This window comes from Planosporangium thailandense (genome assembly GCF_011947195.1).
Classification (GTDB): Bacteria; Actinomycetota; Actinomycetes; order Mycobacteriales; family Micromonosporaceae; genus Planosporangium; species Planosporangium thailandense.
In genome coordinates, this window is record NZ_JAATVY010000015.1 from 57672 (window position 1) to 115342 (window position 57671).

Consider the following 57671-nt stretch of genomic DNA (forward strand, 5'->3'; position numbering starts at 1 on the left):
GGGCGGGACGGACGCCGACCGCCAGCGGCGTCACCGGGCGCCGGCGAGGCCGGCCGATGACCTCACTGTCGCTCGGGTACGGCGGACTTGCGCGTGGATGCGGCGGACTTGCGCGTGGATCCGGCGGCCCTGCGCACCCGTTCGCGCGGCAGCGAGTGCCGGGGTGGGGCGGCGGCGCCGGACGCGGCGACGACCGACGGCGCCGGCCGTGCGAGCGTGGCCGTGGGCAGGCCCACGCGCGCGGTCTCCGGAGCGGGCCTGGCCGGGTTTCCGCCCCACCGCGCGTGCGCCGGTACCTCCTCGCCCTTCATGAGGAAGGAGTCGGCATCGAGCAGTACGCCGTCGCCCATCGTCACGCCGTAGTGGACGAAGGCGCTGACGCCCAACGTGCAACCGTCGCCGATCGTGGTGCGATCCGACTTGAACGTGCCGTCTTCGAGCGAGTGACACTGGATCATGGTGGTGCTGTTGAGCGTGCAGTCGCGCCCGATGGTGACGAGCGTCTTCTCCGGTATGCCACATCCGTCGTCGAAGAGCCTGGCGCCGACCCGGACGCCGAGCGTCCGCAGGATCAGCCCCTTGAACGGGGTACCGTTCAACATCACGAAGTCGCCGGCCAACAGCTTCCAGATACGTTCGTGCCGCCAGAAGTACGGGTCGTAGATCGAGCAGAACCGCGGGGTCAGGGACCGGAACCCGGTGGCGGCGCGCTCGATCAGGATCGAGTACCCGGTGCCGAACACGACGATGGTCGCCATGGCCGTCGCGACCCACACGTCGCCGAACTGGTCTTCGAGGTGGTCCGCGGCAACCAGCGCGATCAGCATCGTGACGTAGAACTGGATCCAGCGCAGGAACAGGAACAGCCCCATGGTGGCGATGTTGTATCTGTTCTTGGCGGACAGGCGGCGGCGGAACTCGTCGCCGCTCTTGAGGTGGTCGAAGCTGCTGTCGCGCTGGACCGACCGCGGAATCTCGAAGGGCGGTGAGCCGAGCAGCCCGACGTCTCGACGGATCTTCCCGTCGATCGGGACCATCGTCTTCGTCCCGAGCAGGCAGTTGTCACCCAGCTTGGCGGCCGCGGGGTAGACGATGACGTTGCCGAAGAAGCTGTTCGAGCTGACCGCCACCGGCGTGGCCCGGAAGGACGTGCTGGAGAATTCGGCGTTCATCAGGGACAGCCCGTCGGAGACCATCGTCCCGGTGCCGATGGTGCTCAGGTACGGCGACTCGTGCCGCTGCGAGGACCCGAAGTTCGACCCCGTCTGCACCAACCCGGGCATGCGGTACCCGAGCGCGCGCAGGTAGTGGACGATGTAGGAGCTGTCGCCGAACAGGGTCATGTAGACGTCGGTGTTGGTCAGGCGCGAGATCGTGCGCTGGAGCCAGTAGTGGAAGCCGTACAGGGGATAGACCTTGCCCGGCTTGATCCCCAGGTTGAGCACGCGCGGCACGGTGAGCACGGCGACGAGTCCGATGAACAGGCCGCCGAAGAACACCACGAAGGAGACGGCCAGCAGGCCGAGGTAGAACCCCCAGCCCGCGAGGTCCACCTCGTCGGAGTCCACGAGCCGGCTGAGCATCGGAAGCCGGGCCACCAGTCCGTTGAGGACGAGGAGCGCCACCGGTACGGCCAGCACGAGCCGGTTCAGCAACTGCATCGTGCCGTAGCAGAACCTCCGCAGGGTGCCACACCTGGCCGGTGCCACGGTCCGGTAGTCCACCTCGGCCGGCTGCGCCGGCGACCCGTGCCAGCGCTGGCCGGCGGGTACGGCCTGCGAGCTGTACAGGGCGGAGGCGTGTCCGAGCTGGGCGCCGTCGCCCATGGAGACCCCGATGTCAAGGACCGTGTTCTCACCGATCAGCACGTCCTTGCCGAGGGTGACCGGGCCGGTCTCGATCAGGCCGTCACGAGCCCGGTAGCAGCTGAAGTTCGACTCCTTGCGGATGACGGTGCCCGCGCCGATGGTGAGCAGGTCGGTGCAGACCGGCATGCTCGTCGAGAAGATCGTCACCCCCGGGCCGATCTTCGCGCCCAGCGCCCGCAGGTAGAGCACGTAGATCGGCGAGCCGACGAACGTCCTCAGGGGGCTCGCGCGGATCAGCGACTTCACCAGCCAGAACCGCAGGTACCTCAGGCTCCAGATGGGGATCTCCTGAGTTTTCCACCGGCCGACGAGGGTCCACTTCGCCACGATCGGCAACACGCACAGGGCCAGGAAGGCCAGCTCGGTGACGACCACCGACCGCAGGTAACTACTGGTCAGATCGTCGGCGTCCCAGATCCACTGGAACGCCGCGACCACCCCGACCGCGCTGACATAGGCAGCCACGAGGAACAGCAGCAGCTGCAGCGCCCCGCAGAGCAGGTACCGCGGCGTGCTGACCCGCGTCAGCGGCCGACGGGGGGCCGGGGCCGCCGACGCGGCGGCCGGCGCCGCGTCGCCGAGCGCCGCGGCGAGGCTGGAGATCGTGGGGTGCAGGTAGACGTCTCTGATCGACACCGGCGGTAGCTCGGGCCGCTCCCGGACCCGGGCACAGAAGTGCGCCATCAGCAGCGAGTTGGCGCCGAGATCGTCGAAGAAGTGACTGTCGATCGACACCAGCTCGACGCGCAGCACCTGGGCCAGCGCGTCGGCGAGCAGCTTCTCGGTCCTGTTGGTGGGAGCCACGTAGGCGCGCAGAGCGCCGATGCTGCGCGGACCCTTGGGCGGGGGCAGGCTCTTGCGGTCGGCCTTGCCGCTGGGCAACATCGGGACGACCGCGAGCGGTTCGAGGTACGCGGGGACCATGTACGCCGGCAGGTGGGCGCGCAGCTCGTCGTAGATCCGTTTCTGGTCCACGCTCGCGGTGCCGGCGCTCAGGCTGTAGTACCCGACCAGCTCCACCATCCCGGCCGTCGGCTCGTACGTGTCGACCACCGCCTGCGCGATCCCCGGCACCTGCGCCAGGACCGACTCGATCTCCGTCAGCTCGACGCGGTACCCCCTGATCTTGACCTGCGTGTCGGCGCGGCCGTGGTACTCGATCTCACCGTTGTCGAGTAGCCGCCCGAGGTCGCCGGTGCGGTACAGGCGGCCACCGCCGGGCGCCAGCGGGTGCGTGACGAACCGGTCAGCGGTGAGGTCGGGGCGGCCCACGTACCCGCGCGCCACTCCCGGGCCGCCGATGCAGATCTCGCCCACCGCGCCGGCCGGCACCGGGGCCAGGTCGTCGTCGAGCAGGACGACCTCGTACGTGGGAAGTGGCCGGCCGATCGTCACCGGGCGGCCGGCCCGCAGCTCGCCCCAGGTCGCGGTGACGGTGGCCTCGGTCGGGCCGTAGGTGTTCAGGATGCGTCGGCCCGGCGCGCTCCAGCGCTCGACGAGCTCGGCCGGGCACGCCTCCCCGCCGACGATCAGGGTCCGGACCTTCGGCAGGTCGCGGGGGACGGTCGACAGCAGCGTGGGTACGCAGTAGAAGACCGTGACGCCCGTGTCGTCGAGGAAGTCGGCCAGCTCGGAACCGAGCCGCCGCGAGTCGGTCGGCCCGACCACGAGCGTCGCTCCCACCGCGAAGGTGGGCCAGATCTCCTCCATGGAGAAGTCGAAGGAGATGGTCATGCCCTGGTAGACGCGATCGGTCGGGCGGACGTCGTACACGTCGGGCACGACGCTGATGAAGTTGCAGATGCTCGACTGTGCGACCTCGACACCCTTCGGTCGGCCGCTGGAGCCCGACGTGTAGATCACGTAGCAGGGCGGGTCGCCGTCCTCGTCGATCCTCGGGCGCGTCGCGGGGCACCTGGTCAGGGCCGCGCCGAGCCGGTCGAGGCTGAGGACCGGACAGGCCAGGTCGACCGTGACCGCGGCGAGCTCCGTCGTCGAGATCAGGAGATCGAGTCCGGCATCGTCCACGATGTACCCGACCCGGTCGCGCGGAGATCCGGCGTCGATCGGCACGAAGGCGGCACCGGTCTTGAGCACCGCAAGCAGCGAGACGTACGTCTGTGCCGACCGGTGCAGGACGATGCCGACGCGGTTGCCGCGTCCGATGCCCAGCCCGATCAGGAGGTGCGCGAGCCGGTTGGCCCGCTCGTCCAGTTCCCGGTACGTCATGCGCCGACCGGCGTCCTCCAGCGCGACCTTGTCCGGCATGCGGTCGCAGGTCGCCTCGAAGAAGTGGTGGAGGCGGCCGGCGCGGCGCGGGCCGGGTGGGCGGTGGGAGATCGTCTTCGCCGGGCGCGCGGGCGCCGCACCGGGACGCACCGCCCGCTGGCTGCTCAACGGTTTCGACCTCTGCCGAGGTGCGCCCGCCACTCGTCGATGGCTCGCGCCTTTGGCGGCGGGCAGGGAAGTAGGGCTCGTTGGATCGGTCATGGAAAGGTAGTCCTCCGCACCGGTTGCGGTAGGCGCGCGGGCAGGCGGCAGCGACAGCCGGCCGGCGGATACGCGGGCAGGCTGATGTCGCCGCCTACGCCTTCGCGCGCGCGGCATATGGGGTTTCGCCTGGGGGATCAGCGGATCGGTACCAGAACCCTGGGAGCGCGGGTCCACGTCTCGCATCAGCGAACCGGGCACCGACCTCTTGTCATCTGAGCTCCAGCGTGCAGCACTTGACCGCGCCACCCGCCTTCAGCAGTTCGGAGACGTCGACGCCGGTCACCTCGAAGCCGCGGCTGCGCAGTTCGGCCACCAGGTGCCTGGCGGCCTGCGGCAGGACGACGTGGCGACCGTCGGAGACCGCGTTGATCCCGAGTACGGCCGCGTCGTCGTCGGTCGCGACGATCGCGTCCGGGTACAACTGGCGCAGCAACTTCTGGCTGCCCGGTGAGAACGCCGGCGGGTAGTACATGATCTCGTTGTCGTCGAGCACCGCGAGCGCGGTGTCGAGGTGGTAGAAGCGCTCGTCGACCAGCACGAGGCTGATCACCGGCAGCCCGAAGATCTCCTGGGCCTCGCCGTGCGCGCCGCGGTCGGTCCGGAACCCGGCGCCCGCCAGAATCCTCGGGCCGGCCACCACGAAGTCGCCCTCCCCTTCGTTGATCAGCACCGGCTCACGCACGTCGGCGTAGCCGTGGTGGTGGAACCACGTGCGGTACGCCGCGGCTTCGTCGGCCCGCTCCGCATGCCGGAACCGGGCCAGCAGAACGCTGCCGTCCACAACGGTCGCCGCGTTGGCGGTGAACACCATGTCCGGCAGGCCGGGCACCGGCTCGATCGTCTCGACCGCGTGGCCGTGCGCCAGATAGGTATCACGAAGTCGTTCCCACTGCGCCATGGCGATGGCACGGTCCACCGGTTTCGCCGGGTCCATCCATGGGTTGATGGAGTAGGCCACATCGAAGTAGGCCGGTGGACACATCAGGTAACGTCGTCGGGTCGCGGTTCGCATTCACGTCCTCACTCGTAGATCCGATGTGCGCAATCGCTGGGCTTACCGACAACGCCGAGCGCGGGGCTCGGCGAGAAGCGGGAGCCCCGGCGAACGGAAATGAACCGCCAGCACCCTCGCAGCCGGCCGGAATCGCTACAGAGATCAAAGATCAAACGGTCTACACCTTGGTCACCGATCTCCCCTGGTTGTCGACTACATCATCAGATCCACGATTGGCGGCGCGACCGGCAACCGCCACCACGTCCGACCACACAACCGATGATTCGTTGCGTACCGGCCGGGAATATCCAGCGTGTCCGCTTCTCTTACGCACACCGCTTTCCGCCCGACATTCGCGCCGAATGCTTCTCCCGCTTCGACGCCACGATGCCACTCCGCACGAGGCCGCCCCACATAGCAGTTGTCACTGCCTGCGTGTGCGTTCCTCATGACCGCCGGCCTCGATTTCACGAGGGCGGAGCGCGCGGACCCACCCCGCCGTTCCGGCATGACGCGCGACGGACGGATCGGCCGTTAGTCCTACGTGGATATTCAGCCACTCCCCGGACGGGCAATTCGTGCCGCCTTCCCACTGACACGGGCCGGGCTCGACAACGCCCGGACCGGCCGGTCGGAGTTGACGCGTATCGGCCATCGAGTTAACGTCCGGGATACGAACGTCGCCTCCCGCCGATGACCACCAATCATCCCGACCGTTGGCACATTCGAATGCGTCGAAACTGCCGGACGAAAACGCCTGGCCACACGGAGCGGGTGAAGATTTCGCCCATCGGCCGAGCCAAGATCTTGCTTGCTCCACCAGTCGCACCGCGCCGCGCAACCTTTCACCCTCACTGAAGAATCTTCACTCTCGCTGAAGAATCGACGTGAATCGAGGTAATTCAGCAACCGTGAACGAATTTCACGAAGACTCCATCACGTCACCATGGCGTGGATAGCCCCCGCGACATCATCCCCCGCGTTCGTCGACGACACCGGGCACCGCGTCGCGGAGCGAACCGCTCGGGACTCTCTCCCGGGGTCCGCCGTGACCAGAGTGCTCATCGTCGAGGACATGCTGCTGACCCGGGGCGCGCTCGTCGCGCTGCTCGCCCGCGAGCCGGACATCGAAGTGGTCGCCGAACTCGGGACGGATGCGCGCCTGGTCGCGCTCGCGGGTGACCTGCGGCCCGACGTCGTCGTGATGAGCGCCGACCAGGTGACGAACGACGTGCTGGCAACCGTCGCAGAGCTGCAGGACACCGTACGGGAGACCGCGATACTGATCCTAGTCGATCCGAGGAAGCCGGTCATCCTGCCCTCCCGCCGGCCCGGCCGCATGCCGAGCTATCTGGTCAAGGACGTGCCGCCCGGGGTGCTCGCGGAGACCATCCGGCGCGTGGCGGGTGGCGAGTGGGTGATGGACCCGCGGGTCGCGGTGGCGGCGATGAGGGGTACCCAATGCAGTCTCACGACTCGTGAGCTGGAGGTCCTCGGCCTGGCTGCCGAGGGCGCGTCGGTCGCGGAGATTGCGCTCCGGCTTCTGCTGGCTCCCGGCACGGTACGCAACCACCTGTCGAAGGCCATCGCGAAGACCGGGGCCCGCAACCGCATCGACGCCATCCGGATCGCCCAGGAGGCAGGGTGGCTCCGGTAGCGCTCAGCGGTTACGCCAACGGTCGACGGGAGAAACGCATGGAGGACACCACGCCCGCGCTCCAGGCTCGCGATCTTCACCAGATCTATCAGGAACGCGAGGTCGAGACCGTCGCGTTGCGCGGCACCGACCTGGTCGTCGAGCCCGCGTCCTGGACGAGCATCATGGGCCCATCGGGCAGTGGCAAGAGCACACTGCTGCACGTCCTGGCCGGGCTCCTCAGGCCCAGCGCCGGCTCAGTGATTGTCGGCGGCAAGGACCTGACGCGACTGGACCCGGGCGAGCGGGCACGCCACCGGCGGCGACACATCGGCGTCGTCATGCAGCGCGACAACCTTCATCCCCTGCTCAACGCCAGGGCCAACGTGGCGCTCCCGCTACGCCTCGACGGACAGCGCCGCCGCCGCGCATACCAGCGCGCCGACCTGCTGCTCGCGGAGGTGGGCCTCGCCGACCGCAGCCGCCACCGCCCCGGCCAGTTGTCCGGCGGCGAGGCGCAGCGGGTCGCCATAGCGACGGCGCTCGCGGCCCGGCCACGCGTCCTCCTTGCCGACGAGCCGACCGGGGAGCTCGACGAGGCCATGACCGAACGAGTGCTGGACCTGCTGGACGATCTGCGGAAGCGGGAATCGCTCGCCATCCTGACCGTGACCCACAACCCCCAGGTGGCACAGCGCGCCGACCGCCGGCTCGTCATGCGCGACGGAAAGGTCGACGATGGCGACTGAACAACCCGCGGTGGAAGCGATCGCGCTGACCCGCCGGTACCGCGCCGGTGGGCAACGGGTGAGCGGCCTGGACCACGTGTCGCTGACCGCGGCGCGCGGCGAGGTCGTCGCCGTGATGGGGCCGAGCGGCTCCGGCAAGAGCACCCTGCTGTACCTGTTGGCCGGCTTGGACGATCCCGACGACGGGTGCGCGTTGATCACCGGCGTGGACTGGCGTTCGGTGCGCGGGCGGGCCCGCGACCGGCTGCGCCTGCACGCCTGCGGCTTCATTCCACAGGGCATGTCCCTGCTTCCACAGGCGACAGCGGCCGAGAACGTGGAGGTGCCGCTGCTGGTGGGCGGGGTCGGGCGTACGGAGCGCCGGGACCGCACGGCCGAGATCCTCGACCGGGTCGGCCTGAGCGACTCGGCGGCCAAGCTGCCCGACCAGCTCTCCGGCGGCCAGCAGCAGCGGATAGCGATCGCCCGGGCGCTCGTGTCCCGGCCGGCCGTCGTCCTGGCCGACGAGCCCACCGGCAGCCTCGACTCCGCCACCGCAGAGGTCGTCACCCGGCTGCTCGTCGGCGCCGCCACCGAGCAGCACGCAGCGGTGGTACTCGTGACCCATGACCCTTCCGTCGCCCAGCTCGCAGATCGCGTCGTAAACCTCCACTCGGGTCACCTGGACCCGGCCGCCCTGGAGGACGACCGTTCCGGAGGTACGAACTGATGCTCTGGCTCCTCGCCCACAGCGTGCGGCGCGCTCCCCGGCGTCTCCTGCTGGCCGCGGTCGGAGTGGCGTTCCCGGTCGCGATGCTCGGGGCCACCCTGCTGTTCGTCGACGGGGCCGTCCGCTCCATGACGTCACACGCCCTCGCACCGGTCCAACTCGAGATGCGCGCCGTCGCCACGTCGGTCAACGTCGACATGGCGCCGGTCGACCGCCGCTTGGCCGCCGTCAGACACGTACGGCAGATCGACCGGTTCGCGGCCGCCGACGTGGTCCTGAGCGCACCGGGCGTGCCCGGGCAGGTGCCCGCGCGCCTGTTCGCGGTCGACGCCAGCTACACCGCTCACCATCCGTGGGTACGGGTGGTGAGCGGGCGGATCGGCGACGGCGCCCTGCTCGGCGAGTCGCTGCGGACCACGGCCGGATTCGGCGCCGCGTCCACCGTCACCATGACCCTTCCCGATGTCGCGGAGGGCACGAAGCCGCCGTCCCTTTCCCTGCCGGTTCGCGGCACCATCGACCTACGCCAGGCCAACCCCTGGTTCGCCGTTCCCGTCGGCGACGCGCAGGGCGACATCGACGAGGTGCCCAAGGCGCTGGTGATCGACTACGCGACGTTCGAGCGCTCGGTACTGCCCGCCCTACGACAGCCGCAGGTCGACCACAGCGACCAGGTGCTCGACCAGGGCAGCGGCGAACTCCCGGCGGCGACCCTCGAAACACACATCACCGTCGACCACGCGTCGTACCCGACCGATCCGGCCCAGGCGCTGCGCTGGTCGAACGGTCTGCGGCGGGTACTCGAACGGCAGTCGCCCGGCGCGGTCGTCGTGGCGGACAACGCCGCCGACGCCCTCACGTCGGCCAAGGAGGACGCCACCAATGCCAAGATCCTCTTTCTCCTGCTGGGCCTTCCCGGCGCGCTGGTGGCCGCCGGGGTCGGCCTGGCGGCGGCCTCAGCGTTGGTGGAGGCGCACCGCAGGGAGGAGGCGCTCCTCCAACTGCGCGGCGCCACCAGCGGCCAGTTGGCCCGGTTCACCGCCGCGCAGGGCGTGCTCGCCGGCGTGATCGGGGCGGCGCTCGGCCTGCTGGTCGCCGCAGCCTCCGTCGACGCGGTGACCGGCCGGCAGGTCTGGCGGGACACCCCTCTCGACAGTCTCGTCACCACGGCGCTCATCGCGGTGGGCGCCGGGTTCCTGACCACCGCGGTCCGGCTCGTCCCCCTCGTACGGGCCGCCCGGCGGCCGGAGATCACCAACCAGCGGCGGCTGCTCGACCGGGGACGCTCGACCGTCTGGACGGGCGTACGCCTCGAACTGGTCCTCATCGCGGTCGCCGGCGCGATCCTCGGCGTCAACGCGTGGACCGGCGGGCTGCGGCAGACCGGACTCGAGGCCCAGGACCTCGCGCTGGCGTTCTACGTTCTCCTCGCCCCGATCGCCCTGTGGCTGGGCTTGACCCTGTTGCTGGTCCGCCTGCTGCGAGGGCTGCTGGTCAGGGCAACCAGCCCGACCCGTCCACGGCCGCTGGCGACCTGGCTGGGCACCGCGCTGCGCTGGTTGGGCCGGCGTCCGGCCCGTACGGGCACCGCCGTCATCCTCGGCGCCCTGGCCGTCGCCTTCGGCACCAACGTGGTCACGTTCGCCGCCACCTACCAGGTGGCCCGGCAGTCGGACACCCTCGCGGCTTTCGGCGCCGACCTGCGCCTGACCTCCACCGCCGTTCCGGCGACGGCCGTGCCCGCGCTCGGCCCGGAGGTCGCCGCGACGACTCCGATCCGCATGGTTCCCAGCCGGCTCGGCAGCGACAGTTTGCCGATCATGGCGATCGACGTGGCTTCCTATCGGGAGACCATCGCGAGCGCTCCGCGGATGGTGACAGGCGAGGGGCTCGACGCGCTGGCCGCCAACCCCACCGCCGTGCTGGTATCCAGCCAGGTCGCCGACGACTTCTCGGTCAGCGTGGGCGACACGCTCAACATCACGATCTTCCCGGACGACCAGAAGCGGCTCCGCAACATCAACCTCACGGTGGCCGGGGTGTACCGCGCCTTCGCGCCGACCGACCCGGCGGTCGGCGTGGTGACCACGTCCACCGCCGTCCAGTCCCCCGCGCCCGCGGACTACTACCTCGCCCGCGTCGCGCCCGGCCTGTCGTCGGTACGGGTGGCCGAGGACGTACGCCGGCAGACCCGTGGGCTCATGATCACCACGCTCGCCCAGCATGTCCAGCAGGAGGAGCGTGGGCTCACCACGCTCGACCTCCGCGGCCTGGGCAGTCTCGAGTCGGTCGCGGCCGCCGTGATCGCCGGGGTGGGTGTGGCGGTCCTGGGTGCGTTCCTCGTTCTCGAACGTCGCCGCGAGTCGGCGATCCTACGCGCCATCGGCGCCACGACCCGGCAGGTGCTGACGGCGCCGGCCGCGGAGGGTGCCATCACCGTGGTCCTCAGCCTGCTCATCGGCGTACCCGTCGGGATCGGCCTCAGCATCGTCTCGATAAAGGTGCTCGGGCTCTTCTTCGTCCTACCGCCCCCGCTGGTCGTCGTCCCCACCACCGCGCTCCTGGGCTTCGGCGCGTTCATGATCGCGGTGTCGGTCCTGGCGTTGGGCGTGACCCTGCGCAGCGTCGCGCGCCAGGATGCGGCTCCCACGTTGCGCGGCTAGCCACCCGGTTCTGGCGATCTTGGACACTTGTGCCGGCTATAGGCGGCACAAGTGTCCAAGATCGCCATGACGTGCGCGACCTACACCGCCGTACACGAGCCGGGCCGCTGCCCGCGCGGCAGCACGTCATCTACTGTTCGTGTTCGGGTCACCGCCGAGCCACCTGCCTCGGGCAGTGCCACCGCCATGGGCGTAGCGACGCTTTCCCTGATCGGTCTGATCGGGCTCGCGGTGCTGTTCGACTACACCAACGGCTTTCACGACGCCGCGAACTCGATCGCCACCGTGGTCGCCACCCGCGTCCTTCGCCCCCGGTGGGCGGTGGCGTGGGCGGCGCTGTTCAACTTCGTCGCGTTCCTGGTCGTCGGCACGGCGGTCGCCAACACGGTCGGGCAGACGGTCAAGTCCGAGTACTTCGGCATGGCCGTCGTGTTCGCCGCGCTGCTCGGCGCGATCTGCTGGAACTACCTGTCCTGGCATCTCGGGCTGCCGACCTCCTCGTCGCACGCGCTCATCGGCGGGCTCGTCGGCGCCGGGCTGGTACGCGGCGGGCCGGACGCGATCAAGGCGGCCAGCGTCCAGAAAGCCGCGCTGTTCATCGTGATCAGTCCGCTCGCCGGCCTGCTGCTCGCCGGTCTGATCATGGTGGTGCTCCGGCTCGTGTTCGCCCGCGCCGATGTCGCGCGCACCGAACGCGGGTTCCGGTGGGCGCAGCTCGCCTCCTCCGCCGCGGTATCCCTGGGCCATGGCGGCAACGACGCCCAGAAGACCATGGGCGTGGTAGCCGCGCTCCTGGTCAGCACCGGTCATCTGCACGCCACCGGGGACAAGCTGCCGATCCCGCTGTGGGTGATGCTGCTGGCCGAGGCCGCCATCGCGGCGGGCACGCTGTCGGGCGGCTGGCGGATCGTCCGCACGATGGGGATGCGCATCACCCGACTGCGGCCGGTCAGCGGCTTCGCCGCCGAAACCGGCGCGGCGATGGCCCTGTTCACCTCCACCGCGATGGGCGCCCCGGTCTCCACCACGCACACCGTCGCCGGGGCCATCACCGGGGTCGGCCTCACCAACCGGGGCACGAGCGCCAACTGGTCCGTCTTCGGCCGCGTCGCCGTCGCCTGGCTGGTGACCATGCCGACCGCCGCGGCGCTGGCGGCCGGCGCCTACTGGCTCGTCACCGGGCCGCCCCGACCGCTCAACCTCGTACTGACCGCGGCGGTCCTGGTGCCCCTGCTCGTCCTGCTGGTACGCGCGGTGCGGCGGGCGCCGACCGCCGCCGACGTCGACCCGGGTACCCGGGCGGTGGCGGTACCGCTGCGGCCCGGCGCGGGCAGCGTCATCGACACCGGCCTGGTGCCCGAGAACGACGAGGTGCGTATGCCGCGACAGCGGGTGGCCCCGGAGCGTCCGGACCTCCGCGCCGGGAGGTCGGTCGGCGAGCCCCTCTGACCGGCGGTCCGCAGGTCAGTCGGGCGCAACGAACGGGTCACCTGATGTTCACCGCCGCGGCCAACGGCTCGTACCGTTGCCCTCCTAGCGTGACGGACATGGATGCCTTGACGCTTCCGGCGCTCGTCCACAACGCGCGGGACCTGGCACAGACCCAGTTGGCCGGGCTTCCCGAACGCTGGCGGCACACGATCGCGGTCGCCCGGCGCGCGGAACAGCTCCTCGGCACGCTCGATGCCGGCGAGGACGACGAGGTCCTCGTCGCCGCGGCGTGGCTGCACGACATCGGCTACGCCGAACCCCTCGTCGACACCGGCTTCCACCCCCTCGACGGCGCCCGCTTCCTCGACCGGCGGCACTGGCCGGCACGAGTGGTCGCCCTCGTCGCCCACCACTCGGGCGCGATCTTCGTCGCCCGGGCGCGGGGCCTGGAGGCCGCGCTCCTGGCGTACCCCCGGGAGCACACCCCGGTGTCGGACGCGCTCACCTACGCCGACCAGACCGTGGGCCCGAGCGGCGAGCGGCTCAGCCTCGAGCAGCGGCTGGCCGAGGCGCTGCACCGCCACGGTCCGCACTCGCCCAACGCGCAGGTCCGTCACGAGCGATCGGCCTACCTCCGTGCGGTGGCCGAACGGGTCGAGCGCCGGCTCGCCGACCGCTCCTCCCCATGAGGCCGGCCCGGCACGCACCGGAGCGTCGCGGGCAATTGGTATCGACGTCGCATGCGGTTACCGCCGCGTCACCGGGCGACTGGGACCGTGACAGGTGTCCGCCGCGGTCGTCCCGCGGAACGCCCTCCGAAGGAGTGCTCCATGCGGATCTCCACAGTCGCCGTCTCCCTCGCCATGAGCCTCGCCAGCGCGCTGGTCGGCGCAGCGGCACCGGCACCGGCAGCGGTCGCCGCCGCAGCGCTGCCCGCGTACGACCACATCCTGGTCGTGGTCGAGGAGAACCACTCGTACAGCGAGGTTGTCGGAAACTCCAGCGCGCCGTACATCACCTCGCTGGCCTCGGGCGGCGCGAACATGACCCAGTCGTTCGCGGTGACCCACCCGAGCGAACCCAACTACCTGGCCCTGTTCTCCGGCTCGACCCAGGGGCTCACCGACGACTCCTGCCCGCACACGTACTCCGCCGAGAACCTGGGCCATCAGCTCATCAACTCGGGCCAGACCTTCAAGGGGTACTCCGAGAGCATGCCGTCCGACGGGTACACCGGCTGCACGTCCGGCCAGTACGCCCGCAAGCACAACCCCTGGGTGGACTTCAGCAACGTGCCGTCGTCGAGCAACCTGCGGTTCGCCGACTTCCCCACCGACTACACCACGCTGCCGAAGATCTCGTTCGTCGTGCCGAACCTGTGCGACGACATGCACGACTGCGGCGTCTCCACCGGCGACACCTGGCTGAAGAACAACCTCGGCGCCTACGCCAGCTGGGCCACGACCCACAACAGCCTGCTCGTGGTGACGTTCGACGAAGACGACCGGAGCGCCAGCAACCGCATCCCCACCGTCTTCTACGGCGCGCACGTCGCGACCGGCAGCTACCCCGAACACATCACCCACTACACGGTCCTGCGCACGCTCGAGAGCCTGACCGGTCTCGGCTGCGTCGCCAACTCGTGCTCCGTCAGCCCCATCAGCGACATCTGGAACTGACCGCGAAACCGCCGCGGCGTGACCACCGGGCCCGGTGGTCACGCCGCGTTCGATGGTTCGAATACCGCATGTTGGCGGGTGTTTCCGCCACGTCGTTCGACCACGCTCGATGCAACCGTCCACCGGGACAGCCCCGAGGCGGCGGCAGCGAGCAGGGAGAGCGCCATGGCGATACAGACCGGCCGAGTGCCCACCGGGGCGCGCATCGGAAGCGACCCCGCCGAAACCCACGATCTGTGGAACTACCGGGTCCGCGGTGAGACGCCGACCCAACGCCTGGACCGCTGTTACACCGAACTCCTGCAAGAGGTACGGGTGGCCCAGACCGGTGTGCAGGTGCTCCTCGCGTTCCTGCTCTGGGTGGCGTTCAACCCTGGCTTCAGCTCGGTCACCTCCTACCGGCGCGGCCTGTACGTCGTGGCGCTCGTGCTCGCCACCCTCGCGCTCGCCCTGCTCATCGCGCCCGCGTGCGCCAACCGCGTCGCCTACCGCCGCAGCCTCAAGGCGGCGACCCTCCCCCTGGCGAACCGTTGCGCCGCAGGGGGAATGGCGCTGCTGTTCGCCTCGCTGAACTGCGTCCTGGTCCTGATCCTCGACGTGGTGCTCGGGTCCGTGCTCGCCGCCGCGCTCGGATTCACCACCGTCATGTGGTTCGCCGCCTGGTGGTACATCCTGCCGTGGACGGTGCTGCGCAGGCACAGCCGCCGGGACGCGTCGCCGGCCACGGCGCCCCGGCGGGTCGACCTGCTCGTCGCCGAGCGCGCGCCCGGATCCCCGTCCGGCGCGCCCACGTCACCGCGCGCACCGCTCGTCTGCCGCTGGCGGAACAACGCCGGTGTACTGACCGCAGCGTGGCAACCGGTCCGGCCCTCGGCACACCAGAGCGCCGGCCCCGAGGTGGAGGGAGAATACCGATGACGAAGCCACCCGCCGGGGACCGGCAGCGGGAGAGTCCGATGCGACGCACGGACCGCCGTTACAGCGAGCTTCTCCAGGAACTGCGGGTGGCACAGACCGGTGTACAGGTGTTGCTGGCGTGTCTGTTGGCGCTGGCCTTCACGCCGCGCTTCGCGTACCTCACCGGGTTCGAGCGCGGGGTGTATGGCGTCAGCCTCCTGCTGGGCGCCGCGTCGGCCGCGATGCTGATCGCACCCGTGCCGTGCCACCGGATGCTCTTCCAGCGGCGGCTCAAGCGCCAGTTGGTCGCGGCGACGGCACGCTTCATGGTGTACGGCCTGCTCCTGCTGCTGCTCTCGGTGGGGGCCGCGGCCCTGCTGGTCATCGACGTCGTCTTCGACGGCCGGTTCGCCGCGTGGTGGGCCGCCGGCACGATGGGCTGGTTCGGCGCCTGGTGGTACGTCGTACCGATGTGCAACAACCGTCGTCGCTCACGGCTCGGGTAGGCGTTCCCTGCGCGTGGCCTCCCGGGCGATGTCCATCCGCGAGCGGACCCCCAGCTTGGTGAGGATGTGCGAGACGTGGCTCTGCACGGTCCGCCGGGACAGGAACAGCTGTGCGGCTATCTGCGGGTTGGACATGCCGCGCGCCACCAAGGTGGCGATCTTCGTCTCGGTCGGCGTGAGCGCGTCCCAGCCGTGGTGTACGCGCCGGTGCTTCGCCTGGGGACCGCGCCGGATGCCGTACGCGCGGAACCGGGCCTGGATGCGAGCGAGGTCCCACTGCGCGCCCAGCGCCTCGTACCCGGCTAGAGCATGGGTGAACTGAGCCCGCGCCGCCACGACGTCGCCGGAGTCGGCGAGCGCCACGCCGCCGGCGCCCAGTGCCTGTACCCGGGGCAACGGACGTCCGGCCGCCTCGTACCGGTCAGCGGCGCGCAGCAACTGGACGGGGTCGTGCTCGAGCAGGCCGCGGGTGTGCAGCGCGGTCGCCTGCCGGTACGGCGCCGTCGAGCCGTCCACCAGCGTGGCGGCGCGGACGACGACGGCCCGGGCCGTGGCGAGATCCCCCACCTCGATCGCGAGGCGTACGGCGTCCGGGAGCAGCGGCGCCGTCTCCGCCTGCTCCTCGGCCGAGCGGGAGAGCGCCTCCATCAGCACCGCCAGCGCCTGCCCGGGCGCGCCGGCCTGCTCGCGTTCGAGGCTCCTGGCCAGCGCGAGCGGATAGACCATCCGGTTGCCGAGCCGGTCGGCGTACGGCTGGAGCGCGGCGAGGTGCCGGGCGGCACCCTGTCCATGATGGAGCGTGATGGTGGCCGCGATACCACGCCGGCAGCACTCGACGACCGGGTCGCGGAACGCGCCGGGCGACTGGTCGACGAGATCGGCTTCGGCCAGGGCCTCCTCCCATCGCCCGGTGTTGAACAGCAGCTCGACCAGCAGGCTCTCGGCCTGTCCGAGGCGCACCACGTTGCCGGCGCTGTCGGCCTTTCGCCGGACGTGCCGCACGGCGGCGATCGCGTCGTCGTACCGGTCGAGGTCGCTGAACGCGTTGGCCTGGTTGATCTGCAGCAGCATCCGCAGGTCGGCCAGGGCCGGCTCGCCTTCGGTCACGGTCAGCGCCCGGTCGAAGAGGGGGAGGGAGTGGACGACCTCGCCGCGCATGCCGTGCACCATGGTCAGTACGGCCAGGGCCCAGCCGACGGCCCAACCGTCGCCGGTCGCGGTGGCCTCGGCCAACGCCTCGGCCGCGACCCGGCCCGCCTGGTCGACGTGGCCGAGACCACGGTGCACCCGCGCGACGAGAACGAGCAGCCGGGCCCGGTGCGGTGGCGGGAGTCCCGGGTCGCCGAGGGCTCGTTCCAGGGCCGCAAGGGACTCCTCGGAGCGGCCCTCGGTGGCCCGACACTGGGCGAGCGTCCCGTGGAGGTCGACCACGAGATCGGGCTGCGGCGCGTGGGCGAGCGCCCGGCTGGCCACCTGCGCGGCGTCGGTCACCTCACCCACGCGGCACAGGGCCTCGGCGAGGCGGCAGGCCAGCAGATCGTGCGGCCCGGCCGCCGCGGGTGTGCCGGCGAGCGCCCACCTCAGCAGCGGAATCGCGACCCGGGGTGCGCGGCCGATCAACGGCCGGGCCGACTCGACGAGCCATCGCACCACCCAGTCGTCCGCCGCACCGGCCTGCGACCCGGCGCTGCACAGCGCGGGCAGGAGCTGCCGCGCGACCCGTTCGACCGGAGCGCCGTGCCGCGCCAACGCCCGCCCGGCGTCACGGTGCCAGGCGGCGCGCACCGCCGCCGGCATGCCGTCGTACAGCGCGGTACGGATCAGCGGATGCCGGAACGCCAGCCCTGCGCCGTCGTCACGCAGCACCCCGGCCGCGATCGCCTCGTCCAGTGCCGGCAGCAGGTCGGTGAGCGACCGCCCGGACACCGCGGCCAGCTCGGTGACCGAGAAGTCGACGCCCAGCAGCGCCCCGGCCCGCAGCGCCGCCCGCGCCGAAGTCGACAGGAACTCCAACCGGTCGGCTATCGCGTCCGGCAACGAGCCCGGCGTCGGTCCGCCGGTCACCTCGACCCGGCCGTCGTCGCGTACCAGGCGGCCCCCGCGGGCGAGCGCGTTGACGAGCTCGGTCAGGTACAGCGGGTTGCCCGACGCGCCCCTGGCCAGCCGCATCAGCCGGGCGCCGGGCGTGCCGGCGACGAGCGTGGAAACGAGCCGGGCGGCCTCCGGCTCGGGCAGGCCCTGAACGTGCAGCAACCCGTCGGGATCCACGGTCCGGCGGAGCGTACGCAGGTCGTCGCGCTGCGGCACCGGCCGCAGCGCTCCGACCAGGAGCAGCGGCAGTTGCCGCACCGACCGGGCGAGCCGCGCCCAGGCCAGGACCGTCGCCGGATCTGCCCACTGCAGGTCGTCCACGACCAGCAGCACGGGGGCCGCACCGCACAGCTCGTCGACCAGCGCCAGCAACTGCTCGGCGGCCGCGACGACCGGCTCGACGGCGCTCCCCGTGCCCGAACCGGTGCGCAGCATCCGCATGATCGCCTTGCGCGCCGGATCGTCGGCACTCTCCCGCACGCCGAGCGCCTCGAGCAACGGCAGGAGCGGAAACGCCCGACTCAGCTCGTCGCACGCGGCCCAGAAGACCTGGCAACCGGCGGCCCTCGCCTCTGCGGCGGCCGCGCGCACCAGCGCGGACTTGCCGATCCCCGGCTCACCCTCCAGCAGCACGGCCCGACCTCCGCCGGCCACCAACTCTCCGACCCAGCCGGTCAGGCTGTCGCGTTGAGTCTGGCGACCGATCAGGGGCTCTGCCAGGAGAGCGTCGGCCATGTGCCAACGCTACCCCTCAATTTGCCGCATATAAATGTTCAGTTCAGGTTCTGTACATCTAGCAAATCTGTTTTGAATGCGGCGGTCCGGCTTCGCTCAAGCGGAAACAGATACCGCCGCACCGAATTGTCGGCGCGCACGGTAACGTCGCCGCGCCGCCGCCGAGGATTGCCTTTCTCTTAACGCCGCGGTCGCTGACCCCGCCCGGTCGGATCTGGCACGGTGACAATCGTCTGGCCAGGCATCAGGCAGAAATCACCCAACGCGCGGGAGTATCCATGCAGATCAAGCGCAGCGTGATCGGCCTCGCTCTGGCGGCGGCCGCCGCAGGTGGGCTCGTAGCCGGTACGACGGCCACGAGCCCGAACATCTACTACGACCTGAGCCCCGCGACGAACAACGGGCCCGTCGTCACCACGCCGGACACCGCCACCGCGACCGCGACCGCGACCGCCGGCAATTCTCCGGCGACGGCGACGCCGCCGATCTACTACGACCTGTAGAAGCGTTTCCTCCCTTCGACGGAAGCCGTCGTACACACCCACGAATCGGCGGCTTCGCGGCGGCCGGCCTGCCACACGCCCAGCGGTTACCTACGACCGCTGCACAGCGGCGTTCGGCAGGCCGGTCCGCCGTTTTCACCGGGCGGCGGACGCTGTCTGTGACTATGGGCGAATCGGTGCGGGCAGACATCCGCCACCTGGCGGGTATTCATCGGCTACCGCTCCCGGCGGAGCGCGAGACGGGCGTCCAAACCGCCTAGGGAAGATCCATGCGGCCGAGCTCGGCGGCCAGCGGGGAGCCGTCGCTGTCGATGGCGAAGGCGAGGTCGGCGTCGCGGGCCAGGTCGTAGGCCGCCTGCAGGGTACCGATCACCGAGGCGTCCACCGCGGTGACCTCCCGCAGATCGATCAGGATCCGGGCCGGCCTGCAGTGCATGATCACGTCGATGAGGATGCTTCGCAGATCGGCACCGGCAGCGGCATCGATCTCGCCCTGCAGGCGTACGGCGACTGCTGAACTATCCGGGCACGTGGGACTGACGAGGACGTTTCCCACAGCCATCCCCTGTTCATCCGTGTCGACCAGTGGGGGCTTCCATGCACACGGTACGGGTTGACGACCGTCACTGGTACCCCTCACACCGGTGAAAGCGCGAGACCCGGCGGCCGATGCGCCAATCACCCACCCGGCCCCGGCCCGCGCCGCGTGCCGGTCAGAGCCCGCTCGGGAGATCACACAGGGCGGCGCTGAGCCCCCACAACCGCCGTGCGGCGTCGTCGTCGCGCGCGAGGGGGCTCGGCTCGGCCGCCTTGCTGTTGCTGAAGTACGCCCCGGTCACGTCCGTGACCCCCGGCGAGATGGCCAGGTGGATCGCCGTCTGTGCGCCCTGCTCCGGTGACTTCTGGAACGGTCGGGTGAGCCGGGTGAAGAGCGCGAACGCGCCCCTCGCCTCCCGGGCCAGCCCGGTGTGGACGAAACCCGGGTTGAGGCAGTTGGCGGTGACCCCGGTGCCGCTCAGTCGCGCCGCGAGCACCCGGGTGAACCAGATGTTCATGAGCTTGGACCGGTTGTACGCCTGCAGCGGCTTGAATTCGCGCTCGCCCTGCAGGTCGTCCCACGGCACCGACCGCACCTGCTTGTGCACGTCGGACGAGACCGTGACCACCCGCGCCCGCGGCGCCGCGATGAGCCGGTCGAGCAGCAGGTTCGTCAGCAGGAACGGCGCCAGGTGATTGACCGCGAATGTCGTCTCCAGGCCGTCTTCGGTCACCTCCCGGCTGAACTTCGACACGCCGGCGTTGTTGACGAGCACGTCCAGGTGGTCGTAGCGGTCCGAGACGGCCTTGGCCAGCTTGCGGACGTCGCCGAGCCGGGCGAGATCGCACGTCAGCAGTTCGACCCGGGCGCCTGGGACGCCGGCGCGGATCCGCTCCACCGCCGACCGCCCGCGTACCCGGTCGCGGGCGACCATGAGGACCCGGGCGCCACGCCGGGCCAGTTCCCGCGCCACGACCTGACCGATGCCGCTCGTCGCGCCGGTCACCAGGCACAGCTTGCCGTCGATCTGCCACACTCCCGAGGTGGGCACCAGCTACCTCCGCTCACCCGTACGATCTCGCCGCTGACGTTGCCGTTCAGCCGGGAGCTCAGGAACAGCACCGCACCGGCAACATTTTCCAAGGTGGACACTCACCGCGTCGTCGTCTGGCCGGCGACCGTCTCGCACACCTGCGGCGGCACCCCGGCGCGGCGCCGTACGGTCAGCGCCCGCGCGGGCCGCTTCCCACCCCCCGTTCATTCGCCATGCGGGCCGCCCTCCGGGCTCCGCTCGACCCCGGTCGCCTGGCACAGCCGGTGGAGAACCGTCCGGTCGTCGGGTCCTGAGGAGGTCCGCACGTCGCCGCCGGCCGCCGCGTCGCCGGGCGCGACCGCCTCGCGCAGCCACACGCGCCGCCACGGTCCGTCGCCCGGATCGACGGCCAGCACGGTGAACTCCGTACCCGGTGCGAACACCACGGTCTCGCGGCGCCCATCGGCGATCAGGTCGCCGACCCGACGCCCCGTCAGCGACCAGGCGACAAGGTCGGGGCCGGCTTCGCCGCCTCCTGCGGGTGCCTCAGGCGGGGCGGTGACCAGCAGGGACGGCGTCGACACGCGCTGACCGGACCGGGACGCTTCGAACGCTCGTGACCGCGGGTCGGCGCTACCCGTGACCGGCCCGATGTAGGCCGGGAGCCGGGCCAGGCCGCTGGTGACGCACCCGGCGAGCGCCCGGGCCGCGGCCTCCTCCTCGGGGCGGCACAGGTCGCCGTCGACCAGCCTGGCCCGCACGGCGACGAGATCGACCAACGCCGCGTCGCGCGGTTCGCCGGCAGCGGCGCCGCGCAGCCCGGGCCGCTGGGCCAGCAGACCGGTCACCGCCCGGGCGTGCCCGTCGAAGCGGCGCCCCAGAAGTTCGCGCACCCGCTGACGTTCTTCCGGCGTACTGCGGTGGCCGACCGGGACCGGGGGAACGCTCGCAGCCGGTCGGTCCGGCGCGGTTGTCCCGTCCTGCTCCGGTTCGGGCGCCGTGGTCGCCGCGGCCCGCTCCCGTTCCGGTACCGCCGCGTGCGGCGTCACCGGCTCCGGTTCCGGCCCTGGTTCCGGCTCCGGCTCCGGTTCCGGCTCCGGTTCCGGCTCTGGTTCCGGCTCCCGCTCTGGTTCCCGTACCAGGCGGCCGTCGGCGGTCAGCTGCCACGGCGCCCCGTACCGGTCGCCGAACGGCGGGTTCCAGGCCACACCGGCCCCCGCCGACAGCACGAACCGCACGGCTCGGCGCACGTCCTCGGGTAGCCGCTCCAGCAGCTGGGCCACCGCCGGCCAGGCATCGCCGGCGGCCACCCCAGGGGAACCGACCACCAGCAGTACCCGGTCAGGGTCGGCGGGCAGGGTCGCGACAACGGCGGCCGGATCCGCCCGGCCGCCGCGTACCCACAGTCCACAACGGACCACCTCGACGACCCAGCCGTCGGAGAGTCGCTGGACACCCGGCTCCAGGGTGGCGTCGCGATCGACCGGCGGCAGCCACTCGAGCAGTTCGGGGGCGGTGCCCCGGCGGTACCGCAGCCGCTGCGCGTACGGGCGAGCCGCCGGCCGGCCGTCCGCGTCGACCGTCACCGACACCGGCGACCCGCCGGGCCCGATCGCCGGCATGCCCGCGGCGACCTCGACGACGGCCCCGGCGGCGACCAGCCGCGTTGCCACCGTGTCCACGACCCGTCCCCCCGGCCCGTAGGGCACCAGGACGAGGTGGTGGCGTAGCGCGGCCGGCAGGTCACCTACGTACCGTAGGAGCGCGTCCGGATCGACGTCCCGCCCGCCGGGGCGCCCGACCACGAGCGTCACCCCGGCGGGGTGGACCGGCACCGCGTAGGCCGGATCATCGTGGCCGCCGCCGGCGTCGGTAGCCGAGTACACCCACAGGCCGGCCGGTACGGGTGTCGCGCGCAGGGGCCCGGCGGCGGTCGCCACGGCGGCGAGCGCACCCTGCCAGCGGGGAGCCGGCGCGCGCGATCCGTGCGCCACCGGCGGCGTTTGCGGGCTGAAGGTCAGCCACTGGCCGCCGTCGGGGACGAACAGGTTGCCGGGCAGCACCAGCACCGGCCCGTCCGGCGCCGTCACCGGCAGCGTCAGCAGGTCGGCGACGAGCTGCGCGACGGGGGGTGCGCCGCGGCGCGGGCTCCCGGCCCCCGACAAGACGAGCCGGAGCGCCCGGCAGCCCGCCGGCAGGGCGTTGCCGACCACGTCGACCAGGGCCGTGGCCGACGGGGACCGATCCGCGGCCACCAGGACGGTGAGCGTCTCGGGAGCTGCCGGCAGGTCGGGCAGTGCCGCCAGCGGTACGGATGGCTCGCCGACCACCATGACCGGTCCGCACCACCGGACCACCGGCGCGGACGGCTGCGCGCGCCCGGTCACCGGGGCCCGTTATCCGCGCGGCAGTCCACCCGCAACGCGGAGACCCCCAGGTGCGCGCCGTCGCGGCCCGGTCCCCAGTCGACCCCCCGGGTCACCATCTGCACCGCCAGCTGTCCCGTGGTGACCGGGAAGCTGCCCGCCTCCACCCAGCGCCCCTGGTTCACCGTCTGGTCCACGTCGAACGAACCGGCGGCGGTGCCCCCTACGTCGACGCTGCCGTAGACGACGTAGTGGGCCGGCTTGCCCGCCGCGTCCGTGGGGTCCCCGGTACCCGGCACGTGGACGCGTACCGCGCAGGAGCCGCGATTGACCGTACCGGTACGGAACGACCAGACGACGACGTTGTCCGGGTCATCCTGGTTGGCGTCACCGCTCATCGGTACGGCCACGACCTGACCTGCGCAGCCGTCACCGCTCCAGCCGCCCGTCGGCCGCGAGCGCCAGTCGGCGGACCAGCCCTTCTGGTAGAAGCCCGTACCCGCCGCCTGCGGGCAACTCTGCCCCGCGACGGCCGTGTAGCTGGCAGCGGCCGGCCCGACCGACCGGGCTGACCCGCTCGATCGCGGCGCGGACGGGGCCGGTGACCTACCGCTGCCGCCGGCGGCCGCCTTCGCCGCGCTGGTGGGAGCGGATGCAGGCTTGTCGGCGCCGCCCGCGGTGGGGTCCGTACGCTCGGCCGTCCGCGCTATCGGCGCGTCCGAGTGGCTGGAGCGGAGGCTCACGATGCCGACCCCGGCGGCCGCCACGGCAGCGGCGACGCCCACGGCGAGCGGTACGGCGACGCGCCGACGGCGTGGGCTCCGGCCGGCAACCGGGAAAGCGGGCGCGCCGTCGCCGTCCCCGCCGCCCGACACCGGCAGCGCCGGCGGCGGGGCGGCCGGCGGCGGGGCGGCCGGCGGCGGGGCGGCCGACAGCGGGGCCCGCGCCGGCGGGGCCGGTACCGGCCCGTTGTCGTCCGCGCTTCGGGCGTCGGGGGCGCCGTAGGCCGGATCGTCCTCGGCCGGATGGTCCATCGGCACCACCGGCATGACGAACGGCCGGACCAGCCGCAGCTCGGTGGGCACGGACGAATCCTGGTCGCCGCCTTGCTCGGGCACGATCATCCGGTACTCGCTAAGACGGCCATGGTCGTCAATGTTAGCTATCGACCAGCGTGACTCGCCACTTCCGCCCGCGCCGCCGTGACGATCGCCGCACCGGCCGGCGGGCCAAGGCTCCGCCGGAAGTGTCCGAAGTCGACTGACCGACCGGGAGGGTGGGTCCCGGCCGCGACACGGTCGCCTACGCTGATGCGGTGCACGGACCAGGTCGATGCGGCCGACGGGACGATCCGGCAACCGTCCGCCACCTGCTGCCCCACCCGCTCACACCCGGCTGGAGGTCGCGCCGATGACCTCCCGGGTGCTCACCGTCGCCCGGGATCCGGCGGTCACCGCCGCGTACCGCAGCATCGGGGAGGCGTTGGCCGCGGCCCGCTCCGGATGCGTGATCAACGTGCTGCCCGGCGAGTACCCGGAGAGCCTGGCCATCGTGGCATCGGTCACCGTCACCGCGGCGAGCGGAGCGGGCAGCGTACGGGTGGCGCCCGGGACCGGCCCCGCGCTGCTGTCGACCGCCGAGGCGGTGACGGTGGTGGGGCTGGTCCTGTCGGGCGACGGCGACCCCGACGGCGCCTGCGTCGAGGTGCGCTCGGGCCGGTTGACGCTCGAGGACTGCGAGCTACGGGCCGAGTCGTTCGCGGCGGCCATGGCCCTGGCCCCCGGCACGCTGGGGATGCGCGGGTGCCGGGTGCGCAACCCGGCCGGGGCCGGGGTGGTGGTCAACGGCGCCTCGGGCGGTTTCGTGGAGCACTGCACGTTCACGGGAATCGGCACCTCGGCGATCGTGGCGACCGGCGGCGCGGACCCGGCGGTGCACGCGGCGGTGATCCGTGAGGTGCACGGCAACGGCATCTGCGTGACCGGCGCCGCCCGCGGCCGCTACACCGACTGCGACATCTCGGCGACCGGGAAACCGGCCGTGGCGGTGGAGCACGACAGCGCACCCCTGCTCCGCGACTGCCGCATCCACGACGTACGGGACGTGGGTCTGTACGTGGCCGGCCGGTCCCGACCGGTGGTCGAGGACTGCCTCATCGAGCGCAGCGGTGACCACGGCGTGCTGATCGACGACGGTGCCGACCCGGTCCTGCGCCGCTGCCGGGTCGCCGACCCGCACGGCAACGGTGTCCGGATCGCGGGTGCGGCCCGCGGCACGGTGGAGGCGTGCGAGGTGACCGGCGCGCCGGCGGTCGGGGTCTGGGTCGGTGAGGCCAGCGACCCGCGGGTACGGGACACCGAGGTGACCGGCTGCTCCGACACCGGTCTGCTCGTCCTCGGCGGCGCGGCCGGCTCGTTCGAGGACCTGCGGATACGTGACGTCACCGGGCACGGCGTCGGCATCCAGGGGGACGCGAGCCCGCTCATCCGGGCGGCCACCATCGCGGGCTGCGGCGGCCACGGCATCGTCGTCGTCGACAACGGCCGGGGCCGGATCTCCGACAGCCGGGTCAGCGACACCCGCTTCGCCGGGCTGCGTACCGCGGACGGGGCGAATCCCCTCGTACACAGCGTGGTGCTGACCGGCAGTACCGATGTCGGGGTACTGATCGACGCCGGGGGCCGGGCCGTGCTGCGCGAGTGCGAGGTCACCGGGGCGGGCAGCGACGGCGTACGCGTCGAGGGCGGCGGCGACGTGTCGATCAACCGTAGCCGGGTGCACCGCTGCCGGGGCGCCGCGGTCCGACTCGCCGCCGGAAGCAGCGGCCTGCTCGTCGACAGCCGGTTGACCGGCAACACCGGCGACGGCGTGGTCGTGGAAACGGCGGAGCCGGTGGTGCTCCGGGGCTGTGCCGTACGCGACAACGCGGGAGCCGGTGTCGACCAGCGGGTCGCGTCGACCCGGTTCGAACTGGTCGACCTCGACAGCGGCGGCAACGGGCGGCCGGACAGCACCACCGCCTCGTACACCGGTCCGGCGGACGGTCACCACGGAGCGGAGGTCGGCGCGACCCTCGCCGGGGCGCTCCCCGCTCCGGACGACCAGCCCGTGGCGCCGGCCGACCCGGCCCCGCCGGATCCCGGTGCGGGCGACGACACGCTGTCGCCGCTCCTGCACGAACTCGACGACCTCGTCGGCCTCGCCGAGGTGAAACGGGAGGTCGGCACGCTGGTCAACCTGAACCGGCTGGCGCGACGCCGCCGCGACGCCGGGCTGCCGGCCCCGCCGGTCAGCCGGCACCTGATCTTCGCTGGCCCGGCGGGCACCGGCAAGACGACGGTGGCCCGGCTGTACGCCCGGATCCTCGCCGCCCTCGGCATGCTGCGGACCGGGCACGTGGTGGAGGTGGCGCGGGCCGACCTGGTCGCCTCGGTCGTCGGCGGGACCGCCCTCAAGACCGCGGAGAAGGTCGAGGCCACCCTGGGCGGGGTGCTGTTCATCGACGAGGCGTACACCCTCGCGCCGCCCGACCACGCGGCCGGCCCGGACTTCGGGCGGGAAGCCGTCGACACACTGGTCAAGCTGATGGAAGACCACCGCGACGACCTGGTGGTGATCGCCGCCGGATACCCGCACGAGATGCGCCGGTTCCTGGCGTCCAATCCCGGGCTGGCGTCACGGTTCACCCGTACGCTCGAGTTCGCCGACTACACGCCGGCGGAGCTGGTCACCATCGTCGAACGGTTCTGCGCCGGCCACGGCTACGAACTGCACGCCGACGCCCGGGCCGCGCTGCACGGGCACTTCGACCGGATCCACCGCGGCGACAACAGCGGCAACGCCCGGGCCGCCCGGCGGGTCTTCGAGGAGATGGTGGAGCGCCAGGCGCACCGGCTGGCGGGGCTGGCCGAGGTCACCGACCGGGAGCTGACCCTGCTGACCGAACGGGACCTGCCGGCCGCCGCGTCGGCCAGCGCGGCCCGGCCGGGCCAGGTCGACGAGCGGTCACTGCCGTCGCTGCTGGCCGAACTGCACGCCATGGTGGGCCTCGCCGAGGTGAAACAGGAGGTCTCCAAGCTGGTCAACCTGCTCGCCGCCGCGCGCCGCCGGGAGCAGGCCGGCCTGCCGACGCATCCGGTCGGCCGCCATCTGATCTTCTCCGGGGCGCCCGGGACCGGCAAGACGACCGTGGCGCGGCTGTACGGCCGGCTGCTGGCCGCCCTCGGGGTGCTCCCCCGCGGCCAGCTGGTGGAGGTGTCGCGCGCCGACCTGGTCGGCGAGTTCGTGGGCCAGACCGCCCAGCGGACCCGGGAGACGTTCACCCGCGCTCTCGGCGGCGTGCTGTTCATCGACGAGGCGTACACGCTGACGCCCGTCGGCGGCAGCGCCGTCGACTTCGGACGGGAGGCGGTGGACACGCTGGTCAAGCTGATGGAGGACCACCGGGACGAGGTGGTGGTCATCGTCGCCGGCTACGCCGAGGAGATGGCCGGGTTCGTCGCCGCGAACCCGGGCCTGGCGTCGCGGTTCTCCCAGCGGGTCGAGTTCGCCGATTACACGCCCCCGGAGCTGGTCACGATCGTCGAGCAGCGGGCTCACGAGTCCGGTTACCGCTGCCCGCCACTGACGATGGACGCCCTCGAGCGCCACTTCACGCTCGTGCCGCGGGACCGCACGTTCGGCAACGGCCGGTACGCCCGGCACGTACTGGAATCGATGATCACCAACCATGCCGAGCGGTTGAGCCTGCTCACCACGGCCACCGACGACGATCTGCGGCTGCTGATCCCGCCGGACGTACCGGAGCCGAACTGAACCGGTGCGGCCTCAGGCCTCCGGTGGGTCCCCGCCGGGGGCGGAGTCGGTCGGCTGCCGGTGGCGTACCGCACCGGCGAGCACGTCGGGGATGGAGTCCGACCCGGGGTCTTCCGGCGGCCGCTCGGGCCGGAACCGGTCGACCGTCTCGACGAGCTGGTACAGGCCCTGCAGGACCTGGTCGCGACCGGGGTCGTGGGCGGCGCGGGCGACTCGGTCGGCGTAGTCGCGCAGCGGGCCCGTCGCGCCCGGCATGAGGTCACGTATCGCGGCGGCCACCCGGGCGACCATTTCCGGGTCGGGGTCGTTGGACACGTTCCCGTGCTCCCCCAACGCCTGCCGGACCAGGTCACCACGCCTCTCGCGCAGCCGTTTCAGCAGCAACGTCAGCTTGTCGGGACTGGCCGGGATCCGCCGCTTCTCCGCCGCTTCCAGCAGGCGGTAGTTGTCGGGATCGTGGGCGATCGCCGCGTGAACCTCCGGGTGGTCGCCGAGAAACTCGAGCGCGATCCCGGTGAGCTGGTCGGAGGGTACCGCGGCGCGCAGCCGGTCGAACTCGTCCTGCGTCAGGTACTGTCCGTCGGCCGGCTCGCCGGCAGGCTTGGCCCGGTCCATGTACCGTTGCCGGGCCTCGATGACCTCGACAGCGGTGCGGACGTGGCCGAGCTCGGCGTACGTGTCGCTCTCCCGGATCGCCGCAGTCCACTTGGTCCCCACCGTGAGCGCTTCGGTGACCTCGCCCAGCCGAGCGATGGCCGCCTCGTCGACAGTCGCCTCATCGGTGCGCGGAAACCGCGTCGCGTCGTAGGTGGTCTCGGGACGCGGAGACAAGTACGGGCGGCCGAGCAGTTGCGCGGTGTTGGCGGTGTTGGCGCCCTCCAGCACCGCAGGAACGGTACCCAGCTGGTACAGCAGCCGGAACACGTCCTGTGGCACGCCGCCCGTGCGCACCACCAGCACGTCGCCTGGCGCGAGCGCCGCGATGCGCTCCGCCAGCCCGGGATCGGAAGCGTCCGCCCGGTGCAGCCATGCCGGGGCGTACGCGGGGGCGAAGTCCACGGTGGAGTCACTGATCTCCAGCAGCAGGGCCGGGCGGTCCAGCCCCGCCTCGTGCAGCGCCGCGGCCAGCGTCGCGCCCGCGCCGGAGCGGATGTCCTCCTCCAGCCGGTGCAGCCCGTACACGGGCATGACGTCGACGGAGCCGCCCAGCGCGGCCTCGACCACCGCGTGCAGCCCGCCGGCCACCGGTCGCGACAGCGCGGCGTCGAGCAGCGCCCGCGCGTCCGCTACCCCGCCGATCGGTGGCACGTAGGTGTGGAACAGCGCGTACTCGTCGATCCCGGCACCGACGTCGATGACGTGGGCCGGCTGTCCGGGGCCGGCGCGGTGATAGGCCAGCCGAGGTCCGGCGCGCCACGCGTAGGGCTGGAACACCATCGCCGTGTCCGCACCGAGATAGTTGAGCAGGTTCGTGGCTTCCTCCTCGGTCGGCCCGACCGAGTCGCTCGCGCCGATGAGCACCAACGGTGGCCCGTCGTCGACGCCGACACGTGCGTCGGTGTACGACTGCTCGGCGTCGTACTTGTCGCGGTCCACCCAGTCCAGCGCGTCGAGCCGGTCTCCGGCCAGGTCGGCGAGCTTTTCGCGTACGGCGCTGCTGCTGACGACCGTCAACTGCCGGTCGAACCCCAGTTCGCGCAGCGAGTCGATGAGGGTCAGGCCGGCCGCCTGGTGCCCGAAGTTCAACGCTTCGTCGATCATGACGGTCAGCCGGGGCAGGCGCTGGGGGTCGGTGAGCAACCGGTGGACCGCGAACCGCTGACGGATCTCCACCACGGTCACCTCGCGTCCCCGGTCCGCCGCGATCTGCGCGACGACCCGGTCCACGGCGTCGGTGTCACCGCGCGTGGCATGTTCGGCCGCCTCGGTCCACCTCCGGTGCTCCGGCGTCTCGGTCTGCGGCACGGTGCGTCGGGTCCCGGACTCCGGACCGCCGTCCATGCCGGAAGCGCCGAGCGGGTGTGCGGCGTCAGACACCTCCGTGATGCCGGCGTCCATGCCGCCGAGCAGGCGCGGAGGCGCCCCGGTCAGCTCGACGAACACCAGGTTCTCGGCCAGCTGACGGGCGGCGACCGCCCCCTTGCCGTGGTACTCCTGGGCGACGCGGGTCAGGGCCTCGTCGGGCAGGTGCGGCGCCGAACGGCCGGTGATCCGCTGGTAGGCGCCGCGGTACTCGTACCGGGCCAGGGTCGGCACGTTGTACCGGTCCGCCCCGGACAGGCGCGCGGTCACCCAGTCCCGCAGTCCCGGGGCGTCGACGGTCCACTCGGGAGGGTCGATGACGGCCCGATCCGGCGACAGCCGTGCCACCGTGTCGGCGTCGACCGGCGTGGTGGCCGGCCCGGCGCCGCCGGCCCGCGCCGGCCGCGGCGGCTGATCGGCCCACCAGCGGGCCAGCTCCGGGCTGATCGGGGAGCGCCAGCCTGCGCGGTCGGCACCGGCCGCCCGGCCCTCGCGCAGCCGGTCCAGGGCGGTGCCGAAGGCGTCGCCGTTCGCGCGCTCGTGCGCCAGCCAGCCCGCCACGTCCCGGTCGCCCGCGCCGAAGGCCCGATCGTAGGCCTCCACCCACTGCGTACGGAACTCGTCGCCGACCCGGCGCAGCGCCTCGTCCGGCACGTCGTAGCCGGTGAGTCCATCACCGGCCAGCTCGTCGAAGTCGCGGGCGGCGGTCGACAGCGACTCGGTCAGGCCGCGCTCGTACTCAAGCCGGTCGAACAGCCCGTCCGCCAGGCGGTCCAACTCGTGCTCCCAGGCGGTCCGGCGTCCGTCGTCGAGCCGGCCGGTGCCGTAGCCGGCCGGCTCGTCGCCCCAGATCCGCTCGTACGCCCGTCTGACCTGGCCGGCGAAGTCGGCGTACGCGCGTTCCCGTGCGCCGTCGGTCAGCCTCGCCTCGGCGGTCGGGTCGCTGCGGCGGCCGGTGATGTCCTCGCTCCAGGAGCGACGGCCGTGGTCGAAGACGCGCGCGGTCTCGCCGGCGAGCGTGAGCCGCTGGCGTAGCCGCTCGGTGAGCATGTCGCGGTGGCGCTCCCAGCGGGCCGCCGCCGATCCGCCGGGCGCGTCGGCGAGTACCCGGTCGACCTCCGCGCGGAACGTCGTCGCCACGTCGGCCAGGGGCGCCTCGTCCAGGTAGGCGCCACCGAACAGGTCCTGCCCCCGGACGTCGGCCAGGACCTGGTCGTAGGCTTCCCGCACCATGCCGTCGAGCCGGATCCGCTCGGTCGCGGCCGTGAAACGCTCGGCCAGCCCGGCGGCGAGCCGCTCCCGGAGCCGGCCGAAACCGGCCTGGTCGATACCGTCCACGCCGTCGCGGGACCAGGTGTCGCGCAGGTCGGTACGCAACTGCTCCTCGGCCTCGCCGCGGATCCGCGCGACGGTGCCCTCGTCGAGGTACCGACCGCCGAAGAGGTCCGCTCGCCGGAACTCCGCGAGGGCCCCGTCGAACTCGCCACGGAACCCGTCGCGGGCCGTCTCGAACCGGCTTTCGAAGTCCAGCCGCTCCGGCAGGCTGTCGATCAGCCGTTGCAGCCGGGTGTCGAACCGGGTCGCCGAGCCCGGGGCGTCCGGGCGCCACTCGGCGTCGAAAGCCTCCCGCACGTCGCTGTGCAGCCGCTCCCGGACCCGCTGCTCGCCTTCGGGCGACACCGGTTCCCGTTGCAGCAGCGCGCCACCGTCGCCGAGGGCGGCGTCGAGCGCCGCGTCGGCCTGTGCCAGCGCCCGGCCCTTGCCGCTTTCGTACGCGTACTGTCCGGCCAGTTCGTCGCGCACCGCGTCGACGGTGGCGTCCCAGGCGGTCGCGTCGGGCCGGGCCGGACCGGCCTCGTCCCAGGCGTGCCACCACAGCTCCCGCAGCCGCCGCTCACCGTGTTCGCTGAGCCGGGTCGCGGCCTCCGGCGTCAGGTACCGGCCGCCGAACAGATCCTCCCGACGCAGCCGGGCCAACTCCTCGTCGATGCGGGAGGCGTCCCGCGCCCGCCAGCCGAGACTCTCTTCGAGCGAAAGCCGGTCGGCGAATCGCTGCCGGATCTCGTCCCGGTACTGGCGCCACGCCTCGCCACGCGGGCCGTACCAGCGGTTGAGCGGGTCGGCCGGGACCACGGCCGGCGTGGGATGCGCGCCGGCGGGGACCGGCTGCGGGTCACCGACCACCGAATGCGCGACCGCGCCGGGGTCGACCACGACCACCGGGGCGAGAGTGGGACCGGCGTCCCCGGTGCGCTGCCGGCGGGCTCCCGTCGCATCTGAGTCCGTTGTGGACTGTCCCACTGAAGCGCTTCGCGGTTCACTGTCTATAGAGGACCTGGGCGGCACCGGACCAGGGGCGTGCGTCGCCCCACCGGGAGCGCTGACGGTCACCGTCGCGTGCCGCTCCCCCGGGTCGGAGCTGAGCTCACGGATGGCCCGCGCCGAAACCGCCGGGATCTCGGTGACGTGTGGGGCGGAGCCCCTGGCTGGGGTGCTGTGCACCACGGCCTGCGCCGCCGGCTGCGACCGCGCCGGGCGCGGCCCGGCGGCGCCGACGACCTGTCCGCCGGCCGTCTCGACCCGGTCCACCACCGTTCGCGGGCGGACGGCCGGGTCGCGCTCAGCCTGCACGACCCCACCGGCCGGCTCCGTACCCGCACCCCGAACAGGCTCCGGCCCGCCACCCCGTACCGGCTCCGCGGCGCGACCGGGCTGGGGCGGCTCGACGACGGTCCGTACCGCATCCGGGCCACCGGACGACCGCTCCGTTACCTGCGCGACAACAGGTTCGACGGGGCGGCTGGTCTCCGACCGCGGCGACAGCACCGCCCACTGCCCGGCGCCGGTGCCGGCCCGGTCGCCGGCCGGGCGGTCCACCAGCAGGGAGGCGCCGTCGCCGGCGACCCGTACCGGGCCGTCCGGGGCGAGGACCCGCACCCCGTGCGCGTCGGCGAACCGCTGCAGGCCGGGGAGTTCACCCGCGCCGGCCGGCGCGGTCAGCACCACTGTCTCCGGCATCGGTGCGCCCTCGGGCCGGCCGCCACGGATCCCGTTCCACACCTGCGTGAGGTGGCCGCCCAGCTCACCGGGGGTCGTGGGCCCGGCGGTGTCCAGTACCAGCGTGCCGGGCAGGTCCCGGACCACGTCGTGGAGAGGCGGGGGCGCGGTGACGGCCGGAGCGTCGACGGGGGCGTGGACGAACAGGGAACCGTTTCGGGTCGGCTCGACCCACAGGGGCAGCACGGCGCCGTCGGGCAGGACGTGGTCGAGCACGAAGGGCCGGTCGAAGCTCTGCCCCGGCACATGCGGCTCGCCCGCCGGATGCGGTCCACCCGCCGGGTGCAGCCCGCCGACCGCGCCTCCCACGGCACCGGCGACCAGACCCATCGGGTTGGGATCGAACTGGCCCTCCGCCGCGGAGAAGATGAGCTGAGCGCCGTAGTTGGAGACACCCCCGACGACGACCCCGGAGGCGATCCGCCCGCCGACGCTACCGGCGAGGTTGGGAGCGAGCTTGCCCAGTCCCATCCCGACCCCGGCGCCGAGCCCGCCGGCGAGGGCGCCCATGCCGGCCGAACCGAGGGTCTCCCCCACGTCGAACGAGCGCCGGTCGCCCTTGAAGATCTCGATCGCCTGGACGAGCGCGTCGATGCCGGCCATCATCGCGGCGCCCTCGAGGATTCCACTGATCAGCGTCCTGGCGATACTCCACACCACGCTCTGGGTGGCTTCGATCGCCACCGGGGCGGCGGCCTCCGAGGCGCCGAAGGTGAACACCGCCATGGCGGCGTAGTAGAGCAACTGCGCGGCCAGCACGGCGAGCGCGATGACGATGTTGAGCTTGGCGGTCTCCACCGCGAGCGCGGTCTGGTTGAGCCCTTCCTCGACCTGCCCCGCCGTCCTGACGATGCCGGCGATCATCTCCGGGCCGTGGGCCACCAGGTCGCGGATGTACTCGTCGAACGACTCCCCGCCGTGGCCGCCGACCGCGTTCGCGGCGCCGCTGACGGCGTACACCACCTCGTTGTGCAGCGGCGCGAACTCCGCGGCGACGCTCCCCCACTCGGCGGCGAGTTCGCGCAGTTCGGTCTCGCTCAACCCCGGCCAGGACCCACCCGATACGAGCGGAGCGAGCCACTGCAGTTCGCTGGGGAGTTCGACGTCCACGGTCAGGACGCCCCGGCGGCGCCGACCGGGTACCCACCGGCGAGGCCGGCCGGCGGCACGGACCGCGCGCCGGTCACCGGCGCACCGCCCGGTCCGCGGCCTGGTACGCCTCCTTCATGCCCCGGATCCCCTCGGCGACGTTGCCCACCCCGCTGGAGAGCCCCTCGCCCATACCGCGGAACGACTCGGAAGCGGGCTTGAGCCAGGTGTGCAGGCTGTCGGCGTACGGGTCCCCGGGCTGGCCGGGCACCCGCAGTCGCGCGGCGAACGCGTCGGTCATCGTGCGCAGCCGGCCCGCCACGTCGCGGAGGCGGGCGATGTTGGCGTCCAGTCGGGCCGGGTCGACGTAGACCTCGTCAGCGGGCATGTGCTTCCCTCCGGCTCAGTCCCGGTCGCCCGGCCGCACGGGCGCCGGGTCGGTTGCGGGCACGACCGGGTTGTCCGGCGCCACGCCCGAGGGCACGGCGCCGAACATCTTCGCCCAGTCGATCTCGCCGCTGACCGCCTGCTCGAAGCTGGTGTCGCGGGGCAGCAGCGGCGTGACGTACCCGCGGATCTGCTCCCGGACCTCGCCGCGCGCCTTGGCGATGGTCTCCATCAGCAGCGCCGCGAGCGGCGCCGGCTCCATCCGCCGGTAGGCGTCGGTGTGGAAGCGCAGCCCGGTGACCTGGCCACGGGCGTCGACGGTGACGCTGACCATCCGGTCGCGGGAACGTACCGTGGCCGCTGCCGTGCTCAACTGCTGCTGCATCCGCAGGAACTGGTCACGTTTCTGCCGGTATCCGGCGAGCGCCTCGCTGAGCCGCTGCTCGATCGACGGGTCCATGCCACCCCCTACGGGAACGCAGCCGACCGGACGGCACGTCCGCCGGCCTCACGGTGCGGGCCGCCCGAGCGGCCCGTCGAGGATCTGGTCGCCGGTCCCCCAGACGTCGCGGTCCTCCTCCAGCCAGGTCGTGCGATGGCTGTCCTGGTCGCGCTGGCCGGCACCGCCCACACCGCCACCCATCGGCATCATCGGGTAACCGCTGCCCCGCCCGGCGGCACCGCCGGCACCGGCCAGGCCGGCCTCCTCGGCGGCGAGAGCGGAGCCGTTCGCGCCGAGGCCGCCCGAGCCCGCCGGCCGTGGAAGCGGGTTCGCGCCGTTGGCGCGCAGCGGGATGCCGTTGAAACCGGTCGGCCTGAGGCCGGGCAGCTCGGACAGGTCGCCGGCACCGGGAAGCGGCTTCCCTCCACGTAGGACGCCGGGCGCGCCCGGGCCCACCGAGCCGGGCAGGCCCGACAGCCCACCCGCGATCGGCGACAGGGACCCGCCCGGCGTCGAGGTCGACGCCAGACCCGGCACCCCGGAGAGCTGCCCGCCGGGCAGCTCACCCAGCGCGCCTCCGCCGACCGGTGCCAGGCCCGTGCCGGCGAGCCGGGTGGCGGGATCCAGCCCCGCAACGGAGCCGGCCGAAAGCGCGGACGGGGTGCTGAGGGCACCGATGTCCCCCAGCGCGCCGTACCCACCTGCCGGCGCGGGGCCCGGCTGGCGTACGCCGCTGCCGGGGATGGCTGACATCTGCGGTGCACCGGTCAGCCCGGGTCCGGCCGTCGGGGTGGTCAGCGACGGGTTCGGGGTGGCCGGCTGCGGCGGCACGACCGGGGCCTTCGGCGGCGTCGGGGCGACGACCTGCCGGTCGATCGCCTCGTAGTTGGCGTCCAGCTCCTTGATCAGCTTGCGGGCGGCGGCCAGCAGCTCCGGGCGCCCCTGCATGGCCCGGGTGATGGTGACCGACCCGGTGTAGGTCGGCGCGTCCGACGTGATCGGGCCGGGCGCGTTAATGGAGGTAGGGGCGTCCGGCAACGTGTCCTCCCGCCAAACCCAACTGCCGCGCGGCCGCCTCCGCCTTCGCGGCGTCCTCTTCGTTCTGCGCCCGGACCGCGGCCGCGGCGATGTTGTGCAGGATCGCCTGCGCCTGCGCCAACTGGTTGCCGGCCTCGTGGGTCGCCCCGGCGTAGTTCATCGCGATCACCTGCGAGGTGTGCCGCAGCCAGTCCCGCACCTCGTCGATGATTTTGAAGAACTCGTCGGCGCCGGCGCCCTTCCACTCGTCGGTCAGCGTCCTACGCTCGCCGTCGAGGGTTTCGGCGGCCTCGCCCAGCGTGCGGCCGGCGCTGGCGATGAGGTCACCGATCTGATGGATCCGACCCGGATCGACGTAGCCGTTGAAAGTCGGGTCGTTGACGAACCCGCCGGTGATGGCCTTCTCGATCTGTTCGTAGCTGTAGTGGTCGTAGTCGTGGTGCGTGACGTCGCCCTGTGGGTTGGGATCGACATGCCAGACGGCACCGGGCATGGTGTACGGATCTTTGGGCACGCCGGTCACCCTCCCGCCGCAGGGTTCGGCGCGCTGGCGCCAGCAGGGTTGACGGCCGACACGGTGGCGAAGTACTGCTGCAGGTCCGGACCGAAGGCGGTCCACACGTTGAGCGCGCTCGTCTTGGCCAGCTCGTTGGCGTCGTGGTACTTGTCCGCGAACGCGCGCAGGTCGTCGGCGAGCCGCTCGAGCCCGGCCATCGCATTCTGCAGGTGGTTCGCGGTCTGCTGGCAGTTGCGGCTGATGCTGCTCTGCAACGACGCACCCGCACCGATCGGGACCGGCCCGTGCAGCTGGAGATCGTTCGGCTTGTGGTTGAGATCGTAGATCGGGTCCTTGAACGTGGCCGCCAGGTTCTGCAGCCGACCGGCGAGGCTGCGCAGCGCCGACGGATCGACCTGGATCACATTTTCAGGCATCCTCTGAAACCTCCCCTCCGCCTGACACCATGGCGGCTTCAGCCACCCCAGCCGGCGCTCACGCTGGCGTCGGTGGCGTGGTAGATGTTGGCCGCCTCGTGCAGCGAGTTCGACGCCGCGTCCAGGAAGGACTTCATCTCGGCCGCCGCCGCGTCCCACTTGGCCTGGCAGGCGGCGTACGACTCGGCGGCACCGCCGTCCCAGGTCCCGCGCAGGTCCCGGATCCGCTGCTCGAGGTGTTGCAGGTCCTGCTGGATCTGCGCCGCGGTCGCCTTCAGATCGTCGGCGGCGGTGACCATACCGTCGATGTTGGCCATGTAGCTGTCGTCGGACATCCGTTCCTCCGGAGAATGGCTTCTGTGGGCGGGGCGTTACTTGCCGGGTCGACCGGACAGCACGGAGCCGATGGGGTTGGTCTGACCGGAGGTCGGCAGGCTGACCGCCGCGCTGACGTTGGCCTGCTGGCTGCGGTAGGCGGTGATCGTCGTCTCCAGCTCCCGCTCGATCTGCCCGAGCTGGTTGAGGACCTGACTCATGTCCTGGTGCCAGTGGTCCATCACGCCCTGGAAGCGCACGCGGGCCTCGCTCGACCAGCTTGCCTCCAGCCCGGAAACCGCGTCCTCGGTGGCCGCTTGCCTTCTGCGGATCTGCTCGGCCGCGTCGGCGATGGCGTCCTTGCCCTTGACCATCGCGCCGATATCGCCCTTGACGCCCTTGGACATGCCTGTCTCCTCCTGACTCGTCACGGCGTACGCCGTGCGCGGCACGCGGGCGATCGGGTCGCCCCGTGCGACTGCAAGGAAACCAAACCGTAGCGACCGGATGCCAACGCGCTGTGGCCGGCAAACACCCTCCAATCCGTCCAATCGGGCGCGCCGCGAGCCTTTCGTTATGCGCGCATTTCGAAGCGGCACAACGTTTTCGCACGTCCGGCCGGTGGGAGGTGCCGTATTCCACAGTGGCCCCGGTCACCAGTCCGGACCCGGTTGACCGCGGGGATACCCTGGCCGGGTTGCCGCGCGGGCGTCGGGTCCGCGCCCGCCGCGATCCAGCCCGCATCCGCGCGCCGGGGAAAGAGGAGGCGTTGGTCAGCGTTCCGTTCCGCCGACCGCCGCGACAGTCCATACCGGACGTCGCGACCGGTGAGATCGTCATCCAGGAGCCACCGGTGCTGCCCGAGCCGCAGAGCAGCGGTATGGGCGGGCTGCTGATGGCGCTGCCGATGGCGGCCGGCAGCGGTGCGACGGCCCTGTTCTTCCTCCAGCCCGGCAGCAACCACACCGTCGGCTACGCCGCAGCCGGCCTGATGGCCGTCTCCAGCCTCGGGATGGTGGTCAGCCAGCTGGGGCGCGGCGGCAGCGACCAGAAGCGCCGGATGCGTGGCGAGCGCCGCGACTACCTGCGCTACCTGTCCCAGCTGCGCCGCCGGGTCCGCACGGCGGCCGCTCAGCAGCGCACCGCCCTGACCTGGCAACACCCGGACCCGGCCGCGCTGTGGTCGGTGGCGATGAGCCGGCGGCTGTGGGAGCGCCGCATCACCGACCCCGACTTCGGCGAGGTCCGGCTCGGCCTGGGCGCACAGCGGCTGGCGGTACGGCTGTCGGCGCCGCAGACCAAGCCCGTCGAGGATCTGGAGCCGCTGTCCGCCCGCGCCCTGCGCCGGTTCATCCGCGCCTACCGCAGCGTCGACGGGGTCCCGGTCAGCGCGTACCTGCCGTCATTCGCCCGGGTCCTGCTGCGCGGCGACGACGCCACCCGGTGCGACCTGGCCCGCGCCCTCCTCGCGCAGCTCGCCACCCTGCACTCGCCCGAGGATCTGCAGATCGCGGTCTGCGCGAGCGCCGAACGGCAGCCGGAGTGGGAGTGGGTGAAGTGGCTGCCGCACGCCGGTCACCCGCGGGAACGGGACGCGGCCGGTCCGGTGCGCCTGTTCGCCGACGAGATCGCGGCGATGGAGGACCTCCTCGGCGGGGACGCGTTCCGCGAACGGCCGCGCTTCGACCCGCAGGCCCGCCCGGTCGCCGGCGAGCCGTACGTGGTGATCCTGCTCGACGGGGTGCGCCAGGCCGAGAACGGTCGGATGTCGACCGCGGGCTACCGCCACTGCACCGTCATCGACGTGGCCGACTGCCTACCCTGGCGGGACGATCAGATCACGCTACGGCTGCGGGCCACCCCGGGCCGGCTCGAGTCCGTCACCGGCGCCCGGCCCGCCGTGGAGCGGGCCACCCCGGTGGCGACCCCGGACGCGCTCGACGCGGTGCGCTGCCGGGTCCTGGGGCAGAATCTCGCACCCTTCCGGATGGGCGGCTCGGTGGAGAGCGCCGCCCCGCTGAGCACCGACATCGAACTGACCGCGCTGCTCGGGGTCGGTGATCCCCGCACCCTGGACCCGAGCCGGACCTGGGCGCCCCGCTCCACCTGGGACCAGCTGCGGGTGCCGATCGGCGTCACGGAGACCGGCGCCCCGGTGGAGCTCGACATCAAGGAGGCCGCCCGGGGCGGGATGGGCCCGCACGGGATGCTCATCGGCGCGACCGGCTCCGGCAAGAGCGAACTGCTGCGCACCCTGGTGCTCGCGCTGGCGATCACCCACTCGTCGGAGATCCTCAACTTCATCCTGGTCGACTTCAAGGGCGGCGCCACCTTCCTCGGGCTGGAGTCGCTGCCGCACACCTCGGCGGTGATCACCAACCTCGCCGACGAGCTGCCGCTGGTCGACCGGATGCACGACGCCATCTCCGGCGAGGTCACCCGCCGGCAGGAACTGCTCCGCCGCGCGGGCAACTACAGCTCCGCCTACGACTACGAGCGGGCCCGGGCCGACGGCGCGCCGCTCGACCCGCTGCCCACCCTGTTCCTGGTCGTCGACGAGTTCAGCGAGCTGCTCGCCACCAAGCGGGAGTTCATCGACCTGTTCGTGATGATCGGCCGGCTCGGCCGCAGCCTCGGCATCCACCTGCTGCTGGCGTCGCAGCGGCTCGACGAAGGGCGCATCAACGCCCTGGAGTCGCACCTGTCGTACCGCATCGGGCTGCGCACCTTCTCGGCCAGCGAAAGCCGCGCCGTGCTGGGCGTCCCGGACGCCTACCAGCTCCCGTCGGCCCCCGGCAACGGCTACCTGCGCACCGACACCTCCACGCTGATCCGCTTCAAGGCCGCGTACGTGTCCGGCGCGACCCGGACGGCGCGACCCGCCCGCCCGCCCGCGGTCGTGGCGCAGCAGGTCGTGGAGTACCGGCCGCAGGCGGCGCCGGTCACCGCGGCTCCGCCGCCGCCGGAGCCCCTGGCCCCGCCCGCCGAGGCGCCCGCGAGCCGGGAGAGCATGTTGAGCATCGTGGTCGACCGGCTGCGCGACCAGGGTCCGGCCGCGCACCAGGTGTGGCTGCCGCCGCTGTCGGCCCCGCCCGACCTCGACGAGCTCCTGCCGCCGATCGTGCCGCACCCGCAGTACGGGCTCCAGGCGGCCGAGTGGCCCGGACGCGGCGCGCTGACGGTACCGGTCGGGCTCGTGGACCGCCCGGCCGAGCAGCGGCGGGACCTGCTGCTGGCCGACCTGTCCGGCGGAGCGGGCCACGTCGGGATCACCGGTGGCGCGCAGTCCGGCAAGAGCACCCTGGCCCGCACCTTGATCACTGCCCTGGCGCTCACCCACACGCCCCGGGAGGCGCAGTTCTACCTGCTGGACTTCGGCGGCACCCTGGCGTCGCTGCGTGAGCTTCCGCACGTCGGCGCCGTCACCGGCCGACTCGATCCCGAGCGGGTGGCGCGGACCCTGGCCGAGCTGGCAGGGCTGCTGACCCGTCGGGAGCAGCTGTTCCGCGAGCACGAGATCGAGTCGATGGAACGGTACCGGGAGCTGCGCCGGCAGGGGCGGTTCCAGGACGAGGACCCCTACGGCGACGTGTTCCTGGTGATCGACGGGTGGTTCACGTTCCACCAGGACTTCGAGAACCTGGAACCGGTCGTGCAGGAGCTGGCCGCGCGGGGGCTCGGCTTCGGCCTCCATCTGATCGTCACCAGTGGACGGTGGGCCGACGTCCGGCCCTGGCTGCGCAACCTGCTGGGCACCAAGTTCGAGCTCAAGCTCGGCGACAGCGCCGACTCCGAGATCAACTCGCGGGCGGCGGCGGGGGTCCCGGCGCTGCCCGGCCGCGGGCTGACCTCCGAGCGCCTGCACTTCCTCGCCGGCGTGCCCCGGATCGGCGGACTTTCGCGGGTCGGCAGCGGCGGCGCGACCGATACCCTGCCCGACGACAGCCGGGCCCTGGTCGAAGCGATCGCCGAGGCGTGGAGCGGACCGGGCGCGCCGCCGGTGCGGCTGCTGCCGCCGGTGCTGCCGCTGGCGGAGCTGCCCGCCCCCGACGGGGACCTGCGCGTACCGCTGGGCTGGGACGAGGCGCGGCTGCAGCCGGTGTGGCACGACTTCGGCCAGCACCCGCACCTGATGGTGTTCGGCGACAGCGAGACCGGCAAGACCAACCTGCTGCGCCTGGTCGCACGCGCCGTCGCCGGCCGGTTCTCGCCGGACGAGGCCCGGGTGATGATGGCCGACACCCGGCGCGAGCTGCACGACGCCGTCCCCACCGACCACCAGCTGGGGTACGCGGTGTCGGGCACGGCGCTCGGCCAGCACATCCGCGACAGCGTCGAGATCCTCCGGCAGCGCATCCCCGGACCGGAGATCACCACCGAGCGGCTTCGGCGGCGTGACTGGTGGGAGGGCCCCCGCCTGTACGTCGTCGTCGACGACTACGACCTCATCGCCCATCCGGTGGACAATCCGCTCGCCCCGTTGCTGGATCTGCTGGCGCACGGCGTGGAGATCGGGCTGCACCTGGTCGTCGCCCGTACCACCGTCGGCGCGGCGCGCGTCCTGTCCGACCCGGTGGTCCGTCGCCTCATCGACCTCGCGACGCCGTCACTGTTGCTGTCGTGCGGCCGGGAGGAGGGCGCGTTCCTGGGCAACGTGCCGCCCCGACGGCTCCCGCCGGGACGGGCGCAGCTCATCACACGGCGGGGCGTCGGCCTGGTGCAGACCGCCCTGGTGGACGAGGCGGCCGGCCCGGTCGCGGGGTGACGGGCCGCACCGCCGGGCCGGCGCCAGCCCGGCAGCAGCACCGGCCGGTACGTGGCGCTACCCCGGCAGCGGCACCGCCCGGTATGTGGCGCTACCCCGGCAGCGGCACCGCCCGGTACGTGGTGCTGCCCCAGCCGGCGTCGACCTCCAGCCGCAGCCGGTACGCCGACAGCAGCCGGCCCACCCGGTGCATCCGGGCGCGCAGGGCCGACAACGACAGCGGCTGCCCGGGGCGACCGAACAGCCACCGCAGGTCATGGCAGCAGATCGGGCGTCGCCAGTGCAGCAGGAGCCCCAGCAGCAGCCGTTGGGCGGAGGCGCCGGGCGCGGCGGGCACCAACCGCCGGACGCCGCGCGCCGGCAGCCGCCGCAGCCGGGCCCGGAGCCGGGCGGCCCGTTCGGCCGGCGGCGCGGCCCGGTCGATGACGTCCAGCGCGCCGGCGGCCAGACACTCGACGACCGCGTCGCTGCCGGCGTGCGCGACCACGACCACCGGGCCCAGCAGCCGGGCGGCGCGCACCAGGTGCACCAGATCGCGGGCGTGCCGCGCCTCGCCGGCGTCGAGCAGGTTCAACGGAGGGCGCAGCCGGCACAGGTACTCGTAGCCGCGGGGCTCTCCCCAGCCCACCGTCGGCCCCAGCGTCAACCCCGCCTCGGCCAGGCCGGCCCGGAGGTCGCCGTCGCCGGGCTGGTCGAGCACGAGCAGACCGGGCCCACTCGCATCGGGAAAGTCGAGTTCGTCCACCACGCGTCACCCGCCGGGCCGGGCTGCGGGCCCACCGCCCGTGCGCGCCGCGACGGGATCCAGCACCGCGCCGGTGGGGAGCAGGGCGAGCAGCGTGGTGGGTACCGGCACCGCCTCCCGCGCCGAGTACCCCAACAGCTCGGCGACATCGTCGGAGCTCAACGGATACTTGGCGCCGACGTCGGTGACCAGGTACAGGGTGCCGCCGGAGACGCCCGGAGCCGCCTGGGCCCGCGCGAGTACGCCGTGTCCGGGCTGTACCCACACGCCGTCCGCGCTGAGCGAGTCGTACTTCGGGGGGAACGGTCCGCCGGCCGGACCGCGCAGCGGTGGTGGCGCCGCGAGGACGAGTTCGCTGCGGGCGCCCGCCGACTGCGGCGTGATCCGCACGCACGGCACCCGGTCCCGGTCGAGCCCCGACGCCAGCCGGGGCGGGGTGGTGGGCAGCGGCCGTGCCGGTTGGGCGGCGGCGCGCGGCGCCCCGGCCAGCGCGGCGGGGTCGAGCGGCACCGGCTGCACCGGACCGCCGCCGTAGGCGCCCCGGTTGGCCGGATCGAACAGCGCCAACGCCGCCTCCGTGCGGGTCAACGGAGCCAGTCCGTCGGCGAGGACCAGGTAGCTGCTCTCGTCGCTGACACCGCGTACGGTCATCACCTGCCCGATCCGGGTGGGTCTGTTGTCCACCGGTGGTCCCGGCTCGCCCCGTCGGGGAATCGCGGGCGGGGCGAGGTCGGGGCCGGCCGGCACCGAATTGATCCAGCCCGCGCCGACCTCGATCGGCTGCACGTCGCCGTAGCCCATCGCGTCGACCACCCAGCGGTCGGCGAAGCGCAGCCGCCGGCCGGCCACCACCAGGTACAGCTGGCTGCCCGGCGCCCGTACCAGCAGCGCCTGGTCGGCCGGCAGCACGGTGCCGGTGCGGCCACCGACGGTCAGCCCCACCCGCGAGCGTGGCGTGCCCGACTCGTCGGCGACCTGCGTGGCGCAGACCTGCCATGCGGCGCCGGTGAGCTGGCCGGCGGCCGGCAACGCATCCGGCGCGCCGGGAATGCCGATCGGGGTGCCGTGCCGCGTTCCCTTCAGCGAGGCGCTGGCCACGGTGTGCGGCTCGAGCTGGGTGCCGAGCAACAGCCGGGCCGAGGCGTAGTTGAGCACCGGCCGCAGCTCGTCGCCGGCCAGGACGTAGCTGGCGCCGGTCTCCTTCTCGACGATCAGGGCACCCGGCTTGCGCCACCCCGTCTCACCGCCCGGGGACACCAGCCCGTACACGGCGAACCCGGCCACCAGCAGCACCGCGATCATCATCCCGCCGAACAGCCCGGTGCCGGAGCGTCGATTCGGGCTCTCCGGTGCGTCCGGTTCGGCGCGGACCAGAGCCGAGACCAGGCGACCGACGAGAAACCGGTGTGCCTGCAGTTGCTCACGCCTCGACCGCATCCCCACCATCCCTTCCCTGCCGGGCCGCACCGTCCATTTCAGCCACCGAGTGCGCGGGCCAGCGAGTACACGCCGATCGGTGCCAGGGCCAGCGGCACGACCGCGATCGCGAGCAGCCACTCGCAGATGTCACCGGCGCGTCCCCAGTACGGCAGCAGCCGCCGCCCCGGCAGGTGCCGGGCGCCGGCCACGAGCAGGCCGCCGGCGACGACCATCGCGGGCAGCCCGGTGGCCAGTCGCAGCGGCGCCGGCAGGTCGAGCAGGGTCACGACGGCGACCGTGGCCAACCCGAGCGCGCCGGGCGCGATCAGGGCCAGCCGCTGGCGGGCGCCGACGAAGCTCCGCGCCCGCAGCAGCAACAGGGCCGCGACGGCGGCGGCGAGCCCGCGCGCCGACCAGCCGGCTGCGGCGCAGAGGGCCGGGAGCGCGGCCGCGGCGACCGCGCCGAGCGCGGCCAGCAGCACGGTCATGAGGCGGTCAGCCGCGGCGACGCGGGCCAGGGTTTCCGGGCCCGGCAGGGGGTCGGTGTTCTCCTGCAGCTCGTCCGCCCCGGTCGGCAGCGCCCCGATCCGCAGATTGCCGAGATGAGCCGAGATCATCGGGACGGCGAGGTCGGCGAGCAGCGCGAGCACCGCGACGACCGCGGCCGTGCCGCCGGAGGCCATCGGGAAGAGCAGGTCCACCGCCCCGCCGAGCGCCGCGGCCAGCGACACGACCGCGACCGCAAGGAACGGGAAAGCGTCGCCGCGCGCGACCATCAGGATGACCCCCGCGGCGCCGAGCGCCGCCGCGCCGCCGCCGAGCAGGTACGCCCCGGTGGACGGCGAGCCGCCGGCCAGCCCGGTCGCCAGCCCGCCGGCCACGGCGGCCGTGGCCGTGGCCACCGCGCCGAGCGTCCCCGCTGCCGACCGGTCCCGCAGCGCCACCTTCGCGACCAGTGCACCGATCAGCAGCACGACCGCAGCGCCGGCGGCTGCGGCGACGCGCGCCGGAACCGGCCCCGGCTGCAGCAGCAGCCAGATCCCGACCGCCGCCGGTACCGGAATCAGCCCGACCAGCAGTCGGTGGGTGTAGGCCGGACGCCACCGGTCGGCCCGTTCGGCCGCGCCGGTAGCGACGGCGTCGACCAGGTCGTCGAAGTCCGCCGGCGGCAGTTCGGCGCGGCGCGGCCGCAGCAGCACGACGTCGCCGTCGTGCAGGCCGAGCGACGCGACGTCCCGCGCCTCGTCCAGCGGCGGCTCGCCGAGGCGCTGCAGGACCCATCCGTCGTGCTGGTTGCCGGCGTCCGCCAGGTCGTCCCCCGCGTAGCGCAGCAGCGACGGCATCAGTTCGGCCAGCGGGATGTCCGACGGCACAGCCAGCTCGACCCGCCGCCCCGGGCCGACGACTCTGAGCCGGCACACCTCGCCGACCTGCACCGCCTCACCACCGGTCACCACCGCGCTGCCCTCCCGCACTGCCTCACCCGACCGTCACGCCCGCCGTCCGCCGCCGCCGACGCGGCCCGAGCAGCAGACAGAGCCAGACCACTCCAACGCCGACCGCGACCGCCCCGGCGACGGCGAACGCGACGGTCCGCGCCGTCATCCCGGCTCGCGGTGGCGTCGGCGGCACCACCACCGGCGCCGCCGCGGCGGAGCGCACGGGGCCCGACTCCTCGGGCAGCACACTGGTCACCGCCGCGTACGGATTCACCACACCCCAGCCGAGCTCGGGGTCGGGCACGGCGCGTCCGGGGTGGTCCGCGGTGACCTCCAGCCGGTGCCGTACCTGCGCCGCGCTGAGCCGGGGATGGTACGACCGCACCAGCGCCGCGGTCGCGGCCACGAGGGGCGCGGCAAAGCTCGTCCCACTGCCCTGCAGGTGGCCGTTGCCACGAGGACCGAGGCTGACCATGTCCACTCCGGGTGCGGCCAGATCCACATAGGAGCCAGACTCGGAGAACGAGGCCGGGGCGTCCCCCCGGTCGACGGCGCCGACCGCGACGACCGACGGGTACGCGGCCGGATAGGTGCGCGGGTTGCCGGACTGTTTCTGGTTCGCCACGGCCGCGACGACGACCGCGTCCCGCCCGGCGGCGTACGCCACCGCCGCCTCCAGCTCCGCCGACGGCTGCTCCGCGGCGATCGACACGTTGATGACTTTCGCGCCCGCGTCGGCCGCGTCGCGGATGCCGCGCGCAAGGTCGGCCGAGCGCCCGTCGGCGGCGGTGGTCACCCGGACGGGCAGGATGCGCACGCCCGGCGCCAGCCCGGCGAATCCGGTGCCGTCCACCGGGCTCGCGGCGATGAGACCGGCCACGAACGTGCCGTGACCGACGCAGTCGCTGTCGGCCCGCTGCCGGGTGCGGACGTCGACCCCGGCGCTCACCTTGCCGGCCAACTGCCGCACGCCGCCGTCGACGCCCGAGTCGACGACCGCGACGGTGACGCCGCCGCCCCGGGTCAGCGACCACAGCCGCTGCGGGGCCAGGCGCTGTTGGGCCCAGGGCGCGGGTCGGTACACCGTCTGCGCGCCCGGGAGGCAGTCACGCGGCCCGGAAGCATCCGGAAGCTGCGGCAGGCCCTCCGGTGGGGCACCGCCGGGCGTGGGGGTCGCAGTGGGATCGGCCGAGGCTCCGGACGGCGGCAGGGCCAGGCCCATGATCGCGGCGAGCGTCAGGGCGCAGGCACGCCCGAGCCACGCACGCACGTTCCGGGATCCTTCCTCGAGCTTCGACGGCGACGGTATGGCAGCCGCGCAAGCCGGCAACAGTACCGGATGCGGCGGTCGCACCATCGATCGATGTCGTTGACATCACGGGCACCCCGGGTCCGTCCGTCGACGTTGCCCGACTGACCTGCGCAGACAGTCCAAAAAGACAACACAGTGATGCGCATCATCGTCTCGTCGTCCGGGTCTGGCGATCACGGATGTCGGCGCGCCGACGACGACGTACCGTGAGGAAAGCGCTACCGCCCGGCGGGCGCCGCAGCCGGGTGCGGCCGGGGTGCCCGGCGGGCGCCGCAGCCGGCTGCCGCGGGAGCACGCCGCCGGCGGCTAGGGCGCGGACAGATCGTCGACCGTGGCGCCGGCCGGGATGCCGCGGCCGGGCAGGTCGGCCAGGGTGATCTCGCGCAGCGACGCGTCCGGCCACACACTGTTCCCCCGGCGCGTACCGGCGAAGAGCACGTCACCCACCCCGCTCAGCCCCTGCCGGGTCAGCGGCGTGTCGAAGTCCTCGGCCGCGATCTCGTGCCAGTCCGGTACGCCGGCGGCGGTGACCCGGCCCGCGGAGTACACGTGCACCGTGGCGCCGGTGCCACGGTTGTCGACCGAGAACGCGATCATGCTGCCGATACAGGTCCAGGACACGCCGTCGGAGTTCGGGTCCGAGGCGTCCCGGCACGCGCCGTAACGCGGCGCGATCAACTGGCTGGTGCGTACGACCCGGCCGTGCCGCGCCACCCGGATGTAGAGGTTGACGTCCTCCTGGTAGTAGCTGGGGCCCGGCGTGGTGTTCTTCTGCCGGCCTAGCTGGATCCAGTTCGAGTCGTCCGCGGACGCGGCGCGCAGGCTGCCGTCCCCGTTCTGCGCGCTGCGGGCGTAGTTCGTGCAGGTGTCCTGCTTGTCCAGCCCGGGCGCCGGACAGGTCTTGAGTACGTCCTTGACGAACACCCCGGCGGTGTTCTCCTTGCCCCAGGTGTCGCCGTTGCGGGTGGTGGAGACCGTCGTCTCCCACCAGCGCTGTGACGTGGCCGGGGCGGCGTCGAACACGAACGGCCAGTACGCCGGCGATGGTCCGGTGTGGACGTACAGGCGTGAGCCGGGCTCGTGCACGGCGACACCGTCGCGGCGGCGCAGCCGCTGGGACGCATCCCCGCTCCCGGTGACGTGCCACGGATAGTCGGTCTGGACGAACTGGTAGCCGGCGTTGATCCGGCTCTCCTGGCACTGCCAGGCGTACGCGTCGCAGCCGGGGTGGTAGTCGTAGCTGTCGGCTCCGCGCACGACCCCGTTGTGCGCAAGGTACGCGCCGGCCTTGGCGGTGCCGTTGGGTCCGACGTCCTCGAGCTGCCAGAACGCCGACGCCTGGAACGCCGCCTGCCGGGCCGCCGCGTCGATCGGCGGAGACGGGTCGAAGTCGCTGATGTCCCGGACGCAGTACGAGTCGGAGTCCGGACCGGATGCGCGGAACCCGATCGGGGCGACGCCCGACCTCGCCGGGTTCAGCCAGCTTGCGGTGCAGCCCGGATCGACCTCGAACACCGACTGCATCGGGAAGGCGGCGCGGTGCGGAAGATCGTGGGTGGCGTACCGCACCCAGTCGGCGCCGGCGGTGCTCCAGTTGCCGATCAGGTTGACGATGAACTTGCCGCGCAGCCGGTCGACGGTCGGCCAGCCCGCGGAGGCCATACAGGAGACCATCGTGCTGTCCGGCGCGCACCGGGACAGGAAGTCGCCCGGCGTGTACAACGCGCCGCCCAGCGCCTGGCGGAGCGTGTCGTCGAGCTGTTCGATGGTGTGACTGTCGTCGAAGTTGGCGTTGGTCGGGATGCCGGGGAAGCTCGCGCCGGTGTACGGCACGACGTTCTTGAGCTCGATCATGACGTTCACGACCTCGTGCCGCGGCACCGCGTACTGGAAGTTGCGCAGCAGCTGGAGGCAGTCGTCGAGGTACCGGCAGGTGAAGTCCTCGGAGTCGGACGTGTGGTACACCTTCCAGCGCCCGGCCGGCGCGCCCTCGGAGTGGATGTCCAGTTCGAGCGCGCGGACATGCTCGTGCAGCAGTTGGTCGGAGATGAGCTCCTGGGTACCGCTGGCGAAGAAGTCGGCCTTGTCGGAGCGGTTGAGCCAGTACGAGTTGTGGGTCGCGGTGCCGTGGACCTCGTTGTACCTGGGGTAGCCGTCGGCCGCTCCGACGCGCGCCCCGGCAGGGGCCGGGGCGGCGGCGACGGCCGCTCCGACCAGCACCGCGGCGGCGAGCCCGACCGCGATGCGCCTGGCGAATCGAATCCGCATCTGGTTACTCCTGTCGGCGGGCGCGGGCCCGGGCGGCGTTGAGCGCACCGCCCGGGCCCGTCACGGTCGGTTGAGCCGGGCTACCAGTTCGAGCAGTGCAGGTCGTAGTCGTTGGTGCTGCCGGCCGTGCCGCCGACGTAGATGGTGGCGTGCTTGCCGTCCGTGCAGTAGTCGTTGAAGTCGTACCAGGGGTTGATCGTCTGCTGGTGGATGGTGTTGCCGAAGGGCTCCATCCGGACCTGCCAGTGCACCGAGGCCACCCCTGCCGGCACGGTGAACCACCGGTTGCCCGTGTGCCCCACGCTGCCGCTCCAGTCGTGGTAGACCTCCCGACCACTCCCGTCGTAGCCCCAGACGTCGGCGTACGCCCAGTACCAGCCGTCGTTGTAGAAGTGCACGGCCACCGGTTTCGCCGAGACCATCGGATGCACCTGGTGCGCGGCTGGGGCCGCCGTGGCCGGAGCGGCTCCGGCGATCACGGCGACGACCGCGGTGGCAAGGCCGGCCAACAGCCCGGCCAGTCGAATCCGCATGTACCTCTCCTCCTCGCGTTTCGACCCCGGCGCCCGCTCGGGTGGGGCGCCGGCGTTGACGCGATAGACGATCTCCTATCGGAGAGGTCCGTCGAATCCGTGAAAACACGTAGTCTTGGTCCGCCCGCCACCGCGGCGTCAGGCCGATCCCTGACCGGCCACCGCCTGGGCGAGCTCGGTGCGCGACCGGACACCCACCTTGCGGTAGATGCGCGACAGGTGGGCCTCGACGGTCCGCCGGGACAGGAACAGGGCCGCCGCCACCTCGTCGTTGGTGTGGCCGGTGGCGACCAGCGAAGCGACCCGCCGCTCGGCCGGGGTCAGCTGGTCGGGGGAGCTGCGACGCAGGCCGAGGCTCTGCAGCTCGGCGACCACCCGGTCGTGCCACCGGTTGGCACCCAGCCGCTGGAACATCTCGCCGGCCCGGGTCAGCGCCTCCCCCGCGGCGCGCTTCTCCTTGCGCCGCCGCAGGACCTGGCCGTGCACCAGCAGGGTACGGGCCTGCTCGAAGGGCATCGGCAGGTCGGCGTGCGCGCGTACCGCCGCCTCGGCCGCCGCTCCCGCCCCCGCGAGGTCGCCGCGGGCGAGCGCCAGGAGCGCGCGGCTGCGGGCGGCGACACAGACCAGGTACGGGTACGGGGCGACCGCGGCGCGCCGATCCAGGTCGGCCACCAGACCCGCGGCCCGGTCCACGTCGCCGAGGTGCAGCGCCGCCTCCACCTGGTCGCCGAAGAAGGTGTACCGGGCCGGCTCGCGCATCCCCATCCCCGCGACGGCGTCGGCCGCCCGGGTCAGATACCGGTCCGCGGCTTCCGGAGCGCCGCGGGACAGCTCGACGAAGCCGAGGACGGACAGGTGCAGGACGGCCACCATCGTGTCCTGGAAGGACTCCGCGAGCGCCAGCCCCTCGGTCGCGGCGGCCACGGCCGGGTCGGCGTCGCAGCGGTACGCGGCGACCAGCGCCGTCGTGTACAGCGCCTGGCCCCGCCACCGCCGCTGGCCGGTCTGCTCGATGGTCTCGACCATCTCCTCGGCGTACCGCGCGGCGAGGTCCAGGTTGCCCAGCCAACACTCGATCTCCACCAGGTGGAGCAGCGCGTGCGGCACGGCCGGCTCGTCCCCGATCTCCTGCGCCCGCCGGTACTTGGCCAGCCACCCCGTCCGCGCCCGCGGGATGTCGAAGCTCTTGGCCCAGATGTTGAGCATGGACCGGCCGAACTCCACCTCCCACGAGAAGGCCCGGTCCGGCAGCAGCGCCCGGCCCCGCTCCAGCGTCTCGTGGTCGGCGCCGCGGCCGGCGAGGAACCCGAAGAACGCGACCGAAAGCTCGGCGCACGCCCGCAGGGCCGCGTCGGCGACCCCGGTCAGCAGTTCGCGGGCCCGCGCCGCGCTGCGTACCCTCAGGTCGGCGTCGTAGTCGGCGAACCACGCGATCCGCAGTTGCAGCGTGCCGGTGAGCAGCCGATCCCCGGCCGCCTCCGGGATCGCCCGCTGGAGAGCCGCCACGGCGTCGCGCGGGCTGCCGTCGTAGAAGAGGATCGACGCGAGCCACAGCAGCGCCCGCGCGCGGTGCGGCCCCGGGGGCATCCCGGCCGCTGCCGTTTCCAGGATGGTCCGGGCGCCCATCGCGTCGCCGGCCGAGAACAGACATTCGGCGGCCGACACGGCTCGCCGGGGTCCGCGCGGGTCGCCGGGCGGCGTACGGTGGCTGGCCAGCAGCCACAGCTCGGCGGCCATCGCCGGGGCGCCGCGGTCCTGGGTCTGGCGGGCCGCGTCCGCGATGACCCCGGCCACCTCCGCGTCGGGGCCGTCGGCGGCGAGCGCCAGGTGGCGCGCCCGCTCGTCGAGGTCGGGGACGACCGTGGCGAGGCGCGCGTGCAGCACCCGCCGTCGTTCCGTGGCGGCGGCCGAGTAGACGGCGGAGGCGAACAGCGGGTGGGTGAACCGCACCTGGCCGCCTCGTACCTCGACGACACCGGCGTCTTCGGCCGCCTCCAGCCCCGGCGTCGCGGGGCCCGGCATGCCGAGCGCGGCCCGGATCAGCGCGGTACGGGGGTGGTGCAGCGCGGCGGCGACGAGCAGAACTTCGCGGGTCTCCGGTGGCAGCCGGGTCACGCGCTCGACCGCCGCGTCGTCCAGGGTGGCCGGCGCCGGCAGCGGAGCGGACGGCTCGGGCCAGCCGGTCCGCTGGATCGAACGGGCGACCTCCAGGGCGAGGAACGGGTTACCCCCGCTCGCCTCTCCCAGCCGCAGCAGATCCGGCTTGGCCAGGTGGAGACCGGTGCGCGTCCGGACCAGCCGGTACAGCTCGGCCGGTGACAGCCGGTCGAGCCGGATGCGGCGGATCCGGTCCGGGTCGAACGCCCGGCCGAGGCCGAACGGCACCGGCTCGGCGTACCGCTCGTCGCTGCGCACCGTGGCCAGCACGCCGACGGCGTGGTCGACCGAGCGGCGCGCGACGTAGCTCAGCACGCCGGCGCTCGCCGGGTCCAGCCACTGGGCGTCGTCGACGGCCAGGATGACCGGCCGGCTGGCGGCCAGCAGGCGCACCAGGCTGAGGGTGGCCAGGTTCACCGCGCGGGGATCGGGTGGCGCGCCGTCCGGGGTCGCCCGCAGCAACGCGACGTCCAGCGCGTGGCGCTGTGGCGCCGGCAGGGCGCGGAACACCGCGTCGGGGACCGTGTCGACGAGGTCGGTCAGGCCGGCGAAGGACAGGAGGTTCTCCGGCTCGGCCGGCCGGCAGGCCAGCACCTCACAGCCGCGCTCGCGGGCCCGCTGCACGCCGTACCGCCACAGCGTGGTCTTGCCGATGCCCGGCTCGCCCTGGATGACACAGGCGACGGTCCGGTCCGCCGTGGACCCGGACATCTGCTCCACGGCGTCGTCGAGCGCCGACAGTTCGGATCTGCGGCCCACGATGCGCTCGGTCTGCACGTTCCCCCCCAGCTGACTGCGGCAATCGAAGTACTTATATCTTCTGGGAGAATCCTGAACGCCGGTTGACCGTGCACAAGTTCGCAATGCACCGCATCAATTGAATTGGACCAATCGGCGGCGAGGGACGACCTATTACCGAACGGTGACGGCTCACCACCGCTGGCACGAAACCGTCCGGTACTCCGTTACGCTCGGCCGACCGGCGCCGGCGGCGCCCGTCGGTGGGAGGGGCGGTTGGAAACCGTACTGGTGGTGGACGACGACCTGACGGTCCGGGACGTGGTCCGCCGGTACCTCGAGCGCGCCGGGCACCGGGTCCTCGTGGCCGGCGACGGGGAGGAGGCGCTGCGGTTGATCGACAGCGGCCGACCCGATCTGGTGGTGCTCGACATCATGCTGCCCGGCGTGGACGGTGTCGAAGTCTGCCGGCGGACCCGGCGGTGGTCGTCGGTACCGATCGTCATGCTCACCGCGCTCGGCGAGGAGTCCGACCGCGTCCTCGGCCTCCAACTGGGCGCGGACGACTACGTGACCAAGCCCTTCAGCCCGCGTGAACTCGCGCTGCGGGTCGAGTCGGTGCTGCGACGGACGCGGGGCGCGGCGCCGGTGGCCGCCGGTGACCTGGTCGACGGCGACCTGCGCGTGGACACGGCCGCCCGGGTGGCGACCCGCGGCGGCGAACGGCTCGCCCTGACGTTGCGCGAGTTCGACCTGCTGGCGTTCCTGATGGCCAACCCCGGCGCCGCGTTCAGCCGGGCCGACCTGCTGGACCGGGTGTGGGGCTGGAGCTTCGGCGACCGGTCGACGGTCACGGTCCACGTACGGCGGTTGCGCGAGAAGATCGAGGACGACCCGGCGCGGCCGGTGCGGATCGCCACGGTGTGGGGCGTCGGCTACCGGTACGACCCGCGGAGCTGAGCCGTGTTCACGAAGCTGACGCACATCGCCCCGTACGCGGTCGCCTTCTCGCTGCCCGTCGCAGTGCTCGGCGCCCTCGCCCTGCGGCTGCTGCGCGACAGGTCGCTGACCACCGCCATGACCGTACTGGTGCTGGTGCCGCTGACGGCCACGTTCGTCGGGGTGCTCGGCGTGGCCCGGTTCATGTTCAGCCCGATGCTGACGACCACGCTCCTCATCTGCGTACTGGTGGCGGCGGTGACCGTGCCGGCCGCCATCGTCCTCGGCCGGGGCATCGCCCGGCGCAGCGTGTGGGAGCGGCAGGCGCGCGCCCGCGAGCGGGCCGCCGAGGCCTCGCGACGTGAGCTCGTCGCCTGGGTCAGCCACGACCTGCGCACCCCGCTGGCCGGCATCCGGGCGATGGCCGAGGCGCTCGCCGACGGGGTCGTCAGCGAACCGGCCGAAACGCACACGTACGCCGTCCGCATCGGCGCCGAGGCGCAGCGCCTTTCCGCCATGGTCGACGACCTGTTCGAGCTGTCCCGGATCACCGCCGGGGCGCTGCGCCTGACGATGTCGGCGGTGGCGCTGCGCGACGTGGTGAGCGAGGCGGTCAGCGCCGAAACGCCGATGGCGCGCAAGAAGGGCGTGCGGCTGCGTACCGAGGCGCAGGAGTGGCCGACCGTGCTCGGCAGCGACCCGGAGCTGGCCCGGGTGGTACGCAACCTCGTCGCCAACGCGGTCCGGCACACCCCGGCCGACGGCGCGGTGGCGATCCAGGTCGGGGTGGCCGGTGACGAGGCGTGGCTGCGGGTCGACGACGCCTGTGGCGGCATTCCGCCGCAGGAGCTGGCCCGCGTGTTCGACGTGGCGTTCCGGGGCAGCACCGCGCGCACCCCCGACCGCGCCCACGACGGACCGGCCGGCGCCGGCCTGGGCCTGGCCATCGCGCGCGGCCTGGTCGAGGCCCATCACGGCCGGATCGCGGCCCGCAACCACGGTCCGGGCTGCCGGTTCGAGGTACGTCTTCCGCTGGTCGTCGATCCGGCCGTTTCGACGTAACCACGCCGTAAGGGTTGTGCCGCGCCGGTCGGCCATACGGTGGGCAGGTGCGAATTCTCATCACCGGAGCCGCCGGTTTCGTCGGCTCACACGTCGCCGACCGGCTCGCCGGTTCCGGACACGAGCTCGTGCTCCTGGACGCGCTGCTGCCTACCGCACACGGCGCCGGAGACCCACCGCCGGGCGTCGTGGTCGGTGACGTACGTGACGCCGACCTGTTGGCGCACCTGCTGACCGGCGTCGATGCGGTCTGCCATCAGGCGGCGATGGTCGGGCACGGGCTCAACCCGTCGGACGCGCCGGCGTACGCCGGCCACAACGCCCTCGGCACCGCGACGCTGCTCGCCGCGATGCATCGGGCGGGGGTACCGCGACTCGTGCTGGCCAGTTCGATGGTCGTGTACGGGGAGGGTCGTTACGACTGCCCTACACATGGGACCGTCCGCCCCGGGCCGCGGGCGGGCTCGTTCGAGCCGCCGTGCCCGGCCTGCGGCGCCCCGCTGGAACCCGGTCTGGTCGGCGAGGACGCGCCGCTGGAGCCGCACAGCACGTACGCCGCGACAAAGCTCGCCCAGGAGCAGCTGGCCGGCGCGTGGGCGCGGCAGACCGGCGGTACGGTCTGGGCGTTGCGCTACCACAACGTCTATGGACCACGGATGCCCCGCGACACCCCGTACGCGGGGGTCGCCGCGATCTTCCGCTCGGCGCTGGAGCGGGGCGAGGCCCCGCGCGTGACGGAGGACGGGCGGCAGCGCCGCGACTTCGTCCACGTCACCGACGTGGCCCGCGCGAACGTGCGGGCGTTGGAGACGCCGCTGCCCACCGGTTCCTGCCGGGCGGTCAACATCTGCTCCGGGCAACCGCGCACGGTCGGTGAGCTGGCCTCCGCGCTCTCGGCCGCCATGGCCGGCCCGGCACCGGTGGTGACCGGCGAGCTGCGGCCGGCCGACGTCCGGCACGTCGTGGCCGACCCGTCCCGGGCGGCCCACCTCCTCGGTTTCCGCGCCCGGGTCGGCTTCGCCGACGGGATCGCCGACTTCGCGCGGGCGCCGTTGCGGGCGCCCGCGGCGCTTACCAGTTAGTCAGGACGAGGTGGTTGACGGCCAGCGCGGTCGCCGCCTGTGCCGCCAACCACCACCGGCGCGTCGACGCGGGCAGCAGGTGGGCCCCGGCGAGCAGCCAGACCGCGTACGGCAACCAGATCCGCTCAACCTCCGCCTTCGACAGCCCGGACAGGTCAGCGGCGACGATCGCCAGCAGCGCCGTCACCGGCAGCCGGTTGGGCCAGGGCGCGGTCAGCGCCCGGCGCAGCGTCGGCGCGGCGGCCGGACCGGCGCACAGGACCAGGCAGGCGAGGTCGGCCCAGACCCAGTATGCGTACGGGCGCTGCGCCGCGATGCCCTGGTAGTAACGGATCACGACCAGGTGGTAGCCGTCGAGCCACCGGAACCCCGCCGCGGTGAACGCCACGACCACCGCCGCCGCGCCCGCCACGCCCCAGGCCAGCCGCCGGACGCTCCCGACGGCGACGAGCGCGAGCAGCGCCACGAGGACGAGGCCGTACGACAGGTACATCGCGAAGCCCAGCAGCGCACCGCCGAACAGCGCCAACCGTGGCGCCACGAGAAGCGCCAGGCCGGCCGCCACAACGGCGGTGAAGACGGCATCGGCGGAGACACCCATCCACACCGCGCCGGGAAACAGCGCCAGGAACGGTACGCACGCCCGCGCCGCCTCCTCGCCGCACAGGGCCCGGACCGTCACCGGTACGGTCACCGCGGCGGTCGCGCCGAGGAGCACGCACACGATGGCGGCCCATCCCCCGCCACCGAGACCGATCCGGTCGAGCCAGACGAAGACCAGCAGCGCACCCGGCGGGTGCCCGGAGGTGTGCGTGGTCCACGAGTCGGGCTGGAAGTCCAGGATGCGGCCGGTGAACGCGCGCAGGGTCGCCGGTATGTCGGTCACGCGGGGCACCTCGTGCAGGTACTCGGGCCGCGTCGTGAGCCGTCCGGCGAGGCCGCGTTGCCAGCCGTCGACCAACGCCAGGGAGAACGTCCAGGCCACCGCGGTCAGATAGGCCGTGATCAGAAGGGACGGCCACCGCGATCGCGCCGCCATCTGCGGTCCGTACGCGACTGCGAGCACGGCGACGGCTACGGCGACGGGCGTGCCCGGCCCGACGTGCGGCAGCCAGTCGGCGAAGAGCGGGGCCGCGTTGGCACGGATGGGCACGTGCCACCGGTTGCACAGCCACCCGATGCCGACGGCGACGCCGACGAGTCCGAGCGCCACGCCCGCGACCAGCACGTCGCCCCGCACCGGCGGGTCGTTGGTCACCCGACGACGGTACGACGACCGCCGGTCGACGCGGCTAACCGATGAGCACCCGTCAGCGATTCGTAAGATGTCGTTGCGCGGTAAGGGATCCGTAATCGCAGCCATGGGCTCGAAGCGGCTACCCCGGACCTAACGTCGCACGGTATGACCGACCACATTGACGTCGTGCTGCCGTGCCTGGACGAGGCCGCAGCCCTACCGACCGTGCTCCGCGGACTGCCGGCCGGGTACCGGGCGATCGTCGTCGACAACGGCTCGACGGACGGCTCACCGCGGGTCGCCGCCGCGTGCGGGGCAGTCGTGGTGTGCGAACCGCGACGCGGCTACGGCGCGGCGGTACACACCGGGCTCGAACACGCCACCGCCGACATCGTCTGCTTCGCCGACGCCGACGGCTCGCTCGACCTCGGCGACCTTCCGCGCCTCGTGGCTCCGGTACGGTCCGGCGCGGCCGACCTGGCCGCCGGGCGCCGACGGCCGCTCCCCGGCGCCTGGCCCTGGCACGCGCGGGCCGGCAACGCGGTACTGGCCGCGGTGCTGCGCCGACGGGGCGTACCGGTACACGACATCGCGCCGCTCCGCGCCGCCCGCCGCGCCGCGCTGGTGAGCCTGGGCGTGCGCGACCGCGCCTTCGGCTACCCCCTCGAACTGCTGCTGCGCGCCGGCAGCGCGGACTGGCGCATTGAGGAGATCGACATCGCATACCGGCCCCGCGCCACCGGCACCCGTTCGAAGGTGTCCGGCTCGGTGCGCGGCACCCTGCGCGCCACCCGCGACCTGATCGGAGCACTGCGGTGAGGACGCTGCTCGTCGTCGCGAAGGCGCCGGTGCCCGGGCTGGTCAAGACGCGGCTCTGCCCACCGGCCACGCCGGAGTGGGCGGCCGACATCGCGGCCGCCGCCCTGCTCGACACGCTGACCGTGGTACGCGCGACCGACGCGCGGCCGGTCGTGGCACTCTCGGGG

Annotated in this window: 39 protein-coding genes and 1 pseudogene (1 of these 40 only partly in view); 17 read left to right on the plus strand and 23 right to left on the minus strand. The window is 73.0% G+C overall.

Annotated elements, in window-relative coordinates; genetic code table 11:
- Window positions 1-62 precede the first annotated feature (62 nt).
- Window positions 63-4265, minus strand: coding sequence for a Pls/PosA family non-ribosomal peptide synthetase (locus HC031_RS20105; RefSeq protein ID WP_205862994.1), 4203 nt, complete (start codon window positions 4263-4265; stop codon window positions 63-65).
- Window positions 4266-4569: 304 nt separating this feature from the next.
- Entirely contained in the window at window positions 4570-5373 is an 804-nt protein-coding gene (ddaH, locus tag HC031_RS20110) for a dimethylargininase (protein WP_167926911.1), read from the minus strand.
- 1030 nt (window positions 5374-6403) lie between these two features.
- Between ddaH and HC031_RS34445 the strand changes: the two genes are divergently transcribed.
- The 9 genes from HC031_RS34445 (at window position 6404) to HC031_RS20155 (ending at window position 15625) form a co-directional block, all read left to right on the plus strand.
- Window positions 6404-7012, plus strand: a complete 609-nt coding sequence (locus HC031_RS34445) for a LuxR C-terminal-related transcriptional regulator (RefSeq protein WP_167926912.1) — start codon at window positions 6404-6406, stop codon at window positions 7010-7012.
- Between the two features lie 38 nt (window positions 7013-7050).
- A complete protein-coding gene (locus tag HC031_RS20120; protein ID WP_167926913.1) occupies window positions 7051-7740 on the plus strand; it encodes an ABC transporter ATP-binding protein in 690 nt (229 codons plus the stop codon).
- Window positions 7730-8449, plus strand: a complete 720-nt coding sequence (locus tag HC031_RS20125; protein ID WP_167926914.1) for an ABC transporter ATP-binding protein — start codon at window positions 7730-7732, stop codon at window positions 8447-8449. Before HC031_RS20120 ends, HC031_RS20125 begins: the two co-directional genes overlap by 11 nt.
- Window positions 8449-11112, plus strand: coding sequence for an ABC transporter permease (locus HC031_RS20130; RefSeq protein WP_167926915.1), 2664 nt, complete (start codon window positions 8449-8451; stop codon window positions 11110-11112). Before HC031_RS20125 ends, HC031_RS20130 begins: the two co-directional genes overlap by 1 nt.
- A 186-nt stretch (window positions 11113-11298) precedes the next feature.
- A complete protein-coding gene (locus tag HC031_RS20135; RefSeq protein ID WP_167926916.1) occupies window positions 11299-12561 on the plus strand; it encodes an inorganic phosphate transporter in 1263 nt (420 codons plus the stop codon).
- A gap of 98 nt (window positions 12562-12659) precedes the next feature.
- Entirely contained in the window at window positions 12660-13232 is a 573-nt protein-coding gene (locus HC031_RS20140) for an HD domain-containing protein (RefSeq protein ID WP_167926917.1), read from the plus strand.
- A 141-nt stretch (window positions 13233-13373) separates the two neighbouring features.
- Entirely contained in the window at window positions 13374-14222 is an 849-nt protein-coding gene (locus tag HC031_RS20145) for an alkaline phosphatase family protein (RefSeq protein ID WP_167926918.1), read from the plus strand.
- Between the two features lie 165 nt (window positions 14223-14387).
- Window positions 14388-15140 carry a DUF6328 family protein gene (locus tag HC031_RS20150; RefSeq protein ID WP_205862995.1) on the plus strand — a complete coding sequence of 251 codons (753 nt, stop codon included), beginning with the start codon at window positions 14388-14390 and terminating at the stop codon, window positions 15138-15140.
- Window positions 15137-15625, plus strand: coding sequence for a DUF6328 family protein (locus HC031_RS20155; RefSeq protein WP_167926919.1), 489 nt, complete (start codon window positions 15137-15139; stop codon window positions 15623-15625). The genes HC031_RS20150 and HC031_RS20155 overlap by 4 nt, the downstream gene beginning before the upstream one ends.
- Here the strand turns inward: HC031_RS20155 and HC031_RS20160 are convergent.
- Window positions 15611-18451 carry a helix-turn-helix transcriptional regulator gene (locus tag HC031_RS20160; RefSeq protein WP_167926920.1) on the minus strand — a complete coding sequence of 947 codons (2841 nt, stop codon included), beginning with the start codon at window positions 18449-18451 and terminating at the stop codon, window positions 15611-15613. The two genes, HC031_RS20155 and HC031_RS20160, sit on opposite strands and share 15 nt — an antisense overlap.
- Window positions 18452-18729: 278 nt before the next feature.
- On the opposite strand from HC031_RS20160, the gene HC031_RS20165 reads away from it, so the two are divergent.
- A complete protein-coding gene (locus tag HC031_RS20165; protein ID WP_167926921.1) occupies window positions 18730-18954 on the plus strand; it encodes a hypothetical protein in 225 nt (74 codons plus the stop codon).
- Between the two features lie 256 nt (window positions 18955-19210).
- On the opposite strand, the gene HC031_RS20170 is transcribed toward HC031_RS20165, so the two are convergent.
- The 4 genes from HC031_RS20170 to HC031_RS20185 all read right to left on the minus strand — a co-directional run bounded on the left by HC031_RS20170 (window position 19211) and on the right by HC031_RS20185 (window position 23976).
- A complete protein-coding gene (locus HC031_RS20170) occupies window positions 19211-19516 on the minus strand; it encodes an STAS domain-containing protein (RefSeq protein ID WP_167926922.1) in 306 nt (101 codons plus the stop codon).
- A gap of 151 nt (window positions 19517-19667) precedes the next feature.
- Window positions 19668-20543, minus strand: coding sequence for an SDR family NAD(P)-dependent oxidoreductase (locus tag HC031_RS20175; protein ID WP_167926923.1), 876 nt, complete (start codon window positions 20541-20543; stop codon window positions 19668-19670).
- A 206-nt stretch (window positions 20544-20749) separates the two neighbouring features.
- Window positions 20750-22912, minus strand: a complete 2163-nt coding sequence (locus HC031_RS20180) for a hypothetical protein (protein WP_167926924.1) — start codon at window positions 22910-22912, stop codon at window positions 20750-20752.
- Entirely contained in the window at window positions 22909-23976 is a 1068-nt protein-coding gene (locus HC031_RS20185; protein ID WP_167926925.1) for a hypothetical protein, read from the minus strand. Before HC031_RS20185 ends, HC031_RS20180 begins: the two co-directional genes overlap by 4 nt.
- 325 nt (window positions 23977-24301) lie before the next feature.
- Between HC031_RS20185 and HC031_RS20190 the strand changes: the two genes are divergently transcribed.
- Window positions 24302-27706, plus strand: coding sequence for a right-handed parallel beta-helix repeat-containing protein (locus HC031_RS20190; RefSeq protein ID WP_167926926.1), 3405 nt, complete (start codon window positions 24302-24304; stop codon window positions 27704-27706).
- Between the two features lie 12 nt (window positions 27707-27718).
- Here the strand turns inward: HC031_RS20190 and HC031_RS20195 are convergent, their stop codons facing one another.
- From HC031_RS20195 to HC031_RS20230, 8 genes are all read right to left on the minus strand, one after another.
- Window positions 27719-33895, minus strand: a complete 6177-nt coding sequence (locus tag HC031_RS20195) for a WXG100-like domain-containing protein (RefSeq protein ID WP_167926927.1) — start codon at window positions 33893-33895, stop codon at window positions 27719-27721.
- A gap of 73 nt (window positions 33896-33968) precedes the next feature.
- Complete coding sequence (locus HC031_RS20200; protein WP_167926928.1) at window positions 33969-34262, minus strand: hypothetical protein; 294 nt, start codon at window positions 34260-34262, stop codon at window positions 33969-33971.
- Window positions 34263-34277: 15 nt separating this feature from the next.
- Window positions 34278-34721 carry a YbaB/EbfC family nucleoid-associated protein gene (locus HC031_RS20205; protein WP_167926929.1) on the minus strand — a complete coding sequence of 148 codons (444 nt, stop codon included), beginning with the start codon at window positions 34719-34721 and terminating at the stop codon, window positions 34278-34280.
- Between the two features lie 48 nt (window positions 34722-34769).
- Complete coding sequence (locus tag HC031_RS20210; protein ID WP_167926930.1) at window positions 34770-35741, minus strand: DUF1631 domain-containing protein; 972 nt, start codon at window positions 35739-35741, stop codon at window positions 34770-34772.
- Window positions 35716-36255 carry a WXG100 family type VII secretion target gene (locus tag HC031_RS20215; protein WP_167926931.1) on the minus strand — a complete coding sequence of 180 codons (540 nt, stop codon included), beginning with the start codon at window positions 36253-36255 and terminating at the stop codon, window positions 35716-35718. Before HC031_RS20215 ends, HC031_RS20210 begins: the two co-directional genes overlap by 26 nt.
- A 5-nt stretch (window positions 36256-36260) precedes the next feature.
- Window positions 36261-36674, minus strand: coding sequence for a WXG100 family type VII secretion target (locus tag HC031_RS20220; protein WP_167926932.1), 414 nt, complete (start codon window positions 36672-36674; stop codon window positions 36261-36263).
- 38 nt (window positions 36675-36712) lie between these two features.
- Entirely contained in the window at window positions 36713-37009 is a 297-nt protein-coding gene (locus HC031_RS20225) for a WXG100 family type VII secretion target (RefSeq protein ID WP_167926933.1), read from the minus strand.
- Window positions 37010-37045: 36 nt separating this feature from the next.
- Entirely contained in the window at window positions 37046-37396 is a 351-nt protein-coding gene (locus HC031_RS20230; RefSeq protein ID WP_167926934.1) for a WXG100 family type VII secretion target, read from the minus strand.
- 362 nt (window positions 37397-37758) lie between these two features.
- On the opposite strand from HC031_RS20230, the gene eccCa reads away from it, so the two are divergent.
- Complete coding sequence (gene eccCa, locus HC031_RS20235; RefSeq protein ID WP_167926935.1) at window positions 37759-41754, plus strand: type VII secretion protein EccCa; 3996 nt, start codon at window positions 37759-37761, stop codon at window positions 41752-41754.
- A 91-nt stretch (window positions 41755-41845) separates the two neighbouring features.
- Here the strand turns inward: eccCa and HC031_RS20240 are convergent, their stop codons facing one another.
- The 7 genes from HC031_RS20240 to HC031_RS20270 all read right to left on the minus strand — a co-directional run bounded on the left by HC031_RS20240 (window position 41846) and on the right by HC031_RS20270 (window position 52404).
- The gene (locus tag HC031_RS20240; protein ID WP_167926936.1) at window positions 41846-42502 is read right to left on the minus strand and encodes a hypothetical protein; all 657 of its coding nucleotides are present in this window, start codon (window positions 42500-42502) and stop codon (window positions 41846-41848) included.
- A 3-nt stretch (window positions 42503-42505) separates the two neighbouring features.
- A complete protein-coding gene (eccB, locus tag HC031_RS20245) occupies window positions 42506-43936 on the minus strand; it encodes a type VII secretion protein EccB (protein ID WP_167926937.1) in 1431 nt (476 codons plus the stop codon).
- Between the two features lie 38 nt (window positions 43937-43974).
- The gene (gene eccD, locus HC031_RS20250; RefSeq protein ID WP_167926938.1) at window positions 43975-45393 is read right to left on the minus strand and encodes a type VII secretion integral membrane protein EccD; all 1419 of its coding nucleotides are present in this window, start codon (window positions 45391-45393) and stop codon (window positions 43975-43977) included.
- Between the two features lie 4 nt (window positions 45394-45397).
- Window positions 45398-46627 carry a type VII secretion-associated serine protease mycosin gene (gene mycP, locus HC031_RS20255; protein WP_205862996.1) on the minus strand — a complete coding sequence of 410 codons (1230 nt, stop codon included), beginning with the start codon at window positions 46625-46627 and terminating at the stop codon, window positions 45398-45400.
- Between the two features lie 348 nt (window positions 46628-46975).
- Window positions 46976-48937 carry a Ca2+-dependent phosphoinositide-specific phospholipase C gene (locus HC031_RS20260; RefSeq protein WP_167926939.1) on the minus strand — a complete coding sequence of 654 codons (1962 nt, stop codon included), beginning with the start codon at window positions 48935-48937 and terminating at the stop codon, window positions 46976-46978.
- An 80-nt stretch (window positions 48938-49017) separates the two neighbouring features.
- Window positions 49018-49470 (minus strand): hypothetical protein, encoded by a 453-nt coding sequence (locus HC031_RS20265; protein WP_167926940.1) that lies wholly within the window; start codon window positions 49468-49470, stop codon window positions 49018-49020.
- Between the two features lie 138 nt (window positions 49471-49608).
- Complete coding sequence (locus HC031_RS20270) at window positions 49609-52404, minus strand: AAA family ATPase (RefSeq protein ID WP_167926941.1); 2796 nt, start codon at window positions 52402-52404, stop codon at window positions 49609-49611.
- Window positions 52405-52641: 237 nt separating this feature from the next.
- On the opposite strand from HC031_RS20270, the gene HC031_RS20275 reads away from it, so the two are divergent.
- The 3 genes from HC031_RS20275 to HC031_RS20285 are packed head-to-tail and all read left to right on the plus strand — an operon-like array spanning window position 52642 to window position 55448.
- The gene (locus tag HC031_RS20275; RefSeq protein WP_205862997.1) at window positions 52642-53325 is read left to right on the plus strand and encodes a response regulator transcription factor; all 684 of its coding nucleotides are present in this window, start codon (window positions 52642-52644) and stop codon (window positions 53323-53325) included.
- A gap of 3 nt (window positions 53326-53328) precedes the next feature.
- Window positions 53329-54366 carry an ATP-binding protein gene (locus HC031_RS20280; RefSeq protein ID WP_167926942.1) on the plus strand — a complete coding sequence of 346 codons (1038 nt, stop codon included), beginning with the start codon at window positions 53329-53331 and terminating at the stop codon, window positions 54364-54366.
- 47 nt (window positions 54367-54413) lie between these two features.
- On the plus strand, window positions 54414-55448 hold the full coding sequence (locus tag HC031_RS20285) for an NAD-dependent epimerase/dehydratase family protein (RefSeq protein ID WP_167926943.1): 1035 nt from the start codon (window positions 54414-54416) through the stop codon (window positions 55446-55448).
- Here HC031_RS20285 and HC031_RS20290 read toward each other — a convergent pair.
- On the minus strand, window positions 55438-56706 hold the full coding sequence (locus tag HC031_RS20290) for a hypothetical protein (RefSeq protein WP_167926944.1): 1269 nt from the start codon (window positions 56704-56706) through the stop codon (window positions 55438-55440). The two genes, HC031_RS20285 and HC031_RS20290, sit on opposite strands and share 11 nt — an antisense overlap.
- Window positions 56707-56850: 144 nt before the next feature.
- On the opposite strand from HC031_RS20290, the gene HC031_RS20295 reads away from it, so the two are divergent.
- Both HC031_RS20295 and HC031_RS33265 read left to right on the plus strand, forming a co-directional pair.
- Window positions 56851-57504, plus strand: coding sequence for a glycosyltransferase family 2 protein (locus HC031_RS20295; protein ID WP_167926945.1), 654 nt, complete (start codon window positions 56851-56853; stop codon window positions 57502-57504).
- Window positions 57501-57671 (plus strand): annotated as a pseudogene (locus tag HC031_RS33265) (TIGR04282 family arsenosugar biosynthesis glycosyltransferase) (its annotated part continues 447 nt past the right edge of the window); the annotation flags it as partial. The gene HC031_RS20295 and the pseudogene HC031_RS33265, both read left to right, overlap by 4 nt.

Bases quoted from the DNA above. Each gene is read 5' to 3' on its own strand.
- ddaH (WP_167926911.1), bottom strand. From the start codon at position 5,373: ATGCGAACCGCGACCCGACGACGTTACCTGATGTGTCCACCGGCCTAC.
- HC031_RS20120 (WP_167926913.1), top strand. From the start codon at position 7,051: ATGGAGGACACCACGCCCGCGCTCCAGGCTCGCGATCTTCACCAGATC.
- HC031_RS20125 (WP_167926914.1), top strand. From the start codon at position 7,730: ATGGCGACTGAACAACCCGCGGTGGAAGCGATCGCGCTGACCCGCCGG.
- HC031_RS20130 (WP_167926915.1), top strand. From the start codon at position 8,449: ATGCTCTGGCTCCTCGCCCACAGCGTGCGGCGCGCTCCCCGGCGTCTC.
- HC031_RS20135 (WP_167926916.1), top strand. From the start codon at position 11,299: ATGGGCGTAGCGACGCTTTCCCTGATCGGTCTGATCGGGCTCGCGGTG.
- HC031_RS20140 (WP_167926917.1), top strand. From the start codon at position 12,660: ATGGATGCCTTGACGCTTCCGGCGCTCGTCCACAACGCGCGGGACCTG.
- HC031_RS20145 (WP_167926918.1), top strand. From the start codon at position 13,374: ATGCGGATCTCCACAGTCGCCGTCTCCCTCGCCATGAGCCTCGCCAGC.
- HC031_RS20150 (WP_205862995.1), top strand. From the start codon at position 14,388: ATGGCGATACAGACCGGCCGAGTGCCCACCGGGGCGCGCATCGGAAGC.
- HC031_RS20155 (WP_167926919.1), top strand. From the start codon at position 15,137: ATGACGAAGCCACCCGCCGGGGACCGGCAGCGGGAGAGTCCGATGCGA.
- HC031_RS20160 (WP_167926920.1), bottom strand. From the start codon at position 18,451: ATGGCCGACGCTCTCCTGGCAGAGCCCCTGATCGGTCGCCAGACTCAA.
- HC031_RS20165 (WP_167926921.1), top strand. From the start codon at position 18,730: ATGCAGATCAAGCGCAGCGTGATCGGCCTCGCTCTGGCGGCGGCCGCC.
- HC031_RS20170 (WP_167926922.1), bottom strand. From the start codon at position 19,516: ATGGCTGTGGGAAACGTCCTCGTCAGTCCCACGTGCCCGGATAGTTCA.
- HC031_RS20190 (WP_167926926.1), top strand. From the start codon at position 24,302: ATGACCTCCCGGGTGCTCACCGTCGCCCGGGATCCGGCGGTCACCGCC.
- HC031_RS20200 (WP_167926928.1), bottom strand. From the start codon at position 34,262: ATGCCCGCTGACGAGGTCTACGTCGACCCGGCCCGACTGGACGCCAAC.
- HC031_RS20205 (WP_167926929.1), bottom strand. From the start codon at position 34,721: ATGGACCCGTCGATCGAGCAGCGGCTCAGCGAGGCGCTCGCCGGATAC.
- HC031_RS20220 (WP_167926932.1), bottom strand. From the start codon at position 36,674: ATGCCTGAAAATGTGATCCAGGTCGATCCGTCGGCGCTGCGCAGCCTC.
- HC031_RS20225 (WP_167926933.1), bottom strand. From the start codon at position 37,009: ATGTCCGACGACAGCTACATGGCCAACATCGACGGTATGGTCACCGCC.
- HC031_RS20230 (WP_167926934.1), bottom strand. From the start codon at position 37,396: ATGTCCAAGGGCGTCAAGGGCGATATCGGCGCGATGGTCAAGGGCAAG.
- eccB (WP_167926937.1), bottom strand. From the start codon at position 43,936: ATGCGGTCGAGGCGTGAGCAACTGCAGGCACACCGGTTTCTCGTCGGT.
- HC031_RS20260 (WP_167926939.1), bottom strand. From the start codon at position 48,937: ATGCGGATTCGATTCGCCAGGCGCATCGCGGTCGGGCTCGCCGCCGCG.
- HC031_RS20265 (WP_167926940.1), bottom strand. From the start codon at position 49,470: ATGCGGATTCGACTGGCCGGGCTGTTGGCCGGCCTTGCCACCGCGGTC.
- HC031_RS20295 (WP_167926945.1), top strand. From the start codon at position 56,851: ATGACCGACCACATTGACGTCGTGCTGCCGTGCCTGGACGAGGCCGCA.